Annotated in this window: 52 protein-coding genes (1 of these 52 running past the window's edge); 20 read left to right on the top strand and 32 right to left on the bottom strand. The window is 63.7% G+C overall.

Annotated features, from left to right (window positions below; translation table 11 throughout):
• Window positions 1–215 precede the first annotated feature (215 nt).
• Complete coding sequence (locus IVB31_RS09755; protein ID WP_247321267.1) at window positions 216–614, bottom strand: MerR family transcriptional regulator; 399 nt, start codon at window positions 612–614, stop codon at window positions 216–218.
• Window positions 615–698: 84 nt separating this feature from the next.
• Here IVB31_RS09755 and IVB31_RS09760 point away from each other — a divergent pair, with 84 nt between their 5' ends.
• Both IVB31_RS09760 and IVB31_RS09765 read left to right on the top strand, forming a co-directional pair.
• Window positions 699–1,139, top strand: coding sequence for a hypothetical protein (locus IVB31_RS09760; RefSeq protein WP_247321268.1), 441 nt, complete (start codon window positions 699–701; stop codon window positions 1,137–1,139).
• Complete coding sequence (locus IVB31_RS09765; protein ID WP_247321269.1) at window positions 1,139–1,360, top strand: hypothetical protein; 222 nt, start codon at window positions 1,139–1,141, stop codon at window positions 1,358–1,360. The genes IVB31_RS09760 and IVB31_RS09765 overlap by 1 nt, the downstream gene beginning before the upstream one ends.
• Before the next feature lie 26 nt (window positions 1,361–1,386).
• Here the strand turns inward: IVB31_RS09765 and IVB31_RS09770 are convergent, their stop codons facing one another.
• The 5 genes from IVB31_RS09770 to IVB31_RS09790 form a co-directional block, all read right to left on the bottom strand.
• Complete coding sequence (locus IVB31_RS09770) at window positions 1,387–1,965, bottom strand: hypothetical protein (RefSeq protein WP_247321270.1); 579 nt, start codon at window positions 1,963–1,965, stop codon at window positions 1,387–1,389.
• 205 nt (window positions 1,966–2,170) lie between these two features.
• Window positions 2,171–2,356, bottom strand: a complete 186-nt coding sequence (locus IVB31_RS09775) for a hypothetical protein (protein WP_247321271.1) — start codon at window positions 2,354–2,356, stop codon at window positions 2,171–2,173.
• 196 nt (window positions 2,357–2,552) lie between these two features.
• On the bottom strand, window positions 2,553–2,765 hold the full coding sequence (locus tag IVB31_RS09780) for a hypothetical protein (protein ID WP_247321272.1): 213 nt from the start codon (window positions 2,763–2,765) through the stop codon (window positions 2,553–2,555).
• Window positions 2,766–2,915: 150 nt separating this feature from the next.
• Window positions 2,916–3,092, bottom strand: coding sequence for a hypothetical protein (locus IVB31_RS09785; protein ID WP_247321273.1), 177 nt, complete (start codon window positions 3,090–3,092; stop codon window positions 2,916–2,918).
• Window positions 3,093–3,197: 105 nt separating this feature from the next.
• Complete coding sequence (locus IVB31_RS09790) at window positions 3,198–4,934, bottom strand: adenylate/guanylate cyclase domain-containing protein (RefSeq protein WP_247321274.1); 1,737 nt, start codon at window positions 4,932–4,934, stop codon at window positions 3,198–3,200.
• Window positions 4,935–5,257: 323 nt separating this feature from the next.
• On the opposite strand from IVB31_RS09790, the gene IVB31_RS09795 reads away from it, so the two are divergent.
• The gene (locus IVB31_RS09795; RefSeq protein ID WP_247321276.1) at window positions 5,258–7,432 is read left to right on the top strand and encodes a lytic transglycosylase domain-containing protein; all 2,175 of its coding nucleotides are present in this window, start codon (window positions 5,258–5,260) and stop codon (window positions 7,430–7,432) included.
• A gap of 140 nt (window positions 7,433–7,572) precedes the next feature.
• Here IVB31_RS09795 and IVB31_RS09800 read toward each other — a convergent pair whose 3' ends face one another.
• From IVB31_RS09800 to eno, 16 genes are all read right to left on the bottom strand, one after another.
• Window positions 7,573–8,541 carry a tripartite tricarboxylate transporter substrate binding protein BugD gene (locus tag IVB31_RS09800; RefSeq protein ID WP_247321278.1) on the bottom strand — a complete coding sequence of 323 codons (969 nt, stop codon included), beginning with the start codon at window positions 8,539–8,541 and terminating at the stop codon, window positions 7,573–7,575.
• Window positions 8,542–8,628: 87 nt separating this feature from the next.
• A complete protein-coding gene (locus tag IVB31_RS09805) occupies window positions 8,629–9,870 on the bottom strand; it encodes a threonine synthase (protein WP_247321280.1) in 1,242 nt (413 codons plus the stop codon).
• 44 nt (window positions 9,871–9,914) lie between these two features.
• Window positions 9,915–11,336, bottom strand: a complete 1,422-nt coding sequence (lpdA, locus tag IVB31_RS09810) for a dihydrolipoyl dehydrogenase (RefSeq protein ID WP_247321290.1) — start codon at window positions 11,334–11,336, stop codon at window positions 9,915–9,917.
• 140 nt (window positions 11,337–11,476) lie between these two features.
• Complete coding sequence (locus tag IVB31_RS09815; protein ID WP_247321292.1) at window positions 11,477–12,826, bottom strand: pyruvate dehydrogenase complex dihydrolipoamide acetyltransferase; 1,350 nt, start codon at window positions 12,824–12,826, stop codon at window positions 11,477–11,479.
• 62 nt (window positions 12,827–12,888) lie between these two features.
• Window positions 12,889–13,341 carry a nucleoside deaminase gene (locus IVB31_RS09820; protein WP_247321294.1) on the bottom strand — a complete coding sequence of 151 codons (453 nt, stop codon included), beginning with the start codon at window positions 13,339–13,341 and terminating at the stop codon, window positions 12,889–12,891.
• A 2-nt stretch (window positions 13,342–13,343) separates the two neighbouring features.
• Window positions 13,344–13,646 carry a DUF5076 domain-containing protein gene (locus IVB31_RS09825; RefSeq protein WP_015685879.1) on the bottom strand — a complete coding sequence of 101 codons (303 nt, stop codon included), beginning with the start codon at window positions 13,644–13,646 and terminating at the stop codon, window positions 13,344–13,346.
• Window positions 13,647–13,649: 3 nt separating this feature from the next.
• A complete protein-coding gene (locus tag IVB31_RS09830) occupies window positions 13,650–15,032 on the bottom strand; it encodes a pyruvate dehydrogenase complex E1 component subunit beta (RefSeq protein WP_247321296.1) in 1,383 nt (460 codons plus the stop codon).
• 29 nt (window positions 15,033–15,061) lie between these two features.
• Window positions 15,062–16,084, bottom strand: coding sequence for a pyruvate dehydrogenase (acetyl-transferring) E1 component subunit alpha (pdhA, locus tag IVB31_RS09835; protein WP_247321298.1), 1,023 nt, complete (start codon window positions 16,082–16,084; stop codon window positions 15,062–15,064).
• A gap of 236 nt (window positions 16,085–16,320) precedes the next feature.
• The gene (locus IVB31_RS09840) at window positions 16,321–17,700 is read right to left on the bottom strand and encodes a glycerophosphodiester phosphodiesterase family protein (RefSeq protein WP_247321300.1); all 1,380 of its coding nucleotides are present in this window, start codon (window positions 17,698–17,700) and stop codon (window positions 16,321–16,323) included.
• A gap of 190 nt (window positions 17,701–17,890) precedes the next feature.
• Window positions 17,891–18,208 carry a septum formation initiator family protein gene (locus tag IVB31_RS09845; protein WP_247321302.1) on the bottom strand — a complete coding sequence of 106 codons (318 nt, stop codon included), beginning with the start codon at window positions 18,206–18,208 and terminating at the stop codon, window positions 17,891–17,893.
• Window positions 18,209–18,343: 135 nt separating this feature from the next.
• Window positions 18,344–18,895 carry an NADPH-dependent FMN reductase gene (locus IVB31_RS09850; protein WP_247321305.1) on the bottom strand — a complete coding sequence of 184 codons (552 nt, stop codon included), beginning with the start codon at window positions 18,893–18,895 and terminating at the stop codon, window positions 18,344–18,346.
• A 183-nt stretch (window positions 18,896–19,078) separates the two neighbouring features.
• Window positions 19,079–20,077, bottom strand: coding sequence for an MBL fold metallo-hydrolase (locus IVB31_RS09855; protein WP_247321306.1), 999 nt, complete (start codon window positions 20,075–20,077; stop codon window positions 19,079–19,081).
• A gap of 118 nt (window positions 20,078–20,195) precedes the next feature.
• Window positions 20,196–21,329 (bottom strand): zinc-binding dehydrogenase, encoded by a 1,134-nt coding sequence (locus IVB31_RS09860; protein WP_247321307.1) that lies wholly within the window; start codon window positions 21,327–21,329, stop codon window positions 20,196–20,198.
• Between the two features lie 155 nt (window positions 21,330–21,484).
• Window positions 21,485–22,240 carry a hypothetical protein gene (locus IVB31_RS09865; RefSeq protein WP_247321309.1) on the bottom strand — a complete coding sequence of 252 codons (756 nt, stop codon included), beginning with the start codon at window positions 22,238–22,240 and terminating at the stop codon, window positions 21,485–21,487.
• A gap of 90 nt (window positions 22,241–22,330) precedes the next feature.
• Window positions 22,331–25,771 carry a hypothetical protein gene (locus IVB31_RS09870; RefSeq protein WP_247321311.1) on the bottom strand — a complete coding sequence of 1,147 codons (3,441 nt, stop codon included), beginning with the start codon at window positions 25,769–25,771 and terminating at the stop codon, window positions 22,331–22,333.
• A 215-nt stretch (window positions 25,772–25,986) separates the two neighbouring features.
• Window positions 25,987–27,270, bottom strand: a complete 1,284-nt coding sequence (eno, locus tag IVB31_RS09875) for a phosphopyruvate hydratase (protein ID WP_211387143.1) — start codon at window positions 27,268–27,270, stop codon at window positions 25,987–25,989.
• 124 nt (window positions 27,271–27,394) lie between these two features.
• Between eno and queF the strand changes: the two genes are divergently transcribed.
• Window positions 27,395–27,871, top strand: a complete 477-nt coding sequence (gene queF, locus IVB31_RS09880) for a preQ(1) synthase (RefSeq protein WP_247321313.1) — start codon at window positions 27,395–27,397, stop codon at window positions 27,869–27,871.
• 138 nt (window positions 27,872–28,009) lie between these two features.
• Here queF and IVB31_RS09885 read toward each other — a convergent pair whose 3' ends face one another.
• Window positions 28,010–29,407, bottom strand: coding sequence for an MFS transporter (locus tag IVB31_RS09885; protein WP_247321315.1), 1,398 nt, complete (start codon window positions 29,405–29,407; stop codon window positions 28,010–28,012).
• Window positions 29,408–29,487: 80 nt separating this feature from the next.
• Between IVB31_RS09885 and IVB31_RS09890 the strand changes: the two genes are divergently transcribed.
• On the top strand, window positions 29,488–30,432 hold the full coding sequence (locus tag IVB31_RS09890; RefSeq protein ID WP_247321317.1) for a LysR substrate-binding domain-containing protein: 945 nt from the start codon (window positions 29,488–29,490) through the stop codon (window positions 30,430–30,432).
• A 73-nt stretch (window positions 30,433–30,505) separates the two neighbouring features.
• Here the strand turns inward: IVB31_RS09890 and glsA are convergent, their stop codons facing one another.
• From glsA to IVB31_RS09910, 4 genes are all read right to left on the bottom strand, one after another.
• Complete coding sequence (glsA, locus tag IVB31_RS09895) at window positions 30,506–32,380, bottom strand: glutaminase A (protein WP_247321323.1); 1,875 nt, start codon at window positions 32,378–32,380, stop codon at window positions 30,506–30,508.
• An 85-nt stretch (window positions 32,381–32,465) separates the two neighbouring features.
• On the bottom strand, window positions 32,466–33,671 hold the full coding sequence (locus IVB31_RS09900; RefSeq protein ID WP_247321325.1) for an MFS transporter: 1,206 nt from the start codon (window positions 33,669–33,671) through the stop codon (window positions 32,466–32,468).
• Window positions 33,671–34,534 carry a 3-deoxy-8-phosphooctulonate synthase gene (gene kdsA, locus IVB31_RS09905; RefSeq protein ID WP_247321327.1) on the bottom strand — a complete coding sequence of 288 codons (864 nt, stop codon included), beginning with the start codon at window positions 34,532–34,534 and terminating at the stop codon, window positions 33,671–33,673. Before kdsA ends, IVB31_RS09900 begins: the two co-directional genes overlap by 1 nt.
• 125 nt (window positions 34,535–34,659) lie before the next feature.
• Window positions 34,660–34,986 (bottom strand): NIPSNAP family protein, encoded by a 327-nt coding sequence (locus IVB31_RS09910; RefSeq protein WP_247321328.1) that lies wholly within the window; start codon window positions 34,984–34,986, stop codon window positions 34,660–34,662.
• A 198-nt stretch (window positions 34,987–35,184) separates the two neighbouring features.
• On the opposite strand from IVB31_RS09910, the gene IVB31_RS09915 reads away from it, so the two are divergent.
• The 3 genes from IVB31_RS09915 to IVB31_RS09925 all read left to right on the top strand — a co-directional run bounded on the left by IVB31_RS09915 (window position 35,185) and on the right by IVB31_RS09925 (window position 37,979).
• The gene (locus IVB31_RS09915; protein ID WP_247322083.1) at window positions 35,185–35,859 is read left to right on the top strand and encodes a response regulator transcription factor; all 675 of its coding nucleotides are present in this window, start codon (window positions 35,185–35,187) and stop codon (window positions 35,857–35,859) included.
• Window positions 35,856–37,232: a HAMP domain-containing sensor histidine kinase gene (locus tag IVB31_RS09920; protein ID WP_247321331.1), complete on the top strand. Its 1,377-nt coding sequence runs from the start codon at window positions 35,856–35,858 to the stop codon at window positions 37,230–37,232. The genes IVB31_RS09915 and IVB31_RS09920 overlap by 4 nt, the downstream gene beginning before the upstream one ends.
• 105 nt (window positions 37,233–37,337) lie before the next feature.
• Window positions 37,338–37,979, top strand: coding sequence for an rRNA adenine N-6-methyltransferase family protein (locus tag IVB31_RS09925; protein WP_247321332.1), 642 nt, complete (start codon window positions 37,338–37,340; stop codon window positions 37,977–37,979).
• Between the two features lie 190 nt (window positions 37,980–38,169).
• Here the strand turns inward: IVB31_RS09925 and IVB31_RS09930 are convergent, their stop codons facing one another.
• Window positions 38,170–38,370 carry a helix-turn-helix transcriptional regulator gene (locus IVB31_RS09930; protein ID WP_276576606.1) on the bottom strand — a complete coding sequence of 67 codons (201 nt, stop codon included), beginning with the start codon at window positions 38,368–38,370 and terminating at the stop codon, window positions 38,170–38,172.
• A 237-nt stretch (window positions 38,371–38,607) separates the two neighbouring features.
• Here IVB31_RS09930 and IVB31_RS09935 point away from each other — a divergent pair, with 237 nt between their 5' ends.
• The 6 genes from IVB31_RS09935 (at window position 38,608) to IVB31_RS09960 (ending at window position 45,075) form a co-directional block, all read left to right on the top strand.
• Window positions 38,608–39,339 carry a hypothetical protein gene (locus IVB31_RS09935; RefSeq protein WP_247321334.1) on the top strand — a complete coding sequence of 244 codons (732 nt, stop codon included), beginning with the start codon at window positions 38,608–38,610 and terminating at the stop codon, window positions 39,337–39,339.
• Between the two features lie 54 nt (window positions 39,340–39,393).
• A complete protein-coding gene (locus tag IVB31_RS09940) occupies window positions 39,394–40,698 on the top strand; it encodes an MFS transporter (protein WP_247321336.1) in 1,305 nt (434 codons plus the stop codon).
• Window positions 40,699–40,840: 142 nt separating this feature from the next.
• Window positions 40,841–42,052, top strand: coding sequence for a hypothetical protein (locus IVB31_RS09945; RefSeq protein ID WP_247321338.1), 1,212 nt, complete (start codon window positions 40,841–40,843; stop codon window positions 42,050–42,052).
• Between the two features lies 1 nt (window position 42,053).
• Entirely contained in the window at window positions 42,054–42,875 is an 822-nt protein-coding gene (locus IVB31_RS09950) for a class I SAM-dependent methyltransferase (RefSeq protein WP_247321340.1), read from the top strand.
• A 20-nt stretch (window positions 42,876–42,895) separates the two neighbouring features.
• Window positions 42,896–43,795: a hypothetical protein gene (locus tag IVB31_RS09955; RefSeq protein ID WP_247321342.1), complete on the top strand. Its 900-nt coding sequence runs from the start codon at window positions 42,896–42,898 to the stop codon at window positions 43,793–43,795.
• Window positions 43,796–43,800: 5 nt separating this feature from the next.
• On the top strand, window positions 43,801–45,075 hold the full coding sequence (locus tag IVB31_RS09960) for an ATP-grasp domain-containing protein (protein WP_247322085.1): 1,275 nt from the start codon (window positions 43,801–43,803) through the stop codon (window positions 45,073–45,075).
• Between the two features lie 116 nt (window positions 45,076–45,191).
• Here IVB31_RS09960 and IVB31_RS09965 read toward each other — a convergent pair whose 3' ends face one another.
• The 3 genes from IVB31_RS09965 to tpiA all read right to left on the bottom strand — a co-directional run bounded on the left by IVB31_RS09965 (window position 45,192) and on the right by tpiA (window position 48,307).
• Window positions 45,192–46,823 (bottom strand): CTP synthase, encoded by a 1,632-nt coding sequence (locus tag IVB31_RS09965; RefSeq protein WP_247321344.1) that lies wholly within the window; start codon window positions 46,821–46,823, stop codon window positions 45,192–45,194.
• Window positions 46,824–46,989: 166 nt separating this feature from the next.
• Entirely contained in the window at window positions 46,990–47,376 is a 387-nt protein-coding gene (gene secG, locus IVB31_RS09970; protein WP_247321346.1) for a preprotein translocase subunit SecG, read from the bottom strand.
• Between the two features lie 175 nt (window positions 47,377–47,551).
• On the bottom strand, window positions 47,552–48,307 hold the full coding sequence (gene tpiA, locus IVB31_RS09975) for a triose-phosphate isomerase (RefSeq protein WP_247321348.1): 756 nt from the start codon (window positions 48,305–48,307) through the stop codon (window positions 47,552–47,554).
• A gap of 223 nt (window positions 48,308–48,530) precedes the next feature.
• On the opposite strand from tpiA, the gene IVB31_RS09980 reads away from it, so the two are divergent.
• Genes IVB31_RS09980 through moaC form a run of 4 tightly spaced genes read left to right on the top strand, consistent with a single transcriptional unit; the run spans window position 48,531 to window position 52,806 of the window.
• Window positions 48,531–50,429 (top strand): peptidylprolyl isomerase, encoded by a 1,899-nt coding sequence (locus IVB31_RS09980; protein WP_247321350.1) that lies wholly within the window; start codon window positions 48,531–48,533, stop codon window positions 50,427–50,429.
• A gap of 14 nt (window positions 50,430–50,443) precedes the next feature.
• Window positions 50,444–51,457, top strand: a complete 1,014-nt coding sequence (gene trpD / locus IVB31_RS09985; protein WP_247321352.1) for an anthranilate phosphoribosyltransferase — start codon at window positions 50,444–50,446, stop codon at window positions 51,455–51,457.
• A gap of 7 nt (window positions 51,458–51,464) precedes the next feature.
• Window positions 51,465–52,286: an indole-3-glycerol phosphate synthase TrpC gene (gene trpC / locus IVB31_RS09990; protein WP_247321353.1), complete on the top strand. Its 822-nt coding sequence runs from the start codon at window positions 51,465–51,467 to the stop codon at window positions 52,284–52,286.
• 1 nt (window position 52,287) lies between these two features.
• Window positions 52,288–52,806, top strand: a complete 519-nt coding sequence (gene moaC, locus IVB31_RS09995; RefSeq protein ID WP_247321355.1) for a cyclic pyranopterin monophosphate synthase MoaC — start codon at window positions 52,288–52,290, stop codon at window positions 52,804–52,806.
• Between the two features lie 8 nt (window positions 52,807–52,814).
• Here the strand turns inward: moaC and IVB31_RS10000 are convergent, their stop codons facing one another.
• Entirely contained in the window at window positions 52,815–52,979 is a 165-nt protein-coding gene (locus tag IVB31_RS10000) for a Flp family type IVb pilin (RefSeq protein WP_247321357.1), read from the bottom strand.
• Window positions 52,980–53,290: 311 nt separating this feature from the next.
• Here IVB31_RS10000 and IVB31_RS10005 point away from each other — a divergent pair, with 311 nt between their 5' ends.
• Both IVB31_RS10005 and IVB31_RS10010 read left to right on the top strand, forming a co-directional pair.
• A complete protein-coding gene (locus tag IVB31_RS10005) occupies window positions 53,291–56,023 on the top strand; it encodes an EAL domain-containing protein (protein WP_247321359.1) in 2,733 nt (910 codons plus the stop codon).
• 195 nt (window positions 56,024–56,218) lie between these two features.
• Window positions 56,219–56,363 carry the start of a TetR/AcrR family transcriptional regulator gene (locus tag IVB31_RS10010; RefSeq protein ID WP_247321361.1) on the top strand. It continues 392 nt past the right edge of the window, so only the first 145 of its 537 coding nucleotides appear in the window; its start codon is at window positions 56,219–56,221; the stop codon falls past the right edge of the window.

Genomic DNA, 56,363 nt, shown 5'->3' on the forward strand with positions numbered 1-56,363 from the left:
TCCACCGCAAGCCCGGCTCACGAAAATGACGACTCAAGATCGCCCCTCTTGGTCGAGCCGGGATGGCCGACACATACGCCGTTTCCGAATTTCGGTAAAGTGGAATATTTCAGTTGCACCGGCTTGACACGGCCATGTCGAGACATGGCCAGGTGTGTTGCCCGACGGATCATGGCGACGGCATCGCGAAAGTCACAGCAAGGCGCTATCCCGGATCACGCGGCCCCACATCCCGGCTGCAGGATCACACAGTCCGGCGCGGCGCTGCCGCAGCATGTCGTCTCGCAGCCACTCACCAGCGCGGCCACGGTCGCTTCCAGCGCGCGCAGCTCCGCGATCTTCTTCCTGATCGATCCGAGGTGCTTCTCTGCAAGAACCTTCGTGTCGCGACACGGTGAGCGCCGCTGGACCGATGCGAGGATGTCGCGCGTCTCGTCGATCGAGAAGTCGAGCTCGCGGCAATGCCTGACGAGGCTGAGCGCCCTGAGATCATCGCTGCCATAGATGCGCTGGCCGCCTTGCCGCGCCGGCGGCGTCAGAAGACCGATGCTCTCGTAGTAGCGGATCGCCGGGACGGAAACGCCGGCGGCTTTGGCAAGGACACCAATTCTCATGGAGCTCTCACTTTTCGCTTGAACCTCAAGTGGCTTGAGGGCGTAGCGATCAGGTCCATCGCGCACAAGCATCAGGGGAATCACATGAGCGTTATTGGATCATCCTGCAATCTTCCGTCCGAGACCTCGCCGGGATGCGGCTGCGCGGTCGAGCCAAAGCAAAGTGGAGGCAAGGCCGCCGGTACCGCGGTCGCGACTGCGGTTGTCGCTGCCGCCTGCACGGCGTGCTGCGTGCTTCCCTTCACCTTGCCCGCCGTCGTGCTCGCCAGTGCAGGAAGCCTCATCGCCGTGCTCAATCACGCGCACAGGCTGACGACGACACTGTCCGTCGCCGTCGTGGTCTGCGCCTGGGGCTGGATCGTCTGGCGATCGCGGACGAGCGGCTCGAAAATCCGATCGTCCGTGCTCGCTGCAATGTGCGCCGCGACCGTCCTGACCGCGACGGCCGCGCTGTGGCCGGTGATGGAGCCCGCCGTCTTCCACGCCCTCGGTGTTGCCAAGAAGCCGAAGCCTCCGGCCGGCTGATGGACGCAATCACGATCTTCGGACTGCTGTCGGTCAGTGCGATGCTGCTGTTCTACGCGCTGGAGCCGCGCGGACCGCATTATGTGCTGGCCTTCGCGGCGGCCTGCGCGCTCAGCGGGACCTACGGCTTTCTCCAGGGCGCCTGGCCCTTCGGCCTTGTCGAGACGGTCTGGACGGCGGTCGCCTTGCGGCGGTGGGCTAACGTCCGGTCATCGTCATGACCGGACTTGAGTGCCCCGGTTGGCGCTTAGGCGTTCCGCATCGGACGGCCGAACGGATCGAGCAGCCGGACGATCTCGCAGACTGCAACGAGGCCGGCGAGCCAGACGGCGCTGGACAGCCCAATGCGGGTAACGATGGCGGCGGTGAAAGCGCCCTCTCCGCCGAGGAACGGCGTCGCGGCAAGCAGCGCGACCTCATAGACCGCGTAGGCGGCGACGAACACGATTGCCAGCATCAGCGGCGTGCGGCCCTGCGGCAGCACGCGGAGAACTGTCGATGCCACTGCTGTCGATAGAAGCGCAGCGGCGCCGATGACAAAGCCCCAGGCGATCGTGCTGGCGTCAATAGGATAGTGCAGCACGCCGAAACCAATAGTCTGGTTCAGCAGCCACGTGCCGGTGACGACGAGCAGCGCCGGGCGTAGCGGCAGCATCGCCGCCGCGACAACCGCAAAAGCCGCAAACGGCGTGGCGCAGGCGAACGCAAAGCTTGCGAGCGCGCTTGATACGGTCAGCAGCGCGAAGACGAACGTCGGCGCAAGTCGCGGCGCAACGGGATGAAGCCGGAAGCCGTCAGCATGAGGCGGCAGGATCGGATGAGTCATGAATGAACTCCTGGCGGCCAGCCTAGCACATTTGCGCTAGTGGGATCGCCTTCCGGGGCAGTTCCCCATAAGGAGAACGGCCGCCCTCTTGGGATAGGGACGGGCAGGCTACGCCCGCCCTCTTGTCTTTGAACGGGCGGGCTACGCTCGCCCTCTTGGACTGGGACGGGCGGGCTACGCTCGCCCTTGGAGTGGCACGGGCCGGCTACGCCCGCCCTCTTGGACGCTGGGCCTGAGCCCAGGCCGCGGTGACGTCGCGCGGCGGGACGTCGACACGCCGGATCGGCGTCAGCTCGCCGGAGGCGGAGATGATTGCAGTCTCCTCGCGGCGGCAGCGCGGGCACACGAAACAGACCTCGTTCGGGGATGCCGACCAGCTGGAACGTTTCACGTTGGCTGCCATAGGCCAGGCCGCGCAATGCGAGCACGACACCAGGAACCGACCAGGATCGAGCATACCCATTCCAAAGGACTCCGCGACCTGCCCATCCCTTCAATGATTAATCCATGTGAATCGTTCCGGTGCCAAGACACCTTCAAGACCCTTCCAGGCACCATCGGCGCCTAGCTCAAGGAAGCCGCGCCGCTCAGTGCGCGCCTTTGAGGGTGCAGGAGGTGCTGCAGGTGACCGTGTTGCCGTGGTCGCAGGCCTTGCAGGCGGCAACGCACTGGTTCATGTCGCGGGGATTGTAGGAGCTGTAGTTCCGCATCGCGCAGACGGGAGTCGAGCCGGTGATGTCCTGCTCCTGGTTGCAGGCTGCCGTCAAAAGCCCAAACATGATGACCGGAAGGAGGCGCATGGGATCGCCCTGTGAGGCACGACAAAACAACAGTCACGAGGCGCGCTGCACCGCAACGAGCCACGGCACTTCCACGGAGAATCGCAGCAAGCGTCCCCGCATCTGCATCGAGGATGCGCGCCAAGTGTTAAGAACGGATTGCACCCGGCTTCAGGCCGCGGCCTTGCTCGCGATCGCCTGCCGCATGTCCACCGCCAGCTGACGGTACTGCTCCGAAAGATTCAGATAAAACTCGCGCTTGGTGCAGTCGGTGGCGAGCTTGCTGATCAGCTCGCATTCGGCGGTGAGCGTCTCGAACCGTTCCAGCCTGTCCTCAAGTTCTGTCATCGGCGTGTCCCCATCAAACGCCTCAAGGACATCGAACCTAAGCCCGGGAAATAGGTCACGGCGAACATCGTTATCGACTAGAATCAATTTTTCCCGCGCGGCCGGCTATTTCTGCTCCAGCCGCCAGGCGCCGTCCCATCCCTCGTCCGGCGGATTGGCCTCGAACTGCGCGATGCGGGCGAGCAGTGCGCGCGAGGGGCCGTCGCCGGGGACGGCTTCGAGCGCCGCGTTGAAGGCGGCACGCGCCTCGTCGAAGCGGCGGGCGCGATAGGCGGCGAGGCCTTCGGCGTAATGCGCGCGCAGGCTCTCATGCGCGGCGGCGAGCGCGCCTGCCCGACCCATCACCTCGAAGATCGTTTGCGGCGCGCTCTGGCCGGCGACCGCAAGCCGATCGACCTCGCGCAGCTCGATGTGCGGGCCGATCGCATCCGCGCTCGCCTGCGCGATCAGGATGCGGGTGCCATAGACCTTGTTGACGGCCTCCAGGCGCGAGGCGAGGTTCACGGCATCGCCCATCACGGTGAAGCTCATCATCAGCTCGGAGCCGATGCTGCCGGTCAGGACCTCGCCGGTCGCGATGCCGATCCGCAAATCGCACAGTGCCGGCATGGCGCGGATGCCCAACAGATCCGGCAATTGCTTCTGCAGCGCGGGCACCTGGTCGACCATGTCGATCGCAGCAAGGCCTGCGAGCAGCGCCGGCTCGTCCTCCTCGATGAAGGGCGGGCCCCAATAGGCCATGATGGCGTCACCGATATATTTGTCGATGATGCCGCGATTGCTCCTGATGGGTGCGGACATGACCGTGAAATAGTGGTTCATCACCCTGACTAGGCCGCGCGGCGTCATGCCCTCGCTCATCGCGGTGAAGCCGCTCATGTCGCAGAACATGATGGTCATGAGCCGGCGCTCGCCGTCGATGGCGACCTCCGGCCGGTCGATCAGTCCCTGCACCACCTTGGGATCGATGTAGCGGCCAAAGGTCTCGCGGACACGCTCGTTATGCCTGAGCTGCTCGGTCATGCGGTTGAAGGCCGCGGCGAGCTCGCCGATCTCGTCCTGGGTCGAGACCGTGATGGTCTTGTCGAAGCGGCCTGCCTCGACCTCGCGGGTGCCGGCCAGCAGCAGTCGTACCGGGCGCGTGATGCCGCTGGACACCAACAGCGCAAAGGCAAATCCGACCACCGCTGCGAGCAAGGTTACGGCTCCCGAGACGATGATCGCCTGGTATTGGCGGCTGATCACCTGCGTCGTCGAGAAGAACACCTGCGTCAGCATGTCGGCCCGGATCACATCGACCTTCCGGTTGAACGCGTCGCGCGACGTGTCGAGCTGTTCCAGCGTGCCACGGGCCTGGGCCATGTCTTTGGCCTCGACCTGCTTGAGCAGTTTCGTATTGCCCTCGTCCAGATTGCGCCGCAGCTCGGTGACGGCGCTCTCGATGCGGACGTCGAGCCGTGCCAGCGCGGCATTGTCGGAATACGTTCTGGGATCGTCGATGATCGCATTAATGAGTTTGCGCGCGGCCTCGGCCTCCTCCTCGAACTTGCGGTCCAACGCCTCGAAGTCGCGAAGCCGCGCCGCGTACGCCTCCTCGTCCGACGGCACCCCCATCCTGGTCATGACCATTTGCCGCAGCGCCAGCGCGCGCTCCAGCGAGCGGATGTTGGCGCGAGCCAGATGGCTGTAGGCCGGGATGTAGCGATTGGTCAGTTCGTCAAGGAGGACGCCGACCTGGCTCGACATCACCATCGACAGGATCGAGGTGACCAGCATCAGGACGATCAATCCGAGGGCAATCCCGACGATCTTGCGCCGGATCGTCTGGTTGAAAAGCGGCATGGGGTGTGGGCAAAGGCTGAAAGGACGGGCTAGGGGAACTCAATACACGGATTTGACCGATGGAACACGCGTAAACGGTCCCCTCCCGCCGTTCCGAGCGCGCGCAACCTCCGCGCGAGCCCGGTTCGTTAACAAAGGTTAAAAGGCCCGCCCTTTCCTCTTTGCCAAAGTTCCCGCGGTCCCATCCGTATTTTGCCGCATTGTTGAACGAGCGTGAGAAATGCGAAACGATGCCGTGGCATCGTTTTTGATGTCATTTTGATTCTCAAGCCGCATGTTGCCGCGGATTTTGGTTTGTACTGGTTTCGCAGGGGGACCACGCAATGAACCAGTGCCTACGCTCGCTCGCGTGTGTCGTTGCCATGACCGCTTGGGCTTTCCTTCCCACAGAGTCGGTGGCGAAGAGCAGTCATAAATCGACCGCTCCGAAGAAGACGCATGAGGCGAAAGCCAGCAAGCAGCGCCATGCCTCCGCCGGCAAGGCGCGGCACGGCAAGCATGCCGAGGCCAAGCGCAAGTCGAAGCAGCAGGACGACGCGCCATCGGACAAGCCGGCCGCCCCGCCGCTGACCGGCGATCTCGCCGCGCTGAAGGACGCCATCGACCTCGCGCGCAAGGGCAAGACCGAAGATGCGAGCGCGGCGCGCGACCGCATCACCGACCCCGCCGGACAGAAACTCGCCGACTGGTTCATGCTGCGCCATTCCGAAAGCACGGCGAATTTCAAGCGCTATGCCGGCTTCCTCGCCGCCAATCCGGACTGGCCGAGCAGCGCCCTGCTCCGCCGCCGTGCCGAGGCGCGGCTGTGGCAGGAGAAGACCGACGCGGCGACCGTGCACAAATTCACGATGGACCGGCCGACCAGCGCCAAGGGCAAGTTCGCGCTCGCCCGCGTGCTGGTGACCGAGGGCGACAGCGACAGCGCCGCGCGTCTGGTGCGCGAGGCCTGGCGCACGGATGAATTGTCCGAACGCAGTGAGGAGGATTCCTACGAGGCGTTCCGCGATCTCCTGACAGCTGAGGATCATCGCGCCCGCATGGACAAGCGCCTCGGCGCCAAGGACTATTCGGGTGCGCGGCGCGCAGCCAAGCGGCTCGGCGAGGATGCGCTCGCGATCGTCAAGGCCTGCGCCGCCGTCACCGGCAAGGCCAGCAAGGCCAAGGACTATCTCGAGGACGTATCGAGCGAAGCGCGCCGCGATCTCGGCTATGTGCTGTGCCGCGCGCAATGGCATCTCCAGAACGATCGCATCGACGACGCGGCCGAGGTGATCCTGGCCGCCGCGCCCGACACGATGGCGGCGCAGGACACCGACGCCTGGTGGCGCGAGCGCCGCCTGCTCGCGCGCAAGCTGCTCGACCAGGGCAAGTTCACGACGGCCTACGACGTGGTGCGCACGGCAGCCGTGCCCGCGATGGAAGTCTATCGCGTCGACTACCACTTCATGTGCGGCTGGATCGCGCTGCGCTATCTCGACGATCCCAGGGCGGCGATGGTGCACTTCGCCGCGATCGACGAGGGCTCGGCCAATCCGCTCGCGTTGTCGCGCGCGCATTACTGGCGCGGCCGTGCCGCCGAGGCGATGAACGCGACGGCCGACGCGCGCCTGAGCTATCAGGTCGCCGCGCGCTATCCGACCGCCTATTACGGCCAGCTCGCGCGCGCGCGACTCGGCCTCGACCGGATCGAGCTGCGCCCGCCCTCGCCCGTGCTGGCAGCGGTCGACACGCCGCCCGCTGACGATCGCGTGCGCGCCGCCGAGATGCTCTACGGCATCGGCGAGCGTGACATGGTGTTCTATTACGCCGAGGATTTCGCCAAGGAGAGCACCGACGTCGCCGCGCTCGAAGCGCTCGCCGAGCTCGCCGGCAGGCGCAACGATGCACGCGTCATGCTGGAAATCGGCAAGTCGGCGCTGGCTCGCGGGCTCGCGCTCGACCATTACGCCTTTCCGACCATCGGCATTCCCGAGCACAAGCAGGTGGCGCCCGTGATCGAGACCAGCGTGATCTATTCGGTGGCACGCACCGAAAGCTCGTTCGACCAGCGCGACAAATCGGCCGCGAACGCCGTCGGACTGATGCAGGTGACGCCGGAAGCGGGCCGCGACACCGCAAAGCGCTTCGGCCTGACCTATGACTGGGACAGAATGGTCTCCGATCCCGTCTACAATACGCAGATGGGCGCGGCCGAGCTCAGCGCGCTTCTTTCGGAATATCGCGGCAACCAGATCATGACCTTCGCCGGCTACAATGCCGGCCGCGGCCGTGTCCGCGAATGGGTACAGGCGCGCGGCGACCCCAGGGATCCCAAGGTTGATCCGGTCGACTGGGTCGAGCGCATCCCGCTGTCGGAGACGCGCAATTACGTCCAGCGAGTCATGGAGAACGTGCTGGTCTACCGCGCGAGGTTCGAGGGCAGCGGCATGGTCGCCGGCAAGAGCGACGAGCGCGTGGTGACGAAGGATGCCAGCGCCAAGGCGACGCCGGTCGATTAGACGGTGGCCTCGTAGCGTGGATTAGCCCTCGGCTGCGCGTAGCGCAGTCCGACGGCGTAATCGACCTCTTCTGTTTCGGCGGATAGAGGCGTTGGTCGATTACGCTTCGCTAATCCACCCTACGCATGCGGAACGCCGCTTCACTCCACCTTGATGTTCGCCGCCTTGATCATCGGCCACCACTTCGCGATCTCGGCCTTTTGCCGCTTGCCGAGGGCTTCGGGGGTGAGCTGATCCTGCGGCGTCATCTCCAGGCCCTGGCTTTCGAGCTGCTTCTTCACGGCGGGATCGTTCAGCGCTTCCACGGCTGCGGCATTGAGTTTGGTGACGATCGCCTTCGGCGTGCCCTTCGGCACCCACATGCCCGACCACAGCGTCATGTTGAAGCCTTTGAGGCCCGCCTCCTCCGCGGTCGGGATGTCGGGCGCCGAGGCCAGACGCTTGTCGTCGGTGATGGCGTAAGCGCGAATGGTGCCGGCGCGGACCTGGTTGATGGAGTTGGAGGTCTGGTCGATGATGACGTCGATCTGGCCGGCGATGAGATCGTTCAGCGCGGGCGCCGTGCCGCGATACGGCACGTATTGCATCTTGATGCCGCTGACGCTCTCGAAATAGACGCCTGCGATGTGGCTGCCGGAGCCCGCCCCGGCCGTGCCGGCGGTCGGCGGCGACGGTCGCGACTTCAGCCATTCGATCAGCTCTTTCAGCGAGGTCGCGGGCACTGCGGTCTTGCTGACGACGATCATCGGGTTGCTCGGCAGCAGCACCACCGGCTCGAGATCGGCGACGAGGTCGTATTTGAGCTTATAGACGGCGCCGTTGGCGACGTGGGTGCCGAGATGACCGAACGAGATCGTGTATCCGTCAGGCGGCGATTGCACGGCGCGGCCGACACCGATCGAACCGCCCGCGCCGGTGACGTTCTCGATCACCAGAGGCTGGCCGAGCGAGGTCCGCATCCGCTCGGCGAGCACGCGCGCCATCGCATCCGACGGGCCGCCGGCGGCGAAGGGAACGATGATGGTGATGGGATGCGAGGGATAGTCATCGGCGCGCGCGGTGCCGGTAACAGCGAGAATAGCAATCAGTGCAGCCCAAGCGGCCTTCATGGTCTTCTCCCGAGCGATGTCATTGTTATTTTTGTCTCTTCCCGCGTACGGGAAGAGGGATCGTTCGTGACGAGACGAAATGACGCGCTAGAACTGCGTGTAGTCGATCGGCTTGTGGCGATCGAGCGCGCGGTCGACCTTCGGCAGCGGGTACTTCAGCCCGGTCGCGCAGTTGAACAGCATCACGCGGTCACCCTTCGAGACGCGACCGTCGGCGAGGCTGTCCTTGTAGGCTGCGTAGGTCGCAGCGCCCTCTGGGCAGAGCAGCAGCCCCTCCTCGCGCGCGACCTCGTTCAGCGCCGATGAGATCTTATCGTCGTCGACCGCGATGGCAAAACCCTTGCTCTCGCGCACCGCGCGCAGGATGAGAAAATCTCCGATCGCCTGCGGCACACGGATGCCCGACGCGATGGTGTGGGCGTCCTCCCAGCGCGCCGCATGCTCGGTGCCGGCCTCGTAGGCGCGCACCATCGGCGCGCAGCCGGAGGCCTGCACCGCCACCATGCGCGGGCGCTTGCTGCCGATGAATCCGATCTTCTCGAGCTCGTCAAAGGCCTTCCACATGCCGATCAGGCCGGTGCCGCCGCCGGTCGGATAGAAGATCACGTCGGGCACGTCCCAGCCGAGCTGCTCGGCGAGTTCGAGGCCCATCGTCTTCTTGCCCTCGATCCGGTACGGCTCCTTCAAGGTCGAGGTGTCGAACCAGCCGACTTTTGCTTTGCCTTCGCCGACGATCTTGCCGCAATCGTCGATATAGCCGTTGACGCGGTAGACGGTCGCGCCCTGGAGCTCGATCTCGCTGACATTCACCTCCGGCGTATCGGCCGGGCAGAAGATCGTGGTCTTGATGCCGCAGGAGGTCGCGTAGGCCGCGAGCGCCGCGCCGGCATTGCCGTTGGTCGGCATCGCCATGTGCCTGATGCCGAGCGCCTTACCCATCGACACCGCCATCACCAGACCGCGCGCCTTGAACGAGCCGGTCGGCAGCCGCCCCTCATCCTTGACGATGATCTGGCCGCCGCCGAGCTTTTTCCCGAGCTTGGGCAGCCGGATCAGCGGCGTCGTGACCTCGCCGAGCGAGACGATGTCCGCGCATTTGCGCACCGGCAGCAGCTCGCGGTAGCGCCACATGTCGGCGGGGCGGTGGCTCAGCGCGTCCTTGGTCAGCGCCTTCTTGACGCCGGCGAGGTCGTAGCGCACCAGCAGCGGCTTGCCGGCCTTCGACAGGTTGTGGACCTGGTCAGCAGCGTAATGATCGCCCTCCATCGCGCATTCGAGATGGGTGACGAAGGTCGGGCGCTCGATGGTGAGGTTGTCGTTGTCCTGCATGGGCTGGTTTCCTTCTTATTTACGAATGCTCTCTTTGGCAGCAGTTAGATATTCAACACCCGTCCATACGCATCCAGCACGGCTTCCTTCATCATCTCCGACAGCGTCGGATGCGGGAACACGGTGTGCATCAGCTCTTCTTCCGTGGTCTCCAGATTCATGGCGACGACGTAGCCCTGGATCAGCTCGGTGACCTCAGCGCCGACCATGTGGGCGCCGAGCAGCTGGCCGGTCTTCTTGTCGAAGATGACCTTGACCAGGCCCTGGTCCTCGCCGAGCGCGATCGCCTTGCCGTTGCCGACAAAGGGGAAGCGGCCGACGCGGATCTCGCGGCCACCCTCCTTGGCCTTGGCTTCGGTCAGCCCGACAGAGGCGACCTGCGGCTGGCAATAGGTGCAGCCTGGGATCAGGTTCTTGTCCATGGGATGCGGATGCAGGCCCTTGATCGCCTCGACGCAGATCACGCCCTCATGCTCGGCCTTGTGAGCCAGCATCGGCGGACCGGCGACGTCGCCGATGGCGTAGATGCCCGGGATGTTGGTCTTGCCGTAACCGTCGATCACGATGCGGCCGCGGTCGGTCTTCACGCCAAGCTTTTCGAGGCCAAGATTTTCGATGTTGCCGACGACGCCGACCGCCGAGATCACGCGCTCGAACTCGGTGGTGACAGGCTTGCCCTTGCCGTCGTCGATGGTGGCGACGACGCTGTCGGCCTTCTTCTCGAGCTTCGTCACCTTGGTCGAGGACATGATCTTGATGCCCTGCTTCTCCAGACGCTTGCGGGCAATGCCTGCGATCTCGGCATCCTCGACGGGCAGGATCTGCGGCAGCACTTCGACCACGGTGACGTCGGAGCCCATGGTGTGGAAGAACGAGGCGAACTCGATGCCGATCGCGCCGGAGCCGACGACCAGCAGCGACTTCGGCATCCGCTCCGGCACCATCGCTTCAAAGTAGGTCCAGATCAGCTTCTTGTCGGGCTCGAGCCCCGGCAGCACGCGCGGCCGCGCGCCAGTGGCGACGATGATGTGCTTGGCCTGATAAGCCCCCTCGCCCAGCGCGCCCTTGGGGCCCTCGACATCGGACTTCTTCACGGTGACCTTGCCGGGCGCGTCGATCGAGGCGGCGCCCCAGATCACGCTGACCTTGTTCTTCTTCATCAGAAAGCCGACGCCGTCATTGAGCCGCTTCGAAACGCCGCGCGAGCGCTGCACCACCGCCTTCGGATCGAACGAGACGTTGTCGGCCGAGAGGCCGTAATCCTTCGCGTGCTGCATGTAGTGGTAGATCTCGGCCGAGCGCAGCAGCGCCTTGGTCGGGATGCAGCCCCAGTTCAGGCAGATGCCGCCGAGATAGGATTTCTCGACGATCGCGACCTTGAAGCCGAGCTGTGCCGCGCGGATCGCGGTGACATAGCCGCCCGGACCGGAGCCGATGATGATGATGTCGAAGGATGTGTCGGCCATGCTTTGCGCTCGTTCCGTTCAACCGGCCTCAATGTTCGAGACCGTCATTGCGAGGAGCTCTTGCGACGAAGCAATCCAGTGTGCCGGTCACGTCCTGGATTGCTTCGCTTCGCTCGCAATGACGACGCGAGTTCGCTTCGTCACACCATCATCATGACGGGATTTTCGATCAGCTGCTTGAAGGCGCCGATCAACTCGGCGCCGAGCGCGCCGTCGATGGCGCGGTGATCGCAGGACAAGGTCACGCTCATCATGTTCGCGATCTCGATCTTGCCGCCGCGGACCACAGGCCGCTCCTCGCTGGTGCCGACCGCGAGGATGGTCGCATGCGGCGGATTGATCACGGCGGTGAAATGGCTGATGCCGAACATGCCGAGGTTCGAGACAGCCGTCGTACCGCCCTGATACTCCTCGGGCTTCAGCTTGCGCGAACGGGCGCGTGTCGCAAAATCCTTCATCTCGTTGGAGATGGTCGACAGCGTCTTGGTCTCGGCCTTGCGGATGATCGGCGTGATCAGGCCGCCGGGCATCGCCACCGCAACGCCGACGTCGGAATGGTGGTGCTTGACCATGCCGGATTCGGTCCAGCTCACATTGCAGTTCGGGATCTTCTGGAGCGCGACCGCCATCGCCTTGATGACGAAGTCGTTGACCGAGATCTTGTAGAGCGGCTTCTTCTCCTTGTCCTTGGGAGCGGCCGCATTGATCTCCTCGCGCGCGGCGAGCAGCTTGCCGATGTCGCAGTCGATGGTGAGGTAGAAGTGCGGGACGTTCTGGATCGACGCGGTCAGGCGCTGCGCAATCGTGCGGCGCATGCCGTCATGGGGGACGACCTCATAGGAGCCCGGCTCGAACAGCGACAGGATCTGCTTGTCCGACATGGTTGGCGCGACCGAAGGCGCAGCTGATGGCGCCGCGGGGGCCTTCAGGCCCTTGCCGGACTTGGCCTGCTCGACGTCGCGGGCGACCACGCGGCCGTGCGGGCCGGTGCCTGTCACCATCGCAACATCGACGCCAGCCTCCTTGGCGAGACGGCGCGCCAGCGGCGAGGAGAAGACGCGGCCAGCGTGGCCGTTGCTCTGCGCGGCAGGAGCTGCGGCCTGCGGCGGAGGTGCGGCGGCGGGCGGCGTTGCAGCCCTGGGAGCAGCAGGAGCCGGAGCAGCTGCCGGAGCCTCAGCAGGCTTCTCGGCCTTGGGAGGCGCGGCCGAAGCGCTGGGCTTGGCGGCACCTGCGGCCTTCACGTCCTCGCCCTCGCCGGCCAGCACCGCGATCACGTCGTTGACCGGCACATCCTGCGTGCCCTCGGGCACCAAAATCCTGGCGATCGTGCCTTCGTCAATGGCCTCGACCTCCATGGTGGCCTTGTCGGTCTCGATCTCGGCAATGACGTCGCCGGATTTGACCTTGTCGCCTTCCTTCTTCAGCCACTTGGCGAGGTTGCCCTTCTCCATCGTCGGCGAGAGAGCGGGCATCAGGATGTTGATGGGCATGCTGACCTCAAGAAGAACTTTGCAAAATGCCGCCTCCACGATCGAAGACGAACAGACCAGGTTTAGTTGCCGATGTCGCCCTGCCACAGGCGCTCATTGGCAGGATTGGAACGCCAATTCTTCATCATGGTGATGGAGCGGTCGTCCGCAAGATCGATCCAGGGGATGCCGAACTTGTCGAGGATGTCCTTGGAGCCCTCGAAGGTGACGGATTCCCCGATCACCACGAGCTTGACCTTGAACAGAGCGAGCGCGCCGGCACACATCGAGCATGGCGACAGCGTGGTGTACATGATTGTGTCGTGGAACGAGATCGCGCCGGCTTCGCGCAAGCAGCTCATCTCGCCGTGCAGGATCACGTTGTTTTCCTGCACACGGTTGTTGTGGCCGCGGGCGATGATCTTGTTATCGCGCGTCAGCACGGCGCCGATCGGCAGGCCGCCTTGCGCGATCGAGTCTTGCGCCTCGCGGATCGCTTCCAGCATGAAATCGAAATGATAGGATTCTATCGCCACAGTCAGTGTCCCTTTCCGCGCGGCGTCGTGGTGCCGGTGTCGGTCGGACGTTCGATCTCCGCCTGGAACATTTCGAGGATCCGGTTCATGGCGTCCTCCTCGGTATATTCGCTCTCGCGCGCATAGGCGCGGGCGGCGTGGCGGGCGAGATCGACCAGCAGCAGGCCCCACATATCGGGCTCCTCAAAAGCCCGCTGGAACGCCATCGACAGCCCGCCGTCCAGCACGAACACGCGCAGGATCTCGACCGCATCATCGCGGGCGAGGACGTCGGGTGGCAATGGCTGCTCCTTCGGGCCCGCCATGGTCTACCTGTAGCAGACGGCTTTGGCGGCCTCGACCACTTCAGCCACTGAGGGCAGCGCGAGCTTCTCCAGGTTCGCGGCATAGGGCATCGGCACGTCCTTGCCGGAGACGCGGGCAACCGGCGCATCCAGATAGTCGAAGGCGTTCTCCATGATGCGCGCGGCGATCTCGGCGCCGACGCCGCTCTGGGCCCAGCCCTCTTCCACAGTGACGGCGCGCCCCGTCTTCTTGACGGAGTTGATGATGGTCTCGGTGTCCATCGGACGCAGCGTGCGCAGGTCGATCACCTCGGCCTCGATGCCGTCCTTGGCGAGCTCGTCGGCGGCCTTGAGCGCATAGCTCATGCCGTTCGACCAGGAAATGATCGTGACGTGGCCGCCGGAGCGCACGATGCGCGCCTTGCCGATCGGGATCACGAAATCGTCGAGCTTCGGCACTTCGCCGGTGTGCCCGTAGAGCATCTCGTTCTCGAGGAAGATCACCGGATTGGGATCGCGGATCGCGGCCTTGAGCAGGCCCTTGTAGTCGGCAGCCGAGAATGGCGCGACGACTTTCAGACCGGGAACGCTCGAGTACCAGGCCGAGTAGTCTTGGCTGTGCTGGGCGGCGACGCGGGCAGCCGCGCCGTTCGGCCCGCGGAACACGATCGAGCAGCCCATCTGGCCGCCGGACATGTAGAGCGTCTTGGCCGCGGAGTTGATGATCTGGTCGATCGCCTGCATGGCGAAGTTGAAGGTCATGAACTCGACGATCGGCTTCAGGCCCGTCATGGCGGCCCCGACGCCGACGCCGGCAAAGCCGTGCTCGGTGATCGGGGTGTCGATGACGCGCTTGGCGCCGAACTCCTGAAGCAGGCCCTGCGTCACCTTGTAGGCGCCCTGATATTCGGCGACCTCTTCGCCCATCACGAAGACGTCGGCGTCGCGGCGCATTTCTTCGGCCATGGCATCGCGCAGGGCTTCGCGGATGGTCTGCGTCACCATCTCGGTGCCGGCGGGCACTTCCGGATCGGGCTCGGCGATAGCCTGCGGTGCGGGCGCAGTTTTGGGCGCGGGCGCCTCGGCTTTTGCGACAGCAGGGGCTGCGGATTCCGCGGCCTTCTGGGCGGGCGCGGGCGCCTTGGCCAGATCGGCGGCGCTCTCGCCATCGGCCAGAATCGTCGCGATCGGGGTGTTCACGGCAACGTCGGCGGTGCCCTCGGGGATCAGGATCTTGCCGAGCGTGCCTTCATCGGTCGCCTCGACCTCCATGGTCGCCTTGTCGGTCTCGATCTCGGCGATGACGTCGCCGGACTTGATCGTCTCACCCTCTTTTTTCAGCCATTTGGAGAGGTTGCCCTTCTCCATCGTGGGCGACAACGCGGGCATCAGCACTTGAATTGGCATATCGACTCCAAAAGAAAGCTTGCGCGCGTTCAGCGGTAAATATCGGTCCAGAGCTCGGCGGCATCCGGCTCGGGATCATGCTGGGCGAAATCGGCGGACGCGTTGACGATGTCGCGCACCTCGGCGTCGATCGCCTTCAGATCCTGCTCGCTGACCTTGGCCGCGAGCAAGCGGTTGCGCACCTGCTCGATCGGATCCTGGTCGTGGCGGACTTTTTCGACCTCCTCGCGCGTTCTGTACTTTGCAGGGTCGGACATCGAGTGGCCGCGATAGCGGTAGGTCTGCATTTCCAAGATGAAGGGGCCTTTGCCGGCACGGCACCAGGCCGCAGCTTCGTCACCGGCGGCCTTCACCGCGCGGACGTCCATGCCGTCGACCTGCTGACCGGGAATGTTGAAGGACGCGCCGCGCTTTGAGAAATCCTGCTGCGCCGAGGCGCGCGAGACCGAGGTGCCCATGGCGTAGCGGTTGTTCTCGATGACGTAGATCACCGGCAGCTTCCAGAGCTCGGCCATATTGAAGCTCTCATAGACCTGGCCCTGGTTGGCTGCGCCATCGCCGAAATAGGTGACGCTGACATTGTCGTTGCCGCGATAGTGATTGGCGAAGGCCAGACCGGTGCCGAGCGAGACCTGGGCGCCGACAATGCCGTGGCCGCCGTAGAAGTGCTTCTCCTTGCTGAACATGTGCATGGAGCCGCCCTTGCCTTTGGAATAGCCGCCGTGGCGTCCCGTAAGCTCGGCCATGACGCCGTTGGCCTCCATGCCGGTGGCCAGCATGTGCCCGTGGTCGCGATAACCGGTGATGACCTGATCGCCCGTTTTCAAGGCCATCTGCATGCCGACCACCACGGCTTCCTGGCCGATATAGAGGTGGCAGAAGCCACCGATCGCGCCCATGCCGTAGAGCTGGCCGGCCTTTTCCTCGAACCGCCGGATCAGGAGCATCTCGCGGAGCGCCTTGAGCTCCTGCTCCCTCGTGAATTCCGGGGGCGAGCCGCCGTCGGTCTTGTCTTGTGCAGTGCTTGCGGCGGCTTTCTTGGGTGCGGCCATGGGAATTCCGGGTCAGAGAAAACTTCAGCCCTCTCTAACCCAACTCAAACGCCCTTGGAAAGCACCGCGGCGGCATGGCACGACATTCATTATGCCGCACTGCAATGTGGCCGAAACTTTGCAAAACCTTTGGGCTTGATCAGGCAACTTTAGCTCACCCGCCAGCGAAGGAGGCACGGCAGCCGAGGCGACGAAGTTCGCACCCGCTCATGTGCGGGTCCGATTCGCAGCGCCGCCTACCAGCCGAGCTCGCGCAGATACGCTGCGCGGGCGGCAACGCCGGTATGCGTGAAGTCGGTGAAGACCCCGTCGACACCGAGACGGAAGAATTTGAGATATTCAAGGCTGGGATCAGCGCGATAATCGGCAGCGAGGTATTTCTTCTCGTTCCGGAACGTGAAGACGTGCACGAACAGGCCGAGCTTGTGCGCATCGGCGATCAGACTGGTTGCGTTCTGCGTCGAAGCCTCCGGCGTCGATCCCTTATAGGGCGTGCCGTCGGCGTTGCTGTCCTTCCACGGGGCGATCTTGAGTGGAACGATATAGGCCTTCCACGGACCGATGCCGTCGGCATAGGTCTTGATCTCGGCAAGGCCTTCGGGGGTCAGCATCGCATCGTACAGGCGCGCGTCACCCGCAACCGTCCAGTCGAAAGGTCGCGAATTGGTGATGTTGTTGAGCAGCACCTTGCCGGTCCTGAAGTCGATCCCGTTGCCGTCAATGAGCTGGACCTGCCGCGTCTGAAGGCCATGGCTGCGCATATATTTCAAACTGCCGGGCTCGAAGCTCTGAACGAGGATGGGGGCGTCCTTCGTGTTGAGGCCGTTGTCCTTGATCATCCTGATCAAGGCATCCTCGAGCGGATGGCTGCCGGCCGCGCCGCAGCCATTGGCGATGGCCTGGGCATTGTTCCAGGTCGGGTTCTTGGTTTCCGGATAGACAAGGATCGTGCGCCCGGTCTCTTTGCTCTTGGCCTTGGCGATGTCGATGACGTCCTGGAAGCTGATGACCGGGAACTTGCCGTTAAAGATCTTCGGCCGTTCGTTGGCCGCGTCATAGGTGGTGCCGGCAATCCATTGCTTCAGCTCGGCCATGGTGAAGTCGGTGATCGACCAATCGTTGGTATGGTCTTCGCCGTCCACGATCAACGATCTCAGCACCGATTTGGGGTCTGCGGGATCGGTGAGATCAGTCAGGTAATCGGCGGGCCCGTTGCCGGGAGATGGGGCCTTGACGCGCATACCCGGCACTGTGCGCTTGCGGGCGGCGACAGCCGCATTGGTCTTCGCCACCTCGGCAATGTCAGTGTTGTCGGCGAGCCAGGGGTTGTGACGCACGACCAGGACGCAATCCTTAGTGAGATGCAGATCTTCTTCAAGCGCGTCGGCCCCGAGCGCCGCCGCAAGGTCATACGATGCTTCCGTCTCTTCGGCGATCAATCCCGGAAGGCCGCGATGTCCGAGGATCAGCGGCGGTTGTCCGTCGACGGTCAGGAGGGGCTTGGCGCCTGATGGCGCCGGGCCGGTCTGAGCCAACGCCATCGACAGCGGCAAGACCGCCGCGCCGAACAGAATCGCGGCAACGCGCATTGTCCGTCCTGAACGATTGTCCGTCATGGCCAAGCCTCCATCGTTTGCGCAGCATACCTTCGCTTGCGCGAGGCCTGATCGAGCCCGGAGCTTCTCTTTGTCTCAACTCTCTAACAGGCCGATGACGGCGGGTCCGGCAGACACGAGCAGTCGAGATGCGCGGAGGAAATCGCCCCCGGTCTTTGGCTCGCCGGCATCACGCGGGAGGTCGCTGCGATCAGTTCGCCGGGATCATCCGGACGAGATCGCGCGGATTGACGTAGTCGAGCTGAAAGCGCGCCCGCTCGTCCAGCATGTCGGGGTCGATCTTTGCCGAGCGCAGCAGCGAAACGCGCTGCTCGCTCCTGGCGCGCTCACGCTTGAGCTGCGCCAGTTCGCCGGTCAGCGCGACGATCTCCTGGTCGAGTTCCTGGCGGGCGTTGAGGCCGTATTTGCCGGTATAGGCGTTGACGCCGAAATAGCCGACGATGGCGGCCGCCATCGCGTAGAGGGCAAGACCGGTCAGGATCGATTTCAGGCGCGCGCGGGAGACCATCCTGGGAAGATGGGGCAGGTTGGTTAAGGGAATGCTAATTGCCCCTGCTCCAACCGCCGATCGTCATGCCCGGGCAAAAGCGCGAAGCGTGTCTTCGCGCTAGATGTCCCCGGGCATGACAAGGATTGAGCGGCCTCAGCCGTGGTGCTTCGCCACGTGCACCGCAAAGGCGTCGATATAGGCCTGGAGCACGGGCTTGAGGGAGTCCTTGACCAGATTGCCGTCGGCATCGAAGGCGTCGCCGACCGCATTCAAATAAGCTTCCGGCTGCTGCAGGATCGGGCCGGCAATACCGGGCAGGATGGTCTGCAGCGTCTTGGCGGCGCTGACACCACCGAGCGGGCTCGGCGAGTTCGAGATGATGCCGACCGGCTTGCCGTTGAACGAGCTCTTGCCGTAGGGGCGCGAAGCGACGTCGATGGCGTTCTTCAGCACGCCCGGAATCGCGCGGTTGTATTCGGGGGTGACGAAGATAACACCGTCCGACTTCTGGAGCTTTTCGCGGAAGGCCAGCCAGTCCGCGGGCGGCGCGCCTTCGAGGTCCTGGTTGAAGAGCGAGATGCCGGCCGGCGTGATGACCTCGAGCTTGAGGGAGGCCGGCGCGAGCTTGGCGAGCGCGTTGGCGATCTTCAGCGAAAAGCTTTCCTTGCGCAGGCTGCCGGCGATCGTGACGATGTTGTAGGCCATGGGGTGTCCTCAGAACTTGAGCGGGAATGCCGGGACCGGCACTTAAGCCATCTCGGGCGATGGATGCAAGTGCATGGAATGGTTCGATTTGGAAACGCTGCGTTTCGCGAAAGCAGATGGTCGCCCGAAACAATGGGGCCGCCAAGCGGCGGCCCTATCTATCGTGCATATCTGCAAATCGGGTCAGATGGTCGGATTCCACGCCGATGGGATCAGGCGGTACTTCGCGCCGTCCTTCTCGACATGGCCGACCGAGGGGAAGGTGAAGTGGAAGCCGATCACGGTCGCCTTCTCGGCCGCCGCCATGTCGTAGAACTTGTGGCGCGTCTCCTGCGCCATCGCGGCGTCGGTGTCGAACAGCACGTGCCAGTCCGGATTGCGCAGGAAGAACTCCGGAATGTTGGTGACGTCGGACTGGATCAGCACCTTGGCATCGCCCGACGCAACCGCGAACGAGGTATGACCGGGCGTATGGCCCGGCGTCGCGATCGAGGTGATGCCGGGCGCGACCTCCTTGCCCCACTCGTATTTGGTGACCTTGGATTCGAGACCGGCAAACGTCTTCTTCACGTTCGCAAAATAATTCTTCATCATCGGGTTGGACTCGGCCTTGGCGGCGTTCTCTTCGCTGACCCAGAACTCCCAGTCCTTGACCGGCACCATGATCTCCGCATTGGGGAAGGCGAGCGCGCCGTCGGCGAGACGGATGCCGTTGGTGTGGTCGGGATGCAGATGCGACAACAGCACGACGTCGATGCTCTTGGGATCGACGCCGGCGGCCTGGAGATTTTGCAGTGTGCGGCCGACCGCGCCCTTGCTCGCCTCGAAATTCGCAACGCCGTTGCCGGCATCGATCAGCACGAGCTTGGAGCCGGTGTTGATGAGCTGCGGGTTGAACGGCACCGTGACCATGCCCTTCGGCATGTAGGCCGCCTCGCCCGCGGCCAGCGCTTCCTCCTTCGGCGCGTTGACGACGAACTTGTCCGGCATCGGGAAAGTGCGCGCGCCGTCATTGATCGAGGTGCACTCGTAGCTGCCGACCTTGTAGCGGTAGAAGCCCGGCGCCTGCGTGCCGGCTTGCGGCACTGCGGCACTGGTGGCGGTCGGCCGGAGGCCGGTCACGGCGGCCGCACCGATGGCGGCGGCGCCTGCGAGCAAATGGCGGCGATTGAGATCGGTCATGGAGAGGTCCCCTTCTGAGCGCCTGCGGTTTTTCCGCGTTCAAATGGCGGCGGAATAATCTCCCGCTTCGCTCAGAAGGCAAGACCTTCTTTCGGTGACGTGCCGTCGCACCTCGCGATTATTTATTTGGGTTGATGAGGAATTTTTCGCCGGTGGCGCGTTTGGCATATATCGCGATGTTCGCGGGATCGAGCGCCTCCTGGAGCGACACCACCTTGGTGTAGTGGCTGGCGAAGGTGGTCTTCAATTCGTCGACGACGCGCTGGCGCAGCTTGGCCCCGTCCGCCTGCCCGATCTTCATCAGGAACGGAAACAGCAGCCAGCCGCCGACGCCCCAGGCCATGCCGAAACCACGCGGCAATTCGATCGGGCGGACATCGAGCCCGCCGTAGACATAGACCTGTTTGTGGACGTTGGAGCCGTAGCGGCTGTATTCCTTGGCGGTCTTGTTGATCGCGACTTCCATGCAGTTGAGGATGTCGCCGGCGAGCTTGCCGCCGCCGATGGCGTCGAAGGCGATGGTGGCGCCGGTCTCGACCAGCGCATTGGTGAGATCGCCGAGGAAGCTCGGCGCGGAGGAATCGACGACATGCTTGGCGCCGATCTTGTGCAGGATGTCGGCCTGCTCCTTGCTGCGCACGATATTGACCAGCGGGATGCCATCCTTGATGCAGATCTTGTTCAGCATCTGGCCGAGATTGGAGGCGGCCGCGGTGTGCACCAGCGCCTTGTGACCCTCGCGCCGCATGGTCTCCGTCATGCCGAGCGCGGTGAGCGGGTTGACGAAGCAGGACGCGCCTTCCGCCGGCGTGGTACCTGCCGGCAGCGGCAGGCACTCGCGCACTTTCAGGGTGCGGTACTGGGCATACATCGCGCCGCCGATCATGGCGACGGTCTTGCCCATCAGGGCCTTGGCGGCATCCGACGAGCCGGTCCTGATGACGACACCCGCGCCCTCGTTGCCGACCGGCATGGATTCGTCGAGACGACCCGCCATCGCACGCATCGCGCCCTCCGGCACCTTCGCAGTGATCACAGGGGCGTCCTTGGTGCCCGAAGCCTTCGCCGTGCTCATATCGGCCGCGCCCACCAGGAGCCCGAGGTCGGACGGATTGATCGGCGCCCCCTCGACGCGGACGACGACCTCGTCCGCGCCGGGTTCGGGGGTCGGCACTTCCAGAAGCGAGATCTCGAGCTCTCCGCTCTTCTTGATCAGCGAACGCAGTTGCAGGCCATTCTTGCCGTCGCTCATGTCGATCCTCCGCTTGATGCAGGAGCGTCAGCGATGCCTCGAGCCCCCGACCAACTCATAGCCTCAGGCCCAGGCATTGCAGCGCGACGCGCCCGGATAGGCGGCCTCCATACCAAGTTCCGGCTCGCCGCGCAGCAACTGATTGAACCGGAAGCCTAGCCGACGGGAACGGCGGATTCGCGCTGCAGGATGTGCGGTTGGCTACGCGGATGCAGATGCTGAAGTCCGATCGGCATTTCCTGCCCCGGCGGACGGGGACCGCCGAGATCGACATCGGTCGAATACGCAAATGCATTGGTCGGCGACAGTCCCGATACCTTGAAGCACAGCCGCGCCTCCGGCAGACCGCCGCCGTAATCCTTGGGCGGTGCATATTCAACCGAGAGCCACACGATGTTGAAGCAGGCCGGACTGAGAAGCCCGATCATCCAGTCGCCGGTAAAGGCCTCTGGCGTCACGTAGGTCCAGGCATGCGGGTTGCTGCCAAGGCTCCAAAGTCCGAAGCCGGGCAAGACCGTGGCTCCGTCGGGCCCGCCGGTGACCCTGACATAGAGCTGAATCCATTCGGTTCCCAGCGAGAACGTGAAGATATAGGTCTTCCCGGTCATCACGGCATTGCTGCTCATGTCGTTGATGTACAGTGGCCGGTAGATGCCGGCCTGGTAAGTGTAGCCGTAGGTCGTCGGGACCATTCCCTGGGCGCCGAACGCGGTGCCGTTTCCGGACCAGTATTGCTTGCTCGGCTTCCACGGCGGCGGCGGCGCGTTGGGCGGCCCGTAGGCAAGCGCCCCGGCCGTCACCTTCAGCCCGTTCACAGCGCCGCTGCTGATGTACGATGCGTTGTTGTCGAGGTTCAGGCCGACGGTAAGCCTGCCTTTGGTCTGCAAGGTCGGATCCGAGAGTGCGGGCATGATAATATCCTCTGATGAAACAGCCTGGGTGAAAATCAGTTCGCGTAATTTGAGCAGTATGAGCGTCCCTCCGGATGCCCGGCCCGTGACCTAGGCCGAGCCCATCGAGACGCGTCTTGCAGTTAGCGTCGTCCCTTCCTCCGAATCGATGATCTCCTTGCCGTGGACGATCTTGGCGATTCCGGCGCTGACATCACTTATGAGGTCCATGACGCCGAGGAAGATACGGGCATCAAGCGGATCAAGCGTGTGCTTGGCGGGCTTTGCGATCGCCGACAATGGCCCGGCGGCGCCGGCAACCCATTCCGACACCCGCGCCGTGCCTGCACTCTCCTTCTCGTAGAGCATCCAAGCGTTCATCGCCAAAGACAGGATGCCGCCGGCACTCAATGCGCAAGATCCCGGGAACGAGCCGCGCGGACCATCCTTGAATTTGCGGGCGATGCCCCACAAGAACTTGAACGCGATATTGCCGAACCCGGACAGCCAGGCCGCCGAGGTGGCCTGCTTGACCGGCGTGTCGAACTCGAGCCTTGCGAACGGGCCTCCGGGCCAGGCCAGAAACTGAATCAAGGTCGGGCCGAGAATCACGACGGCCAGGGCTTGCCAGGGAGGCGGGTTGTCGAACAATCCGACATCGAGCCCGATATCGGCGACACACCACACCGTCGTCTGGACGAGGCCAGACAGGATCAGGAGAACGCCGATCTCCTTCTTGCTCGAAGCAACGCCCTGCTCGACCTGTTCGAGCGAGAACGGAGAGTCCTCGAAGATGATGCGATAGAGCGTGGTCGCAACGAAGGCGCAGAGCAGCGAGCCGAGCCCGACGACGGTCAAATCCTCCGAAGAGCCCGGGTTGATCAGATCGTAGAGCGCCTGGATAACGAAGTTATTGATGGAGGCGCCGAACACCGCGGTGTTGAGCGCGACGAGATCCTTGGCGAAGAAGTTCAGAACAGACTGAACCAGTGAATCGAGAACCCGCAGGATCGCCAGGATCAGGTCTTTCACCTCGCCAACGATTGTTGCGAGCAGAACCTTGCCGAACTCCGACGTGTTGGTTGCCAGCGCCTGCAAGCGTTTGATGCTTGCCTGGATGAGTTTGGCAATCTCGGTGGCGAAGGCCGACTGGACCTGCGAGATGAGAGCCATCGCATCCTGCACCATCGCCGATGGAACATTGATGCCAAGACTGATGAGGCTGCCGAACGAGACCTTGTCCATCAGCCAGTTGGCGACGCTTGCACTGTCCTCGATGATTTCGAGAAACGTGCTCACGCCGGACGGCGCATCCATTCCGTCATCCGCGTCGATCTTGCCGAGATCCTTCTCGATCCCCGCAAAGGCCTGCTTGACGGCGCCTTCCATGGTCTCGAAGAAGCTGTGGCTGACCTTGCCGCCGTCCGCGGCATAACCCGCGAGCGAAATCAGGCCATGGCTGAAGATCTGCTCGAACTTCCGCTTGGTGGCCCAGATATCCTTGCGGGCATCGCTGAGCAGCCAGGCGAGGAAGTTGTAGAGCCTGACGAAGAACGTCTTAACCGCATTGAAGACGGTTTCCACGAAGCGGAAGGCGCTTTCGACGGTGTCGACGATGCCGTTCCAGACGATCTTGAGCTTGTCCGCCACCCAATTGATGGCGAGCTCGAAACCTGTGGCGATCGGCTTGATGACATAGTCGTACACGGCATTGACGGCAGTCTCGAACGCATCGCCGATCGCTTCGATCGCGTCCTCGAAGAAGTCGAAAAATCCAAAATCCGGGCTGGTGCGCAACGCCGCGATCTCGGCGATGGCGGCGTCCGCCTCCTCATTGGTGAGGGTCTTGAAAACAGCCCGCCCGCCGACGACGGTGAAGCGGAAGGGCTGCCGAGGCTGCGCGCGCATCGGCAGCGGCAGCCGGAGGTCGTCCCTGGCGTTGAGGCGTGCCCGTACCAAGGCGACCGGTCCGTCATGGATGCTAGCCATCGCTTCGGTGACGGCCAGCCGAATTTGATCGGCATCGGAACTGAACTCGCTCGGCACGAGTTGCTTGACCTGGGCCGTCGTGATGTTGCGCAGCCTTTCCTGCACATCATGATTGGGCGTCACTGCGAAATCGCCGCCGTCCATCATCAGGTCCGGCAGCCTGGCGCTCAATCCTGCGGCATTCAGCGACCGCGTCTCCGTCGTCACCCGCAGGCGGCCGGCCGCGTCGGTCGTGAACGTCACAGCCCGCGCCGGGCCGAGGGTCACGACTTCGCCTGCGATCGAGGCGGTCACGATCTCCGTCGATTTCAACGCGACCTTGGCGTTGGTAAGGGGCACGCCCTTGGCATCGTAGAACGTCAGCGTCGTCGAATAGGTCTTCTGCTCGACCAGCTTGCGGGTCACCGGCGGATACTGGACCGGCTCCCGAGTCCAGCCGCCTTTGCTGTCGTCCGGCGAATCCGGATCGTCCGGCGGGCTCTGCCACATCCGCATCAGGCCCTTCGTCGGGACATAGCCGACCAACTCCACATCGCCTTCCGTCCCCCGCGCTGTGAGGATGTTTCTCAGACGAAGGAAGAAGTCGAACCTGGTGTCCGACGGCGGCGTCGCAATGAATTGCAACGCGCCGCTGTCATCGAGCGCGAACAGCGCCAGCGGATTGGTGCCGGCGCTCGCAACCGCCAGCGCGGTCGCCTTGATCGCGGAATCCACGACCACGAAGCCGGCGTCCGGGTTGCTACCGTCGAGATACTGGATCTGCGGCCGATCGGTCATGTCGCCGGGATCGGCGACGAACACCGCCGAATTTTTGTCTGCCTGGGTGCCGACGGCCAGCGAGCGGAAGACGACGCTCGACGCCAGCAATCTTGCCGGTGCCGTGAAAGGAGCAGCCACCGTGAACAGGTCGAGCGCGACCGGCGTGGCGGTGGCCGTGTTCGCGAACAGGAGACAATCGACGCCCGCGATGGTGCAGCTCTCGATGACGGTCTGGTCGGTATCGGTGATGTAGTGCCATGACGGATTCGCAGCGGCCCAATCGACTTGCCACAAGGCCGATTGGCCCGTCTGCCCCGGCGACGGGCTGAGCAGCGCAAACAGCTCTAGCTTGCCTGCGATCGTGAAGGCCGCAAGCTTGCTGGCCTGCACGAACATGGGCACGGAGCCGTCCGGCGCGATCGGCTGCGGTGAGCTCCACGCCCCCCCGCTCTGCCGCGTCATGACGTAAATGTCGGGCGCCGCCACATTCGAGCCGATGGCAAAGACCGAGAACCTGCCGCTCGCATCGATGCCGCCGACAACCTGGCTCGGCTGAAGCGTGGCATCGACCACTTCCTCGCTCCAGCCCGTGTCGCTGTCGGGATCCCGGCGCAGCGACATGATGTTGCCGGTCGCTCCGAGGTAAAGCAGGCTGTAACTGCCGTCGGCCTGTTGTATCGCCGTCAGATCCGTCTCGCCGGTCAGGTCCGTGGCGTAGACGAAATCGTCCATCAATTGACCGCTGGCCTGAACGGTAACAGATCCATCCGTGCTGACGGCCCGGGTCGCTCGCAATCTGGTCATTTTGGCGCTCCGCGTTGGGCGAGGCAAAGCACCGGCGCTTCCGCGTCAGACGCGGAACGTCAAATGGCTAAAAAATAAATATGAAGTAAACCTCGCCTAGAAAGTGCTTCAATAAGACATCACAACCCGGCCCCGTCAACGGGCATGATCGCGCGATGCCGATCAAGCTGCCGTGACGAGGTCCACTTTCCGATGCTGGCAACGAGGCCGATGCGTTACGCCAGCGCCTTCAGTGCCGCCTTGCCGCCGTAGAGCGCCTGCTTGCCGAGCTGCTGCTCGATACGCAGAAGCTGGTTGTATTTGGCGGTGCGATCGGAGCGTGCAAGAGAGCCGGTCTTGATCTGACCGCAATTGGTGGCGACCGCGAGGTCGGCGATGGTGGAATCTTCGGTCTCGCCGGAGCGGTGCGACATCACCGAGGTGTAGCCGGCCTTATGCGCCATCTCGACGGCGGCGAGCGTCTCGGTCAGCGTGCCGATCTGGTTGACCTTGATCAGGATCGAGTTGGCCCGGCCGGCCTTGATGCCTTCGGCGAGGCGCTTGACGTTGGTGACGAAGAGATCGTCGCCGACGAGCTGGCATTTCTTGCCGACGAGGTCGGTCAGTTCCTTCCAGCCGTCCATGTCGTCTTCCGACATGCCATCCTCGATGGTCACGATCGGATAGCGCGAGACGAGGTCAGCAAGGTACTTGGCCTGCTCGGAGATCGACCGGGTCTTGCCCTCGCCTTCGTAGACGTATTTGCCGTCCTTGAAGAACTCGGTCGAGGCGCAGTCGAGCCCGATGACGATGTCGGAGCCCGCCTTGTAGCCGGCCTTGCCGATCGCGTTCATGACAAATTCGAGCGCGGCGTCCGCCGACGGCAGGTTCGGGGCAAAGCCGCCCTCGTCGCCGACATTGGTGTTGTGGCCGGCCTTCTTCAATTCGGACTTCAAGGTGTGGAACACCTCGGCGCCGTAGCGCAGGCCCTCGGCGAAGGACGACGCGCCCACGGGGAGGATCATGAATTCCTGGAAGTCGATCGGGTTGTCGGCATGCACGCCGCCATTGATGATGTTCATCATCGGCACCGGCAAGAGACGCGCCGAGGTGCCGCCGACGTAACGGTAGAGCGGCATGTCGAGCGAGTTCGCGGCCGCCTTGGCGCAGGCGAGCGAGACGCCGAGGATGGCGTTGGCCCCCAGCCGGCTTTTGTTCGGCGTGCCGTCGAGGTCGATCATGATCTGGTCGAGCTGGGCCTGCTGCTCGACATCGAGGCCGCTCAGGGCCTCGAAGATTTCGCCGTTGACGGCACCGACCGCCTTGGTGACGCCCTTGCCGAGATAGCGGGCCTTGTCGCCGTCGCGCAGTTCCACCGCCTCATGGGCGCCGGTGGAGGCGCCGGACGGCACGGCAGCACGGCCGAGCGCGCCATCTTCCAGCACAACGTCGACCTCGACGGTGGGATTGCCACGGCTATCGAGAATTTCGCGGCCGATGATGTCGATGATGGCGGTCATGGGAGCCTCTTTCCGGGAACAAGGGGGCAGTTAGCGGTGCTTCTACCGCAATGCATCGAGGCGGAAAAGGCCGGGTGACGGCTGCCGAAGGATTGGCTATGAGGGCCGGCACGGAGGCGGCCAAATGTCGAAAAAGCCAAGCAAATCGAAGAACTCACCTGCTTTACAGCTCGGCCGCGCCGTGGAATGGCCCGATACGCCCGAGAAGGCGAAGCTCGACCGCGTGCCGAATCCGCAAGCAGGCACGGACTATCTCGTGCGCTTCACCGTGCCGGAATTCACCTCGCTCTGCCCCGTCACGGGCCAGCCTGATTTCGCGCATCTGATGATCGACTACGCGCCGGGTGCGTGGCTGCTGGAGTCGAAGTCGCTGAAACTCTACATCGCGAGCTTCCGCAATCACGGCGCCTTCCACGAGGACTGCACCGTGATGATCGGCAAGCGCATCGCGAGCGAGATCAAGCCGAAGTTCCTGCGCATCGGCGGCTACTGGTATCCGCGCGGCGGCATCCCGATCGACGTGTTCTGGCAGACCGGCCGCGCGCCGAAAGGCCTGTGGGTGCCCGAGCAGGGCGTCGCACCCTATCGCGGGCGGGGCTGAGTCTTTCTCGTGTCGGACGCGCCGCAGCGTGAAGCGCTGCGCCGCTGGACCGGGACCCAGCGTCGCGATGGCCCCCCGATCAGCAGCCCACCACGCAACGCGCGTCCGACCAAGCCACCCCCCTTCCCGACTCGGCATCTACCCGCTGCTTTTGTCCGCGATGCTCGGCGGCAGTATCAAAGCAGCGATCAGGCCGCCGACTGCTGCAAGAGCGGCAAGAAGCCAGGGCCATGCATAGCTCGCGGCGGTCGCTACGTCCGGCAGGGCTGCGCCGAGTGCTGCGATACCGAGGGCAAACCCAGCCTGCCGCATCACCACGGTAACGGCCGAGGCCATGCCGGCCTGGGCCGAGGGCATCAGTGCAACCACGGCGCCCGACAATTGCGGATGCGCGAGGGCAGCGCCAAATCCGATCAAGAGCATCCCGATGGCTGCAGCGGCGAGAGCGGCCTTGGCGCCCCCGAGCCAACCGCTCGCCGCCGACGCCAAAATGAGATCACCGGCCAACGCTGCCACCATTGCCGTCGCAAATACTCGACCCCAACCGCAGCACGCCACCAACCGGGCGCCATAGGGTGGCAGGAGAAGCATCGGCAACGTTGCGGGGAGTAGTGCAATCCCAACCGCTGAACCTGTCCAGCCGAAAGCAGCATTCAGGAATGGCGGCAGGTAGACGAGCACGGCCCAATAGGCAACGGAGACCGCGAACAGCAGCAGCGAAATGCAAATCATGACCGGCCGACCAAACACGGCCGGATCGAAGATCGGCACCGGCCGGCGCAACTGCTGCAATACGAAGATGGCAAGCAGACACGCACTCGCGGCAAGGCCGACCGCAACGCGCGCGGGTGTTGAACGTCCCGTCAAAAGGCTTTCGATTGCAATACCGAGAGCGAGGGTAAGGAGAGCGACACCGCTCCAATCCAATGGTCGGCGCTCAGGACTTCGCGACTCTGCGACCAGCAGCGGAACGATCAGAAGAGCGAGCGAGCAAAGCGGGATATTGGCAAAGAAGATGTAACGCCATCCGATCAGACTCGACACGAGTCCACCCAGGGTCGGACCGAGCGCCATCGCAATACCCGAGAGCACTCCCATCAACCCAAATGCCCGGGCACGCTCCTCGGGCCGGACATACGTGTTCGCGAGCAGCGCAATGCCGCCGGTTATGACGAACGCCGCACCGACGCCTTGAACTGCACGAGCAGCCCACAGCATCGGACCGCCCGCCGCAACCCCGCAAACGATCGAGCCGACCAGGAACACGATATTGCCGCCCAGCAGCGCGCGGCGACGTCCGTATCTGTCGGCCAGCGCGCCGGCAGCGAGCAGAGTGCCCGTAAAAGCCAAACTGTATGCATCCATCACCCAAGCGCTGGCGGCGACGCCGAAACCGAGATCAGCCGCGATGGCGGGCATCGCGACCACAACCGCGGTAACATCGAACTGCGTGAGAAACGCCGCCATGCCCAGCACCATTGCCGGCAGCCCGCACCAAAGGCGTCGAGACTGCGTGTCGTGTTCGGGATTTTCCATGGATCTCCGATCGAGAAGGGCTGCTACCCCATATGGACGCCGAAGCGCGATGCAAGCCAATGCAAAGGGTTCACATCCGCATGAAAATCATTCATGCTTATGCAATGCGTTCATTTCCCCCGTTTGACGGCTTAATCGCATTTGAGACCACGCTGCGACATGCGAGCGTCACTCGCGCCGCAGCCGAACTCGGGCTCACCCAAAGCGCTATCAGCCATCGCCTTCGCAAGCTTGAAGACTTCGTCGGTTCGCCGTTGCTCATCCGACAGCCCAGCGGCGTAAGTGCTACAGCGGCCGGTATTGCCCTCTCGAACGGGCTCGGCGGCGTGCTCGACAGGATGGTCGATCTTCGCGCGCTGTGTCGCGCCGCGGCGCCGCCCTCGATCCTGAAAGTCGGCGTCGACGCGGCACTTGCCGACTATTGGCTCGTGCGCCGCTTGCCGGACTTTTCAGAACACTATCCAGGCATTCCGGTCGAACTGACCATTCTGCAAGGCGACGCGCAACCGCGGTCAGCGGATCTCGACGTCGCGGTGCGATGGCTCCCGGCGTCGGGCTTCAGGGCGACGTCTACGCAGCGGCTGCTATATCGCGAGCATGTTTTTCCGGTCTGTCACCCGCGGCTGCTCCCAAATCGTCGATCAAGCTACGACCTGACGCTGATCAGATCGTTACCGCTCTTGCACAAGGGCCGGGCCGGTGAAGACAGCGGAGCCGAGTGGTCGTGGACAACCTGGTTTGAACGATTGGGCTTCGGCCGCCCGCCGTCTGCGAAAATACGCTTTGCGACGATAGCCACGGCCATAGCCGCCGCGCTTGCCGGCAACGGGGTCGTGCTCGCACGCTCGTTGCTCGTCCAGGATGCGCTGAAAGATGGAAGGCTTGTGCGAGTGCTTCCACCGTCCTGGGATTTGCTCTCGAGCAAGGCCCAAATCGTGCGCTGGTCCGCCCCAATGGCCAAGGACCATCGCGTGATTTCTTTTGTCAAATGGGTGCTCCAGACCGCAAAAGCTGCCGGGGATTGACCTTCATCCTGTTTTCACTGCGCCGCGGAGATCGGTTTCGGTCCCGCCACACGTCGTTTCACAAGCACATGACCTAATACGCACTCAGCAGATCCACCTTCGCATTCGCCAGCACCAGGCGCCGCGCCAGGATGGCGGCGAGGTTGCGCATGATCTTCAGCGACGTCTCGGGATGCAGACGGCGATAATCGGCAAAGCTGTCGAGCGGCAGTTCGAGGCAGGTGACGGGCGTGTCGGCAACGACGTCGGCGCTGCGGCTCCGCTCCAGGATCGCCATTTCGCCGAAGGCCATGCTGGGGCCGAGGGAAGCAAGACGCACGCCGCTCGGCAGCTTCACGCTGACCATGCCGCTCTGGAGAAAGAACAGCGAATTGGCGGGTTCGCCGGCGGCGATGATGCGCTGGCCGGCCGCGTAGTGTCGCGAGGTCGACAGCTTGACGATGGCGGCGATCTCGTCGGCGTGGAGCTCGGCAAGCAGCGCCTGCTCGTGAAGATGGGCGCTCTCCTTCACGTCGGTGAAGCCGCCGAAGCGGTAGATCACCTGATCCTCGGCCCATTCGATGGCATCGTCCAGCAGCGCAAAGCGCCGGAGACGTCGCGGCTCCGCCATACGCGCGGCGATCGCCGCCCACACCGCCGAGGTCTCCTCGAACCCTGACAGGATCGTGGTGACGTCGACATTGCCAAGCGATGCCAGCGTTTCGCCCAAAAGCTCCGCGCCGGCCGCCGTGATGTCGGGAACGCGGCGGAAATCGATGATCAGCAGCGGCGCGTTCGGCGGCTCGCTGGAGAGCCTTCGCGAGACGTAGTCGATGGTGCCAAAGTTCATCGCGCCGACCAGCTCCAGCACGCGGATGTCGCTGTGGCGCTCGTTGAGGATCTGCTGCTCGTGCGGCTGGCGGCTGCGGCGCGACGAGATGCCGTAGATGTCGTAATCCGCCATGATGCTGGTGCGGACGTCGGCATTGCGGTTGAGCATGTGCAGGTCGAAGCGCGCCGACAGCGCCTCGCAGACTTTCAGTCCGCGCGCGCTGTTGAAATGTTTGTCGAGCAGCGGCGAGAAGGTGCCGAGCCCCAGTTGCGAGGGCAGCGCCGCGACGATGCCGCCGCCGACGCCGCTCTTGGCGGGAATGCCGACGCGATAGGTCCATTCGCCGGCATAGTCGTACATGCCCGAACTCGTCATCACCGACAGCGTGCGCGCGACGATGTGGGGCGTGATCACCTGCACGCCCGTCACCGGATTGATGCCGCGATTGGCGAGCGTTGCCGCCATCACCGCCAGATCGCGCGCGGTGACCAGGATCGCGCATTGGCGGAAATAAACGTCGAGCACGGCGTCAACGTCGTCCGGCAGCACCGCGTAGTTCCGCAGCAGCCAGGCGATGGCCCGGTTGCGGTTGCCGGTCGCCGTTTCCGAGGCATGAACGGCGTCGTCGACGCCGAGCTCGCGGCCGGCAAACTCGCTGAGCTTTGAGCGGACGCGCTCGAAGGCACCCTTCCCGTCCACCTCATAGATCAAGCCCGAGCAGGCGATCGCGCCGGCATTGACCATCGGGTTAAAGGGACGGTTGTCGTTGGTGAGCCGGATCGAATTGAAGGCCTCGCCGCTCGGCTCGACCCCGATGGTGGCCGCGACGCGCTCTTCGCCAGCCATCTCCAGCGCCAGCGCAAATACGAAGGCCTTGGAGACCGACTGGATCGTGAACGGTACCGCGCTGTCGCCGACCTCGTAGATATGGCCGTCGATGGTGACGAGCGCGATGCCGAAATGATCGGGATTGGCCCGCTTCAGCTCGGGGATGTAGTCGGCGAGCTCACCGGAATTGTCGGCCCTGAATTCCGAATGGCAATCGGTCAGGAAGCGCCGCAGCGGTGGCTTGGTGGAATACCCTGTTGATCGGGGCACGCTGACTGCGCTGGGCGAGCGGATGACCTGGGCGTCCACGTTTTCACACCTCGATTTGCTCAAAATCAAAGCAATTCGTGTGCCATGGTGGAGGTGACGCCCCCTATAAGGGACCGACTGGAGCTCAGCGCGCGTCGGACGGCGCCCGCTGCTTCAGGAGTCGCGCGCAGACGAAGCCCAGCACGACCATGATCGCGGCGCTCGCGAACAAGGTCGGCATCTTGCCGCCATGCAGGAGGCCGAGGCCGTAGGCGAGCGGCCCCACCGTCTGCCCCATGAAGAAGAAGAACGAATGCAGCGACAGCGCGGTCGCGCGGGCCTCGACCGAGAGTTCGCTGGCAAACATCTGGAGGCAGCCATGGGCGATGTAGAAGCCCCAGCCCATCACGACCAGGTTCAGCGCCTGCACTTCCCAGCGCGGGCCGAAGGCGACAGCGACGAGCTGCGAGGCGACCAGCGTCATGCCCGCGATCATCATGCCCTTCATCCCGAGCCACGGGAGCAGGCGCGACACCGTCAGCGTGTAGAAGAGGCCGCCGACCGCGAAGCCCGCGATGACGAGGCCGGCGATCGACAGCGAGGTCTGCCCAAGCTCGAACAGGAACGAGGCGATGTAGGGAAACAGGCCGAGCACGCAGCAGCCTTCGACGAACACGGCCCCATAGCAAACGTAAGCGTTCGGATTGGTGAAGATGGTGTGATAGCCGGCCTTCAGCGCCGAGAGGCTCGTCTTCGGCGGTTGCTTGACCTTGGCGCCACGAAAACCGGCAGCGACCGCGATCGACGCAACGATAACGAGCGCACCGAGTACCCCCAGCACGCCACGCCAGCCGAGAAAGTCGCCGATCAGGCCGGAGGCCGAGGCGCCGAGCAGGTTGCCGGTCATCGCGCCGGCGAGCGTGCGGCTGATCGCGACCTGGCGCTTCTCGGGGCCGACGAGATCGCTGGTCAGGCTCAGCGCCACCGGAAACACGCCGCCGGAGCCGATGCCGGCGAGGATGCGGGTTGCGAACAGTACCGAGAACGAGGTCGAGAGCGCGCCGAGAATGTTGGCAAGACCGAGCAGCGCGAGGCAGCCGATCATCAGCCGGGTCTTGCCGAACAGGTCGGCGGCGGCGCCGACAATCGGCTGGATGATCGAGAAGGTGAAGGCGAACACCGCGGCAAAGCCGGCAGCGGTCGCGATGCTGACGCCAAAATCCTCGGCGACGTGCGGCAGCACCGGATCGAGCGCGCGCGCGGACAGCGCTGCGGCGAAGCTTGCACCGGAGATGACATAGAGGGCGGCCGGCAGGCCGTGATCGTGCGGCCGCGCCTCGCCTTGCTGCATCAGCGTGGGTCGGCTTTGGCAGAATCTTTGGCGAGCGCGTCGAACGCCATCAGCCTTCGGATCAGCCCCTCGAACTCGCGCAGCGGCACCATGTTGGGTCCGTCGGAGGGCGCGCTATCGGGGTCGGGATGGGTCTCGATGAAGACGCCGGCAACGCCGACGGCAACGGCCGCGCGTGCCAGCACCGGCACGAATTCGCGCTCGCCACCCGAGGATGCCCCCTTCCCGCCCGGCTGCTGCACCGAATGGGTCGCGTCGAAGATCACGGGGGCGCCGGTGGTGCGCGCCAGGATCGGCAACGCGCGCATGTCCGAGACCAGCGTGTTGTAGCCGAAGGAGGCGCCGCGCTCGGTCACGAGGACGTTGGGATTGTTCGCGCTGGTGATCTTGGACACGACATTCGCCATGTCCCAAGGCGCGAGAAATTGGCCTTTCTTGACGTTGACGACCTTGCCGGTCGCGGCGGCCGCCAGCAATAGATCGGTCTGCCGGCACAGGAAGGCGGGGATCTGCAACACGTCCACCGCCTGCGCCACTTCGGCGCACTGCGCGGCGTCATGCACGTCGGTCAGGACCGGCAGGCCGAAGGAGGATCGGATTTCGGCGAAGATCGGCAGCGACTGCGCCAGCCCCAGCCCGCGCGCAGCGGATGCGCTGGTGCGATTGGCCTTGTCGAACGAGGTCTTGTAGACGAGGCCGATCTTCAGCCGCGCGGCAATCTCCTTCAGCGCGGAGGCCATCTCCAGCGCATGCTGGCGGCTTTCGAGCTGGCACGGCCCGGCAATGATCGAGATCGGCAGATCATTGCCGAATTTGACCGCGCCAATGGTGACGACCGCCGCCGCTGAATTCGAAGAGCTCAAGGCAAATCCCTCGTTTCGGCGCGACCATAGCCGCGATGAAGGACGGATCAACCCCATTCAGCCCGGGCGCTCAGAATATCAGGGTTGCGCCCGGGCTCCCCACGACGCCCTCGCGCCGGCAGCCGCTATTTCACCGCGGAGAAGGCGGTCGGCGCCAGGATCTGGCTGACGATGTTGCCGACAATCTGGCCGTCCGCCTCGCTCTCGGCGCGCGCTTTCATCCAGTCCGGATCGGTCGCGAAGGCGCCCCACTTCTTCTCGCGCTCGGCGAGCGACTCCCAGGCCAGGAAATAGGTCAGCTCCTGGCTGGATTCACCGATCAGCGTCGTGAAGAAGCCGGCCTGCCTGATGCCGTGCTTCTCCCAGATCTTCAGCGTGGCAGTCTCGAACCGCTTCAAGAGCGCCGGCAGCCGGCCCGGCACGCAGCGATAGATCCGCATTTCGTAGATCATTCTTGTTTCTCCCTCATCAGGTCCAGCGCTTATAGCGACTGGCCCTGTCGGTGTCTTGAGGCCCGCCCGGCCGCCCCCGCGGCGTTCCGCGCATGGCTGGGGCCCGCTCAAAGCCAATTCCTCGAGAGCCGGTTCCCGCAATGCTGCCGCAATGATACGGCCGCTAGATTGGCACGATTGAGGGTCGAGGTGTGGATCATGCGGATTTTACTCGTCGAGGACGAGGCCGAAATGGCCGACGCGCTGGCGTCGGCACTGAAGCGCTACGACATGGTGGTGGACCACGCCCCCACCCTCGCCGAGGCCGAAGAGGCAATTTCTGCCGACGTCCACGCCGCCGTCCTGCTCGATCGCCAGCTTCCTGACGGCGACGGTCTCGCCCTGATCCCGAAACTGCGGGCACGCGCCGACGGCGTGCCGATCATCGTGTTGACGGCGCGCGGCGAACTCGCCGACCGGGTCTCCGGACTGGACTGCGGGGCGGATGATTATCTGGCAAAACCGTTCGCGGTGGAGGAATTGCTGGCGCGGCTGCGCGCCGTGCTGCGCCGGCCCGCCGGGCTGCAGCCCGACATCATGCACGCGGGCCGCATCGCTTTCGATTTCGGCCATCGCGAGGCAAGCATCGACGGGGCTCCGCTCGAGCTGCCGCGGCGCGAGCTCCTCGTGCTGGAAGCCCTGATCCGCCGCATGGGCCGGACCGTGCTGCGCTCGGCACTGGAAGAAGCCGTCTACAGTTTCGACGACGAGATCCAGTCGAATGCACTCGATACCCATGTGTCGCGGCTGCGCCGCAAACTCTCGGAGGCCGACGCACGCGTGGAGATCCACGGCATCCGCGGTGTCGGCTATCTGCTGAAGAAGATGCCATGAGCAAGCACGACGAACCCTATTGCCTGCGCTCACGGCTGAGCTGGCGCCTGCTGTCGCTCCAGGCCGCGCTGCTCACGGCGCTCGTTGCCGTCGTCGTCGGGGCATTGTGCGCGTCGGGCTTCGTGCTGGCCGAGCGCGACGAAGATCGCGTGATCGACCTCGTCCAGCGCGCGCTGGCGCGTGACGCGCAAGGCAACCTGACCCTGCGATCGACGACCGAGCTGAACCAATTGCGCCGCGAGACCCCCGACCTCTGGCTCCTGGTCCGCGACAGGCAGGGGCATTCGCTCAGCGAAGGCGCCGTGCCGGCCGAATTCGCCGCGATCGGCGGTGGCCTCGACCAGATCAGCCAGGCGCGGCTCGGCTGGCAGTTGTTCGAGGACGATCCACGCAAGCCCCCGGCGCGACTGAAACGGGTCGACACCGACGCCGGCAATGTGCAAATCATCACGGCGACGCAAGGCAGACTGACCGGCGCCAAGGCGCTGTTCATGACATCGCTTGCATTCCTCGGCATCGCCCTGCCCGGCCTGCTCCTCATGGGAACGGCGACCCTCATCGCAACGCCGATGATCGTGCGGCGCGCTTTCGGGGGACTCGACACCACGGCGGATCAGGCGCGGCGCATCGACATCCACCAACGCGGCGCGCGGCTGTCGCTGGACCGGATTCCGCTCGAGGTCGTGCCGCTCGTGACCGCGGTCAACGACGCGCTTGCGCGGCTCGACCAGGGCTATGTCCGCCACAAGCGGTTCGTCGCCGATGCCGCACACGAGTTGCGCACGCCGATCGCGATCCTGAACACGCGGCTGGAGTCGCTTCCACCAGGGCCGGACAAGGCCCGGCTGCTGGAGGATTCCGCGCGGCTGGCAACGCTTACCGAGCAATTGCTCGACATTCAGCGGCTCGACCGCTGCAGCCATCCCTTCACGCGCGTCGACCTGGTCGCGATCGCGCAAAGCGCAGCCGCCGATCTCGCGCCGCTGGCGATTGCCGCCGGCTACGAGCTGGCGCTCGATGCACCCGAGACGCCGATCGAAACGATCGGCGATGCGGCGGCACTGGAGCGCGCGCTGACCAACCTCGTGCAGAATGCGATCCAGCACGGCCCTCGCCGCGGCACCATCGGCATTCGCGTCAGCAGGCCCGCGAGCATCGAAGTCTCGGACGAAGGCGCAGGCATCCCCGTCGATCAACGCGAGATGATCTTCGAGCCGTTCTACCGTCTGACGCCGCTCGATCGCGGCGCCGGCCTCGGGCTCAACCTGGTACGCGAGATCGTGCTCCTGCATGGCGGCCACATCTCGATCGAGGACGGAGCGATCGGCGGCACATGCTTCAGGATCACGCTGCCGCCGGTCCGGGAGAATTGACGCAATCGGCATTGCCGCACGCAATGCTGTCGCAATGCACACGAGCGATTGTTTAGCCGCCTCACTTTTGATCTGCGAGGCGCCAAGCAAAATGCCGGAGTGCGCATGCCCAACGATTTCCTCTCGTTCTTCCTGTCCTGGATGTCGGCCCCGCGTCGGGTCGGCGCGATCGCGCCGTCAAGCGCGGCGCTCGCCGATCTCATCACCCGCGAGATCACCGCATCGACCGGCCCAGTTCTCGAGCTGGGCCCCGGCACCGGCGCGTTCACCTACAAGCTGCTCAAACGCGGCGTGCGCCAGCAAGACCTCACACTGATCGAATACGGCTCCGACTTCATGAAGCTGCTCCAGATGCGTTTTCCCAACGCACGCGTCTTGTGGATGGATGCGGGGCGGCTGGCAACGGAGCGTCTCTATGACGGCGCGCCCGTCGGCGCGGTCGTCAGCGGCCTGCCGCTGCTCAACATGTCGACGCGCAAGGTCGTCTCGATCATCGGTGGCGCGTTCAGTTACGTCCGCCCCGGCGGCGCCTTCTACCAGTTCACCTACGGCATGAGTTGCCCGATCCCGCGGCCTGTGCTCGACCGGCTCGGCCTGCGCGCAAAGCTGGTGGATCGTGCCCTGCTGAACGTGCCGCCGGCCGCCGTCTACAAGCTGACGCGCCGACCGCAGATGAAGCTCGTGACGGGGTCGCGTGCGCCGGACGCCTCAACGCGGGTCGCACCGGAAACCATGCAACACGTGTGACGGCATCATCCGTCGCTGAGGCGAAGCGCCGACAAAATTGCGGCCCGATGGAGCCACGCCCGTGTCCATTGACCCGGCGTGACCCAAGGAGCGGTTATGGCACAGCGTCAAAATACGATTAGGCTTGTCTACAGGCTTGCGAAAGCGTATCCGACGCCCGCGCCGCTATCCGGCTCAATTCAACGGGCCGCTAAAGCGGAATGAGGCCTTCCTTGATTCCCTGAACCACAGCTGAAATGCGATTTGCCGCACCAAGCTTTCGCATCGCATTGGTCAGATGGAATTCTACCGTTTTCTCCGAGATCGCAAGGATCTCTCCGATTTCCCAGTTTGTCTTTCCCTCCTTGCACCATCGCATACATTCCAGCTCTTGCGAGGTGAGGCTTCTCATGCACGGCTTCCTTCGGGAGGGGCAAACGTCGGATGATGCTGACTCGATCCGCGGCCAGACAACCTTTAGAAGTCCACCGCCATTTTGACAACCATAATCTTTGCGCGATATAGTTTGCCCGGTTGCAATAACTTCAAGCAAACCGATCAGAATCCGATGAGAGAGTTTGCGTTCTCCTCGAAATCATTCTGTTAGAAATCGACCTCGCTTGAATGATCTTCGGGTGGTAGAGAACGGATGAACTCGATGACAGACGTGTTACGCAATTCGGGCGAACTCAGGCGCTCCGGTGAATATGATCTCACGTTCTATTGGAGCGGCGAAGACGTTCCCGTTTCGCGCCGGTATGAATTGGCATTTGCGTTCGACGAGATCGCCTCGACGATCTGGGGTTTACCCGCCGACTTCTTTCGTAAAGTCGGGCCGGACTTATTCTCCGAGCGAGACCGTGTGGTCGTCCTGAGCCGGCAGGACAAGGTCATTGGATTCTCGGTATCCAGGCGGTTGATGGTCGGCGACCAACCGGTGCTGTTCCGGCGATACAGCTGCATGTATGCCGCTGATCGAGGCTACGGATTATATAGTGCGCTAACGGCTCCTGTCTTGGAGCACGAAATTGCACAAAAGCCGGGCACGCTCTTCCTGGCATGGCGAACGCGGAACCCCGTGGTGTGGTTCAAGAACGCCGCAATGTGCAGGCGCGTGGCGCCTGATCTGCGCGATGGTCGCGCCGATAGCGAGCTAACGGAGCTCGCGCTCGCCGTTTGCCGCGCAGTCTATCCCAAAGCAGAGGTCGATCCGGTCACGCTGACCGTGAATTCCGTCTATCCCGGAAACACCGGATATCAAGTTCAGCCTCGCCATCCGCTTCCGGAGCTCGACGCCATCTTCATGGCGCACCCCGGCATGGAGAGCCGGCACAACGCCCTGTTCGGGATCGGCGAGATCAAGAGCGCTCCAACGCGCTAGCCTACGACATCGAGATTCAATCACCGTCGGCCCTTGCGCGACCACTCGCTGTCGATGCGCCCGTTTTCTCTCAGGCTAGACGATGAATCCCACCGCGGGCACCTCGGCGCGATCGCCGCCGCCGGCACCATCCACCAGATCCGATCCATTCGAGGCTTGATTGTGGCAAGAACATTCACGCTGAGTGCGGCCTATTTCTACGTGATATCAAACATCACGCTCATCGTAACAACGTTGCCATTCATTGCGCACGATGTCTCCCTGACTGACCTGCAAAGAGCCTTGCTCGTCTCGATATTCCCGCTCATCTCTCTGCCAGGCAATCTTCTGATTGGCCCGGTGGCCGATCGTTTGGGCAGAAAGCGATTCCTGCTTGTCGGATCGTTGTCCTGCGCCGTTCTGTTCGTTGCCAGCAGCGCCGTCACCTATGCCTGGCAAGCCATCCTGCTGAGGGGGCTTACGGCGGTCTTCATGTCGATGATCAGCTGTTCGATCTTCTCATCGATACCTGATCATTTCGACCGGACGCAGACATTGAAGGTGACCGGCTACGTCTCAGCGGCGTCCTCGCTCGCCCAGCTGCTCGCAATCCCCCTCACACTCCTGATCGCTGAAACGGCGGGGTGGCGCTGGTCGTTTCTCGCGCTGGCGGTTTATGCCGGCCTCCTTTCCGTGATGATTTCCAGGCTGCCTCCGCCGCAATTCGCTGCGGCACGCACGAACCAGCGGGGCTTGATATCCGATTTGGGCCAGACCCTTTCAGTGCTCCGGAATCGGCTTCTCCATCGTCCCTTGACGGGGTATGCGCTCTATTCATGCGGAATGTTCGTGTTTCTGTCCATGTACCCATCGTGGCTGCTCACTCAAGGATCCAGCATCGAGACAGGCTACAACGTCAGCCTGATCTTCCTCGCCGGAGGTCTGGGAGGCCTCGCGGGAGCACTCTTTACGGGATTTGTCGGGGGCCAATTGGGTTCGGATCGCGCGACGCGCTCGGTCCTGGCAGGGCTCACCGCGACATCGGTCGCTGCCCTTCCGTTTCTGGGGACGATGCTTGCGGGGCAGATTGCGGCCTATTTCCTGGTATGCGCGTGTCGCGCAATCCTGCTCCCCATCGTGATAAATTTCACGATGTCCATCGTCCCCCCAGACCAGCGCGGCAGCGCGAACGGGGTCCTGGCGGCGGCCTTTCAGACAGGGACTGCGATAGGCGGAAGCATAGGCGCTCAGCTTTATGTTGCTGACCGCAGCTTTCTGGCAAATGCTGCAATCGCCGCTTTACTCTTCCTGGCATCTGCGCTGGCCTTCATGACAACGTCCCATCCCGACTTGCGCTGCAGCTCAACCCGCGAGCGGTAGCGCTGATTATGACCACATCATGTTCTCCCTCGACGCCGCTCTTTGCCTTTTTTGGCGTGGACGTGGCCAACCTAGGATAGTTCCTAGGTTTTCAGCGTGCGCGAACCGGCTATGTGCACGACTGCCGGAGTAGGAGTGAGAAATGTTGAACGCGCCAGTCGTGAAGTCGGTCGTCGAGACGTATGGTACACCCTGCTACATCTACGACGAAGCATCGATCCTGAGCAGCATCGATCGATTCACTTCAATCCGATATCAGAACAAGTCGATTCACTTCGCTACGATGGCAAACAACAACGTTTGTCTTCTCGACTTGATACGTCGGCGCGGATTGAAGGTGTTTGTCAATTCGGCCAAGCATCTGGCTCTGGCGCGCGCAAGCGGCTTCGGCCACTCCGACATCATCTATACGGCAACGGGCATCACCGAAGCGACCCTTCGTGATCTCATTCGGCGCGGCGTGGAAATCAACATCGACTCACTTCCGCAACTCGAGCTGTTCGGCAGGCTGGTCCAGGAGCTCGGCGGGCGCCGGTCTGTCGGCATCAGGATCAACATCGCCGAGAACTCCCGCGGCAATGTCTTTACAGGCGAAGAGAGCCGGATCGGAATCTACGCGAGCGAATTTCACGAGGCGTGTCGGATCGCAGACCTGTTTGGCATCACGATTGCGGGAGTGCACGTCTACCTCGGCACAGACATCGCCGACTACCGCTATTTGGTGACAGGTACCGAGGAGGTTCTCTCCGCCGCCGAAGCATTCCCCGACCTGCAATATGTCGATCTCGGTGGCGGGTTCCCGACCGAGGGACTGAACGGCGTTTACTTTGACTATCCGAGCTACGGTGCGGCGATTACCGATAGTTTTACGCGATATTCCGAGAAGCGTGGGCGTTCCATCAAGTTGATCCTCGAACCGGGGCGATCGCTGTTCGGCGACTCCGCGATCTTCTGCACGAGCGTCGTCGATCTGAAGGAGCGCGCCGACCGGTTGATCGTGGGTTGCGACGGAAGCGTAAGCCAGTTCCCCCGGCCGCTGATGTACGACGAATACCACCCAGTATCCGTCAATGGCAAAACCGATGTCAGCCCCCAGGCCAAGCTCTGCGACGTCGTTGGCAACACAACCTATTCACGGGATTACCTCGCGAAGGGCGTTCGTCTTCCAACCCTCGCCCAGGGGGACATCCTGCGCCTTGAACATGCCGGAAGCTATTGCTTCGCGCTCACAACGCAGTTCCTTGGGCAGTTTGCACCGGTGGAGGTCCTCGTCCGCCTGAACGGCGAGATCGACGTCATTCGGGAACGCGAGATTGACACCTCCACGATCCCAGCGGAGCTGGAGCCGGCCTGACATGCAGCGTGTTCATTCCGAGGATTTCGAGCGGGTCCGCCAACTTTACGACGAAGCGCTCGACGACAATGCACCCGAGCAGGAACTCATCTATCCGCGCGCGTACGGACCGTCGGAGTATGTCGGACAGTACAGCGACAACACCGCCTCCGACCTGCGGCGGATGGGGCTGGCCATGGCTCTGCCGCCGGGCGCCCGGGTGCTCGACGGCGGCTGCGGGCCCGGCGCCGTCGCCTGCCTTTATGCGGAAGAGTTCGGGTGGGACATCATCGGCGTTGACATCTCCTCCAGGCACATCGCTCGAGGTCGACAACGTGTGAGCCGTTCACCTGCGTCCGATCGGGTAACGCTTCGGCAGCAGAACCTCTACGATGTATCCGAGCTTGAACGATTTGACGGCGCCTACGGAACAGGTGCGTGGTGTCACTTCGACGCCACAGAGCTGTTTGCGAAGCTCGGCCGGCTTATACGCTCCGGAGGCCGCGTGGCATTCATGGAGCGGACCAGGAAAGGTCTGATTCCCGAGCCGTCCTATGACGCTGCGACAGTCGGATGGGCCTGTCCCGCGATCTACTCGACTGACGAATACATCGAGATCATGGGCGCGGCCTCGTTCCGGAGCGTGATGGTTGAAGACATGAGCCCGCATTTCAGAGCGCTCCAGGCCTCGCAAATCCGGGAGCGGCTTGTCTGCAGGGAAGAACTCATGCGGCGCACGTCCCAAAAGCAGTTCGACACGAGCCTGGACCTGGCCAGGGCCGAGTTCTCGCTGACCGAACAGGGCTTGCTCGGTTACGCCCTCATTGTTGCCGAGCGGATGTGATCCATTTTTCGAGAAACGACATGCATGAAGTGGTGGAGTGGCTGAACCGCGACGAGCGGCATTGCCATCGTATCGAGGCGGTCATCTACGAAGAAGACACCCCTGTACAGAACGTCAAGATCGTCCGGCTGGCGCGGTATGGCTTGAGCCTCTTGCTCAACGGTCGCGTTCAGTCGACGCAGTTTGACGAGGCGATCTATCATGAAGGCATCGTGCTACCGGCCTATCTCGCGCGGGACAGATCGGAAAATGTCCTGTGCGTCGGCGGCGCCAACGGCGGGATTATCAGGGAGGCCATGAAGTGCCCGTCAGTCAATTCGATCGAGATGATCGATATTGATCGCCGCGCTTTTGAGATCTGCCAGGAGCATTTGCCGCACATGTTCCTCGGCGTCGACTGGAGCAAGAACATCCGCCTGAGCTTCGGCGATGTCGGAAGCCTTCTGCATGGCCTCAAGGGACCGTTCGACGTGATCTTCAACGACGTCGCGGACGCAATTGCCGGCACGGCAGCAGTCGGCTTCTATACCGAGGAACACTTCAAGAAGTTGAAGACCGCGCTTGCTCCCGGAGGGATCCTGGTCACGCAAGCGGGACCGGTTGAGCATATTCAAGGTCATTTCTTTTCCAGCGTAAACGACACGCTCGCGACACTGTTTCAGACGACATCACCATATCTTCTCGATGTCCCGTCCTACGGACTGCCCTGGGGATTTGTTCTTGCGTCAGACGCACCAATAGCATTCGACATGCGCAGTCTCGGCGCCAAGCTCGCCAGGCTGGCTGGTAGCCCTCATACCTATGATGAAGAGGCGCACCGAAGAAATTTCAGCCTTCCCTATTTGATCAGGAAGAGGCTGCGAGCGCACGGACGAACAATAACGTCGAACCGGCCCATGCTGACCTTCGAACAGGCTTGATCGACATGGGCGCGCGTTGCGACGAATCCGCCGGATACCAGCTACTCACGAGTCTCATGGACCGTGCGGTCTGCCTTCACGATGACTGGAATCACGTCCTGGGTGAAGACGATTGGGACCAGTTCGACACCAACCCAATGCTGCTCGGCGCAAGACGGTGCGTCATGCACGAGCTACTGGGATTTGGCAGCCGCTATCTCGAATACCTCGCCGGGCTCGACTGCCGCCCCGCCGAAATAATCAGTCCCGCAAGACGCAGCGCCAGCGTATCGCATGATCTGGTCGCGGACCCCGCTGCCCTTCGGCTCGTCAAGGCGGCTCTGTCGGTTCCAGGATCCTGCCTCTCGACATACTATTCGTATCACGATCTCAGACTGGACCAGATCCTCGGCCTTCCAAGCGGTCCGGCTGAGTGCATACCTCCGGTCGAAGTGTTCAACAGGGTCATCGACAGAATCGGGAACTACTCAACGCTGTTGAAGGCGGGCGTCCCGGTGCCCTTCAGCGCAATCTGCCGGGACAGCTCCGAGGTGTCGCAATTTTTTGCCGCCGCGCGCCGGCAGGGTCACCGCGACATCATCCTCAAAGAACATCACCGCAAGCTGACGACCGTACAAAACATCCAGCAGCTGCAAGCCGCCATCGAGAACGTGCAGTATCCGCTCCTCGCCGAGGCCGTCCATACCGCAATTTCATCTCCCGTTGCTCAGTCGATTCGCATCTTGAACCGCACCGAGCGCCTGTTCGCGTTGAAGCAGCGCATCAGCAACTTTCACTTCAAGGGAAACCTGTCGCCGCACGCGCTTAGCGCGGAGCAGCTGTCGGCGATCTGGCAGTTCAATGAAAAAATCGCTGACGCGATACCGGACTTCCAGGGTGTATTCGGCGTGGACTATATCATCACCGCGAAACAGGAAATCTTGGCAGTCGACTTCAATCCGCGATTCAATTCCTCGACGTACCCCTATTTCTTCTTGCAAAGAATGGGTCTCGATATCGAGGGAAGCCACAGTCGATACGGGTTTATTGAAGACTGTCCACTGGTGGACATGAGCGACCTTCTGGCTGCAGATGATTTTCCGCGGTTTGACCGGAAAACGGGATGCGGAGTTTTCATCTACAACCCGGTATTCAGCCGATCTCTTAACAAGGTTCGCAAGTGGTCTTACGTCATCGCTGCCCACGATGCGGAAGCTCTGGTGCGATTGAGACTGGAGTTCAGGAAATGTCTGGATCGAGTTAGATCGATGCACCGGTTAGAGCCGGCTCCGCAAATCTGACAGGGCGATCAGTGGGGTTCTGCCGACGGCGGGTAACGCATGGCGGCCCAGTCCTGGCAGACCCTTCATTCGACGGCGCGAAGATTCTGTTCAGACAACCGGGACCAGGTCGCTGACTACACCAATCGGCTCTGCACCATCGCCGCCTGAATGAACGAGGCGAACAGCGGATGAGGCTCAAAAGGCCGCGACTTCAGCTCGGGGTGGAACTGGACGCCGATGAACCAGGGATGATCCTCGTACTCGACGATCTCCGGCAGCACGCCGTCCGGCGAGAGGCCCGAGAATTTCAGGCCGTGCTGCTCGAGGCGGTCCTTGTAGGCGGTGTTGACCTCGTAGCGGTGGCGGTGACGCTCGGAAATCTCGGTCGCGCCGCCATAGACCTGGGAGACGCGGCTGCCGCGCGTGAGCGCCGCAGGGTAGGCCCCTAGCCGCATTGTGCCGCCGAGATCGCCCGCGTTCGAGCGCTTCTCGAGCTCGTTGCCGCGCAGCCATTCCGTCATCAAGCCGACCAGCGGCTCCTTGGTGGGGCCGAACTCGGTGGAGTTGGCCTCCTCGATGCCGACGAGATTTCGCGCCGCCTCGATCACCGCCATCTGCATGCCGAAGCAGATGCCGAAATACGGCACGTCGCGCTCGCGCGCGAACCGCGCCGCGCGGATCTTGCCTTCGGCGCCGCGCTGGCCGAAGCCGCCGGGCACCAGAATGCCGTTGACGTGCTCCAGGAACGGCGCGGGATCTTCCTTCTCGAAGATCTCGCTCTCGATCCAGTCGAGATTGACCTTCACCTTGTTGGCGATGCCGCCATGCGAGAGCGCCTCGATCAGCGACTTATACGCATCCTTCATGCCGGTATATTTGCCGACGATGGCGATGGTGACGTTGCCCTCGGGATTACGGATGCGCTCGTTGATCTGCTGCCAGCTCCGCAGCTCCGGCGGAATCCGCGAGCCGATGCCGAAGGCGGCGAGCACTTCGTCGTCGAGGCCTGCGGCATGATAAGCCTGAGGGACAGCGTAGATGCTGTCGGCGTCGCGCGCCTCGATCACGGCGCTCTCGCGCACGTTACAGAACAGCCCGAGCTTGCGCCGCTCCTCCTTCGGGATCTCGCGGTCGGTACGGCAGAGCAGGATGTCCGGCTGAATGCCGATCGAGCGCAGCTCCTTGACCGAGTGCTGCGTCGGCTTCGTCTTCAACTCGCCGGCGCTCGGAATGTAGGGCAGCAGAGTCAGGTGAATGTAGATGGCGTGATCGCGCGGCAGCTCGTTCTTGAGCTGGCGGATCGCCTCGAAGAACGGCAGGCCCTCGATGTCGCCGACGGTGCCGCCGATCTCGACCAGCACGAAGTCGTAATCGTCGTTGCCGTCGAGGACGAATTCCTTGATGGCGTTGGTGACATGCGGAACCACCTGGATGGTGGCGCCGAGATAATCGCCGCGCCGCTCCTTGGAGATGATGTCCTGGTAGATGCGCCCGGTCGTGATGTTGTCTTGCTTCGTCGCCGGTCGGCCGGTGAAGCGCTCGTAGTGACCGAGATCGAGATCGGTCTCCGCGCCGTCATCGGTCACGAACACTTCGCCGTGCTGATACGGCGACATCGTTCCGGGGTCGAGGTTGAGATAGGGGTCGAGCTTGCGGAGGCGGACCTTGTAGCCCCGGGCTTGCAACAGGGCACCGAGTGCCGCTGAAGCCAGACCCTTGCCGAGCGAAGAAACCACGCCGCCGGTGATGAATATGTACCGCGCCATGGGGCTTAACCTCTAATCCCTCGAATTCGATTCGCCAAAGCGATTCGTATTCCGCCCCAAAGATTTTGCGGGCCTGTGGGTGAGCCAAAAGTAAGAGTGGTGACAGAGCCTTGATGGGGGCTTTTGATGCAGGACGGTAGAAGCCGCCCTGCATGGCCCCCCTGCTTTATTGCGAGCGCGGTACCTGCGGGCCGCTCGGTGCCGGAGCCTGCTGCTGCTCGTCGGCCTTCTTCAGCGAATCCAGGATGCCGCCCGAGGTCGGCGGCGCGATCGGCCCGCCACCGGCCGGCTGGGTCTGCGACGCCGGTGTGCCGATGAGCGACGAAGGCGCGCGGTTGTAGCCCGCGTGCCAGGACAGGAACAGGCTGGTCAGGAAGAAGCCCGCAGCCAGGATCGCGGTCGTGCGCGACAAGAGATTTGCGGTGCCCCGACTCGACATGAAGCCCGCGCCGCCGCCCATGCCGAGGCCGCCGCCTTCCGACTTCTGGAGCAGGACGGCGCCGATCATGACGGCGACGATCATGAGGTGAATGACGATGACAACAGTCTGCATAGTGTCCTTCCGTCACAAGCCGACAGCGCCGAGACGGCGGCCGATCGCGCTTCGCGGGTTTTCCTGAAGTTGCGCGGTGTTACACGATCGGAAACGGCATTGCCACCCCCGATCGGGCCAGGATCCACGCTTTGGGATTAGCCAGGGCCGCGCTTAGCTAGGGGCAGCGCCTTAGCTAGGGGCAGCCCTTGGCAATGGCAAGGAATTCGGCCGCCTTCAGGCTGGCGCCGCCGACCAGTGCGCCGTTGACGTTTTTCACGGACATCAGCTCGGCTGCGTTCGAGGGCTTGACCGAGCCGCCATAGAGGATGCGCATCCTCCCGCCATCGGCCTTGAACCGGGAGGTCAGGAACTCCCGAATAAACCCATGAATTTGCTCCACATCCTGGGCCGTAGGGGTCAGGCCGGTGCCGATTGCCCAGACCGGCTCGTAGGCCACGACCAGATTGGCGGCGGTCGAGCCGTCCGACAGCGAGCCGGTGAGCTGGCTGCGCAGGATGTCCAGGGTCTGACCGGCATCGCGCTGGGCTTGCGTCTCGCCGATGCAGACGATCGCGACCACGCCGGCGCGCCAGGCGGCCTCGGCCTTCTGCCGGATCAGGGCATCGCCCTCGCCGTGGTCGGCGCGGCGCTCGGAATGGCCGACGATGATGGCGGTCGCACCGGCATCCACCAACATTTCGGCGGCGATATCGCCGGTATGGGCGCCGGAGGCCTTGGGATGGCAATCCTGGGCTCCGACCGCGACCGTCTTGCCGCGCGCCTTCTCGGCAAAGGCTGCGATCAGGGTCGCCGGCGGGCAGACCAGCAGGTCGGCCTTGCCGGCCACCTCTGCCGCACCATTGAGCATGGCGTCGAATTCGGCAATCGAGGTCTTCAGGCCGTTCATTTTCCAGTTGCCGGCGATCAGGGCTCGGAGGGCATCGGTCATGTCAAATTCCAGCAAAATTCGGTTTGTGCATGCGCTAGCAGAGGTGCCGCGGCAGTTCCAGAGACCAGAGGCCTTTAACCGCAGGGATCGAAAGCCTGTTGGACCTGAGGTTGCGGGGGGAAAGCCGCCACTTTATGATGATTGATCAATTTGGTGACGCGCTTTTGCTGAATCTGCATTAAGACGCGCTCCCGTTCCCCTCCTGCCAGACAAGTTGGACCAAATGCTTCGAGGAATGCGCAAGGCCTCATCAAACTGGCTCGGCAAGAGCATCATGGCCGTGGTGATGGGCGTGCTGATCATCAGTTTCGGCGTTTGGGGCATTGCCGACATCTTCAAGGGCTTTGGGCAATCCACCGTGGCCAAGGTCGGCGGCACCGAGATTTCGCTGAACGAGTTCCGCCAGATCTACACCGATCGGCTGCAGCAGATCGGCCGCCAGGCCGGCCGTCCGCTGTCGCCTGACCAGGCCCGCGCCTTCGGGCTCGACCGCCAGGTGCTCCAGCAGACGATCGCGGAAGCCGCCCTCGACGAAGAGGCGCGCCGGCTCGGGCTCGGCCAGTCCGACGACCAGATCCGCCAGCTCATCATGAACGACCCGAACTTCAAGGGCGTCGGCGGCAGCTTCGATTCGAACCGCTTCCAGGCCGTGATCCGCAATTTCGGCTATACCGAGCAGCGCTACGTCGCCGAGCAGCGCAAGGTCTCGCTGCGACGGCAGATCACCGGCACGATCGGTGCCGGCCTCGAGCCGCCGAAGGCGATGCTCGAGGTGCTGACGCGCTTCCAGAACGAGCAGCGCGCCATTGAATTCGTCAGGCTCGACGCAGCCCAGGCTGGCACGATCGAGGCGCCCTCGCCCGAGGCGCTGGCCGCCTATTTCGAGGATCACAAGGTCCAGTTCCGCGCGCCCGAATATCGCAAGATCGCCTTCGTCGTGGTCTCGCCGGAGGAGATCGGCAAATGGAGCGAGGTGTCCGACGAGGATGCCAAGAAGGTGTTCGATCAGCGCAAGGACCGGCTCGGCACACCCGAGAAGCGCCAGATTCATCAGATCGTTTTCCCCAATGCCACTGAAGCACAGACCGCACGCGAGCGGCTCGCCGGCGGAATGTCGTTCGAGGATCTCGGCAAGGAGCGCGGACTGACCGCGTCCGACGTCGACCTCGGGCTCGTGACCAAGTCTTCGCTCGATCCGGCAATCGGCGACGCCGTCTTCGCGCTTCCCGCGGGCGAGGTCAGCCAGCCGATCCAGGGCCGTCTCGGCACGTCGATCGTCAAGGTCGACAAGATCGAGCCGGGCAACGAGGCGAACTACGCGAGCTTTGCCGGCGACATCAAGCGCGAGATCGCTATCGAGCGCGCGCGCGTCAAGGTCGCCGATCTCCGTGACAAGATGGAAGACGAGCGCGGCGGCGGCGCCAGCGTCATCGACGCAGCACAGAAGCTCGGCCTCTCCGCCGTGACCATCGACGCCGTCGACCGTTCCGGCCGCGCCCCGAACGGCCAGGCGGTCTCCGGCATTCCGCAGGGCCTCGACGTGGTGTCGCAGGCTTTCAACACCGATGTCGGCGTCGACAACGACTCGATCTCGTTCAAGGGCGGTTATGTCTGGTACGACGTGCTTGCCATCACGCCCTCGCGCGACCGCAATCTTGACGAGGTTCGCGACCAGGTCGAGGCGCGCTGGCGCCAGGACCAGATCGCGACCAAGCTGAAGGTCAAGGCGACCGAAATGGTGCAGAAGCTCGAATCCGGCGGCAAGCTCGCCGACGAAGCAGCCGCGATCGGCGCCAAGGTCGAGACCGCGACAGGCTTCAAGCGCGACGACTCGCCCGCCTCCGTGCCTGCGGCCGTGGTGTCGGCAGCCTTCCGCGCCGCCAAGGACGGCGTCGGGCAGACGCCGGTCACCGGCGGGGCCGAGGTGATCGTGTTCCGCGTCACCGAGATCGTCGATCCCGCGATCGACGCCGCTTCCGACGCGGTCAAGAAGCTGAAGGACAGCCTCGACCGCGCGCGGACCGAGGAGCAGGTCGCGTCCTACGTCAACAAGCTTGAAACCGACATCGGGACCACCATTAATCAGGCCGCCTTCGCGCAGGTGACCGGCGCGAACCAGTGAGTTGAAAGCACGCGATGGACGACCTGAAATCGATCATTGGAAAAGTGGCGACCGGCGCCAGCCTGTCGCGTGGGGAAGCTGCTTCCGCCTTCGACGCCATGATGTCCGGCGAGGCCACGCCCTCGCAGATGGGCGGCCTCCTGATGGCGTTGCGCGTGCGCGGCGAGACCGTGGATGAGATCACCGGCGCTGTTACGGCGATGCGCTCCAAGATGCTCACAGTCGACGCGCCCGCGGACGCCGTCGACATCGTCGGCACCGGCGGCGACGGCTCCGGCTCGGTCAATGTCTCGACCTGCGCCTCCTTCCTGGTTTCGGGCGCCGGCTTGCCGGTCGCCAAGCACGGCAATCGCGCACTGTCGTCGCGCTCAGGCGCAGCCGACGTGCTGGCCTCGCTCGGTGTGAAGATCGACCTCCGGCCGGACCAGATCGGCCGTTGCATCCGCGAATGCGGCATCGGCTTCATGTTCGCCCCTGCCCATCATCCCGCCATGAAGAACGTTGGCCCGACCCGGGTGGAGCTCGCGACACGCACCATCTTCAATCTGCTCGGCCCCTTGTCCAATCCGGCCGGCGTGAAGCGACAGATGGTCGGCGTATTCTCCAGGCAATGGGTGCAGCCGCTGGCGCAGGTGCTCAAGAACCTCGGCTCCGAATCCGCCTGGGTCGTGCACGGATCCGATGGCCTCGACGAAATCACCCTCACCGGCCCGACCTTCGTCTCCGCGCTCCACAATGGTGAGATCCGGAATTTCGAGGTGACGCCCGAGGACGCCGGCCTGCCCCGCTGCGATCCCGGCGCACTCAAGGGCGGCGATGCCGACGCCAATGCGATCGCGTTGCAGAGCGTGCTCGACGGCAAGCCGAGCCCCTACCGCGACGTGGCGCTGATCAACGCCGCCGCGGCGTTGGTGGTGGCCGGACGCGCCGGGGACCTCAAGGAGGGTGTCGCGATCGGCGCAAAATCGCTCGACAGCGGCGCGGCGAGCGCGCGGCTGAAACACCTGATCGCGGTCTCCAACGGCTGAGCCTGACATGTCGGATATCCTGACCAAGATCGAAGCCTACAAGCGCGAGGAGATCGCCGCGGCCAAGCGCGCGCGGCCGCTGTCGACCGTGGAGGCGCAAGCCAAGGCGCAAGACGCACCGCGCGGCTTCGTGCGCGCAATCCAGGCCAAGCACGCCAACGGCGACTACGCGCTGATCGCGGAGGTCAAGAAGGCCTCGCCGTCAAAGGGCCTGATCCGCGCCGATTTCGATCCGCCGCAGCTCGCCAAGGCCTATGAAGCCGGCGGCGCGGCCTGCCTGTCGGTGCTAACCGACACGCCGTCGTTCCAGGGCCATCTCGACTTCATGGTGGCCGCGCGTGCGGCAACGTCACTGCCGGTGCTGCGCAAGGATTTCATGTTCGATCCCTACCAGGTGGTCGAAGCTCGCGCCCATGGCGCCGATTGCATCCTCATCATCATGGACGCGCTCGACGATGCGACCGCCAAGGATCTTGAAGACGCCGCCCTCGCCTACGGCATGGACGTGCTGATCGAGATCCACGACCGCGCCGAGCTCGACCGCGCGCTGAAGCTGCGCTCGCCCATGATCGGCGTCAACAATCGCAATTTGCGCACCTTCGAGACCACGCTGGCGACCAGCGAGACGCTGGCGCCGCTGGTCCCCGGAGACCGGCTGATGGTCGGCGAGAGCGGCATCTTCACGCCCGCCGATATCGCCAGGCTCGAGCGCGTCGGCATGTCGACCTTCCTGGTCGGCGAGAGCCTGATGCGGCAAGCCGACGTCACAGCTGCCACGCGCACGCTGCTCGCACGCGAGACGACGGCGCGCGCGACGGGCACGCGCTGACATGGCGCGCAAGCCGTCCACTACGAAACCGGCCAGGACCAAGGCCGGCACGGCCCTCACCCATATTGGCGCCTCTGGCGAGGCGCGCATGGTTGACGTGTCGGCCAAGCCCGCGACCGAGCGGCTCGCAGTCGCGGAAGGACGCGTCGTCATGACCAGGGCGACGCTTGACCTGATCGTGTCCGGCAATGCCAAGAAGGGCGACGTGCTCGGCACCGCCCGCATCGCCGGCATCATGGCTGCCAAGCGCACCTCAGAGCTGATCCCGCTCTGCCATCCGCTCGCACTGTCGAAGGTGACGGTCGACATCGAGCCCGACGCAAAGCTGCCGGGCTGCCTCGTCCGCGCCAGCGTGAAGGTCACGGGCCCGACTGGCGTCGAGATGGAGGCGCTCACCGCCGTCTCGGTCGCCTGCCTCACCATCTACGACATGATCAAGGCGGTCGAGCGTGGCGTGCGCATCGAGGGTATCCATCTGCTCGAGAAGCTCGGCGGCAAGTCCGGCCATTACCGCGCCTGAGCGCACGGTTACCTCAGCGACGCACTGATCGACCCGAATTTCGAATTGAGCCTGCTGCCCATGCCGTTCACCACGGTGATGATCGCGAGCGCGATGCCGGCGGCGATCAGGCCGTACTCGATCGCGGTTGCGCCGGTTTCGTCGGCGAGAAAATTCTTCAGAGTATTCTTCATGATCGTATCCTTCCGCATCGTTGCGAAGGCGCTCGCAATTCGTGTGCCAATGCGGACTTGAGGATCGCCAGCACCTTAGATGGTTAAGCTCCGATTGATCATCGCGATGACCGGCAGGAAGTGTCCGGCCCCGCGCAAGCTCCCGGCAGTTTCTGCACCTCTCGCCTCCCGCGCATCGGTTGCTTTTGTGCGTGCCCGTTCATGGCGCATTAACCCACCTTGCTAACTTCGCCTCCATCCCGTTCCCGTAAACCAACGGATGTTTCCGGGGCCAAGAATTGACCCTGGCGTGTGCACGGCAACGAACGATCATGATGACGAGATTTGGCAGTCGCCTTTTTGGCCAGGCCTTCGTGCGCAGCGGACCGATCCGCTGGCTGGTGGTCGGCGGCACACTTCTGATCGCGGCGATTGCCGTCGGCGCGACGCTGATGGCGCAGAATTTCCGCGAACGCGCGCTGCGCAACTCCAGCCGCGAGCTGGAAAACACCGTGCTGATGCTCGCCCATCATTTCGACCAGCAATTGCAGGATTTCGCGGTCATCCAGAAGGATTTCGTCGACCACGTTCGCGGGAGCGGCATCACCAGTGCGGCAGACTATCGCAAGCGCCTCTCCGGCGAGGACGTCCACCGGATGCTGCGTTCGAAGATCGAGGCGCTGCCCTACATGGGCGGCGTCAACATCATCGATGCCGACGGCGATCTGATCAATTCGTCGACGACATGGCCGGTGCCCAAGGTCAATTTGGCCGATCGCGCCTATTTCCGGACCTTCCGGTACGATCCCAATGCGCCCGACGTCCTGATCGAGCCGCTGCATAGTCGCGTCTCCGGCGCCTGGACCATCCTGATCGTGCGCAAGATCGTCGGACCGAACGGCGAGTTCTTGGGCGTGGTCGGGCGCGGCATCGAGCCGGCGAACTTCGAAAAATTCTTCGAGTCCGTCGTGCTCGGCGAAGGCGCGACGATCTCGATGCTGCACCGGGACGGCACGCTGCTCGCCCGTTATCCCCATTCCAGCGAATTGATGGGGCGGAATTTCAAGAACGGTCCGTTCGCGCAGCAAAGGGTGTTCGGACTCGACCATTTCGCCGGCCGCTTCATCAGCCCCGTCGACGGCGACGACCGGCTGATCTCCTCGCACGCCCTGCCCCATTTCCCGATTCTGATGATGGCCACCACGACGCGCGCCGCGGCCCTGACGGACTGGCGCGAGCAGATCGGCATCCTGGTCTCGGTCGCCGCCTCTTCCGCGCTCGCCATCGCGGGGGTGCTGATTGCAATTGTGCGCAAGCTCCTGGAGCAGCACCGCCTTTCGCGGGAACGGCTGACGCTGGAGAAGCAGCGTCTCGACCGCGCCGTCAACAACATGACCCAGGGTCTGCTGCTGTTCGACGCCTCGCAGCAGCTCGTGATCTGCAATCAGCGCTACATCGAGATGTATGGGCTATCGGCCGAAATTGTCAGGCCCGGCTGCAGCTTCCACGACATCATTGCACACCGCAGGGCCACCGGCTCGTTCACCGGCGATGTCGACTCGTATGTCGCACGGGTCCTGCGCGACATCCATATGCGCAATTCCATGGTTGTCGACACCTCCGACGGCCGCTCGATCCAGATCGTCAACGAACCGCTTACGGACGGCGGCTGGGTGGCGACGCATGAGGACATCACCGAGCGCCGGCGCATCGAGGAGCGCATCACCCATCTCGCTCATTACGACGCGCTGACCGACCTGCCCAACCGCACCATGTTCCACGAGCATCTGCGCGAGGAACTGGCTCTCGTCACCGGCGGCGAACAACTCGCGGTGCATTACATCGACATCGACGAGTTCAAGGGCGTCAACGACGCGCTCGGCCATCTCGTCGGCGACGAACTCCTGAAGTCGGTCGCGCAGAGCCTCCGCCGCTGCGCCGGCCCGGCGGACTTCGTGGCGCGGCTCGGCGGCGACGAATTCGCCATTGTGCAGAGCGCGGTGACCTCGCCGGACCAGGTCAACGAGCTCGTGGCGCGGGTCTTTGAGGCCATCCGCGCGCCGTTCGACTGCATGGGCCATCATCTTGCCACCGACGCCAGCATCGGCATCGCGCTGGCACCGGAACACGGAACGGCGCTGGACCAGATCCTGAAGAACGCGGACATGGCCATGTACGCCGCCAAAGCCGCCGGGCGCCGCACCTATCGCTTTTTCGAGCCGGAGATGGATGCCAAGATCCACGAGCGGCGGCAGCTCGAGATCGACCTGCGCCACGCCATCGCCCAAGGCGGGCTCCAAGGCGGCCTCGAGGTCTATTACCAGCCCTGCCTTGGCCTGAAGGACGACCGCATTACCGGTTGCGAGGCGCTGGTGCGCTGGCGCCATCCCGAGCGCGGCATGGTCTCGCCGGCCGAGTTCATCCCGATCGCGGAGGACACCGGCCTGATCAACGAGATCGGCGAATGGGTGCTGGCGACCGCCTGCCGGGACGCGGCGAACTGGCCTGACGACATCCGCCTCGCCGTCAACGTCTCGCCGGTGCAGTTCAAGAGCGGCACGCTGGCGCTGAAGATCATGGCGGCGCTCGCCGCCTCCAATTTTCCGGCGAGCCGGCTCGAGCTCGAGATTACCGAGGCGGTGCTGATCCGCGACGACGACACCGCGCTTGCGATCCTGCATCAGCTCCGCGCCATCGGCGTGCGCATCGCGCTCGACGATTTCGGCACCGGCTACTCCTCGCTGAGCTATCTGCACCGCTTCCCGTTCGACAAGATCAAGATCGACCGCTGCTTCGTCAACGACATCGCCGGCCCCGACGGCTCCGCCAGCATCGTGCAGGCCGTCGTCAATTTGGCGGCCGCCCGCCGCATGACCACCACGGCCGAGGGCGTCGAGACCGAGGAGCAGCAGCGGCTGCTCCGCGCGCTCGGTTGTTCGGAGATGCAGGGCTATCTGTTCAGCGCCGCAAAGCCCGCCGACAAGGTGCTGGAGCTGTTCGCGCTGCATCGCAGCCGTCTCGCCCAGCGTAGCAGCAGCGAGAGCCGCCGGCGCGAGGCAGGTTAGGGCATTCATAACGGCCGGATTGCCGGGCCACCGCCCGAACCATCAGAGCGCAACACACGCAAAAAATTCGAGGCTCTAATGCTTGGAATTAAAGACCGATTGGTCTATATACCGTCGATGCGCCGCCCAACCCCAGTGCAGCTGCCCCGTGGCCGCCCCCGAAGTTTCGACCCGGAAGCCGCTGTCGAACGTGCGATGGGTGTGTTCTGGTCGCGTGGCTATCATGCCACGGCGCTGCCGGACCTTCTTCGAGCGACGAAGCTCTCGCGTGGCAGCCTTTACGCCGCTTTCGGAGACAAGCACTCGCTGTTCTTGCGAGCGCTCGATCGCTACGTCGCCG

This window comes from Bradyrhizobium sp. 21 (assembly GCF_023073335.1).
Classification (GTDB): Bacteria; Pseudomonadota; Alphaproteobacteria; order Rhizobiales; family Xanthobacteraceae; genus Bradyrhizobium.

What these genes read in the sequence shown, in the direction of transcription:
- IVB31_RS09755 (WP_247321267.1), bottom strand. Translation starts at nt 614, where the DNA reads ATGAGAATTGGTGTCCTTGCCAAAGCCGCCGGCGTTTCCGTCCCGGCG.
- IVB31_RS09760 (WP_247321268.1), top strand. Translation starts at nt 699, where the DNA reads ATGAGCGTTATTGGATCATCCTGCAATCTTCCGTCCGAGACCTCGCCG.
- IVB31_RS09765 (WP_247321269.1), top strand. Translation starts at nt 1,139, where the DNA reads ATGGACGCAATCACGATCTTCGGACTGCTGTCGGTCAGTGCGATGCTG.
- IVB31_RS09770 (WP_247321270.1), bottom strand. Translation starts at nt 1,965, where the DNA reads ATGACTCATCCGATCCTGCCGCCTCATGCTGACGGCTTCCGGCTTCAT.
- IVB31_RS09780 (WP_247321272.1), bottom strand. Translation starts at nt 2,765, where the DNA reads ATGCGCCTCCTTCCGGTCATCATGTTTGGGCTTTTGACGGCAGCCTGC.
- IVB31_RS09785 (WP_247321273.1), bottom strand. Translation starts at nt 3,092, where the DNA reads ATGACAGAACTTGAGGACAGGCTGGAACGGTTCGAGACGCTCACCGCC.
- IVB31_RS09790 (WP_247321274.1), bottom strand. Translation starts at nt 4,934, where the DNA reads ATGCCGCTTTTCAACCAGACGATCCGGCGCAAGATCGTCGGGATTGCC.
- IVB31_RS09795 (WP_247321276.1), top strand. Translation starts at nt 5,258, where the DNA reads ATGAACCAGTGCCTACGCTCGCTCGCGTGTGTCGTTGCCATGACCGCT.
- IVB31_RS09800 (WP_247321278.1), bottom strand. Translation starts at nt 8,541, where the DNA reads ATGAAGGCCGCTTGGGCTGCACTGATTGCTATTCTCGCTGTTACCGGC.
- IVB31_RS09805 (WP_247321280.1), bottom strand. Translation starts at nt 9,870, where the DNA reads ATGCAGGACAACGACAACCTCACCATCGAGCGCCCGACCTTCGTCACC.
- lpdA (WP_247321290.1), bottom strand. Translation starts at nt 11,336, where the DNA reads ATGGCCGACACATCCTTCGACATCATCATCATCGGCTCCGGTCCGGGC.
- IVB31_RS09815 (WP_247321292.1), bottom strand. Translation starts at nt 12,826, where the DNA reads ATGCCCATCAACATCCTGATGCCCGCTCTCTCGCCGACGATGGAGAAG.
- IVB31_RS09825 (WP_015685879.1), bottom strand. Translation starts at nt 13,646, where the DNA reads ATGGCGGGCCCGAAGGAGCAGCCATTGCCACCCGACGTCCTCGCCCGC.
- IVB31_RS09830 (WP_247321296.1), bottom strand. Translation starts at nt 15,032, where the DNA reads ATGCCAATTCAAGTGCTGATGCCCGCGTTGTCGCCCACGATGGAGAAG.
- pdhA (WP_247321298.1), bottom strand. Translation starts at nt 16,084, where the DNA reads ATGGCCGCACCCAAGAAAGCCGCCGCAAGCACTGCACAAGACAAGACC.
- IVB31_RS09840 (WP_247321300.1), bottom strand. Translation starts at nt 17,700, where the DNA reads ATGACGGACAATCGTTCAGGACGGACAATGCGCGTTGCCGCGATTCTG.
- IVB31_RS09845 (WP_247321302.1), bottom strand. Translation starts at nt 18,208, where the DNA reads ATGGTCTCCCGCGCGCGCCTGAAATCGATCCTGACCGGTCTTGCCCTC.
- IVB31_RS09850 (WP_247321305.1), bottom strand. Translation starts at nt 18,895, where the DNA reads ATGGCCTACAACATCGTCACGATCGCCGGCAGCCTGCGCAAGGAAAGC.
- IVB31_RS09855 (WP_247321306.1), bottom strand. Translation starts at nt 20,077, where the DNA reads ATGACCGATCTCAATCGCCGCCATTTGCTCGCAGGCGCCGCCGCCATC.
- IVB31_RS09860 (WP_247321307.1), bottom strand. Translation starts at nt 21,329, where the DNA reads ATGAGCGACGGCAAGAATGGCCTGCAACTGCGTTCGCTGATCAAGAAG.
- IVB31_RS09865 (WP_247321309.1), bottom strand. Translation starts at nt 22,240, where the DNA reads ATGCCCGCACTCTCGGATCCGACCTTGCAGACCAAAGGCAGGCTTACC.
- IVB31_RS09870 (WP_247321311.1), bottom strand. Translation starts at nt 25,771, where the DNA reads ATGACCAGATTGCGAGCGACCCGGGCCGTCAGCACGGATGGATCTGTT.
- eno (WP_211387143.1), bottom strand. Translation starts at nt 27,270, where the DNA reads ATGACCGCCATCATCGACATCATCGGCCGCGAAATTCTCGATAGCCGT.
- queF (WP_247321313.1), top strand. Translation starts at nt 27,395, where the DNA reads ATGTCGAAAAAGCCAAGCAAATCGAAGAACTCACCTGCTTTACAGCTC.
- IVB31_RS09885 (WP_247321315.1), bottom strand. Translation starts at nt 29,407, where the DNA reads ATGGAAAATCCCGAACACGACACGCAGTCTCGACGCCTTTGGTGCGGG.
- IVB31_RS09890 (WP_247321317.1), top strand. Translation starts at nt 29,488, where the DNA reads ATGAAAATCATTCATGCTTATGCAATGCGTTCATTTCCCCCGTTTGAC.
- IVB31_RS09900 (WP_247321325.1), bottom strand. Translation starts at nt 33,671, where the DNA reads ATGCAGCAAGGCGAGGCGCGGCCGCACGATCACGGCCTGCCGGCCGCC.
- IVB31_RS09910 (WP_247321328.1), bottom strand. Translation starts at nt 34,986, where the DNA reads ATGATCTACGAAATGCGGATCTATCGCTGCGTGCCGGGCCGGCTGCCG.
- IVB31_RS09915 (WP_247322083.1), top strand. Translation starts at nt 35,185, where the DNA reads ATGCGGATTTTACTCGTCGAGGACGAGGCCGAAATGGCCGACGCGCTG.
- IVB31_RS09920 (WP_247321331.1), top strand. Translation starts at nt 35,856, where the DNA reads ATGAGCAAGCACGACGAACCCTATTGCCTGCGCTCACGGCTGAGCTGG.
- IVB31_RS09925 (WP_247321332.1), top strand. Translation starts at nt 37,338, where the DNA reads ATGCCCAACGATTTCCTCTCGTTCTTCCTGTCCTGGATGTCGGCCCCG.
- IVB31_RS09930 (WP_276576606.1), bottom strand. Translation starts at nt 38,370, where the DNA reads ATGAGAAGCCTCACCTCGCAAGAGCTGGAATGTATGCGATGGTGCAAG.
- IVB31_RS09935 (WP_247321334.1), top strand. Translation starts at nt 38,608, where the DNA reads ATGAACTCGATGACAGACGTGTTACGCAATTCGGGCGAACTCAGGCGC.
- IVB31_RS09940 (WP_247321336.1), top strand. Translation starts at nt 39,394, where the DNA reads ATGCGCCCGTTTTCTCTCAGGCTAGACGATGAATCCCACCGCGGGCAC.
- IVB31_RS09945 (WP_247321338.1), top strand. Translation starts at nt 40,841, where the DNA reads ATGTTGAACGCGCCAGTCGTGAAGTCGGTCGTCGAGACGTATGGTACA.
- IVB31_RS09950 (WP_247321340.1), top strand. Translation starts at nt 42,054, where the DNA reads ATGCAGCGTGTTCATTCCGAGGATTTCGAGCGGGTCCGCCAACTTTAC.
- IVB31_RS09955 (WP_247321342.1), top strand. Translation starts at nt 42,896, where the DNA reads ATGCATGAAGTGGTGGAGTGGCTGAACCGCGACGAGCGGCATTGCCAT.
- IVB31_RS09960 (WP_247322085.1), top strand. Translation starts at nt 43,801, where the DNA reads ATGGGCGCGCGTTGCGACGAATCCGCCGGATACCAGCTACTCACGAGT.
- IVB31_RS09965 (WP_247321344.1), bottom strand. Translation starts at nt 46,823, where the DNA reads ATGGCGCGGTACATATTCATCACCGGCGGCGTGGTTTCTTCGCTCGGC.
- secG (WP_247321346.1), bottom strand. Translation starts at nt 47,376, where the DNA reads ATGCAGACTGTTGTCATCGTCATTCACCTCATGATCGTCGCCGTCATG.
- tpiA (WP_247321348.1), bottom strand. Translation starts at nt 48,307, where the DNA reads ATGACCGATGCCCTCCGAGCCCTGATCGCCGGCAACTGGAAAATGAAC.
- IVB31_RS09980 (WP_247321350.1), top strand. Translation starts at nt 48,531, where the DNA reads ATGCTTCGAGGAATGCGCAAGGCCTCATCAAACTGGCTCGGCAAGAGC.
- trpD (WP_247321352.1), top strand. Translation starts at nt 50,444, where the DNA reads ATGGACGACCTGAAATCGATCATTGGAAAAGTGGCGACCGGCGCCAGC.
- trpC (WP_247321353.1), top strand. Translation starts at nt 51,465, where the DNA reads ATGTCGGATATCCTGACCAAGATCGAAGCCTACAAGCGCGAGGAGATC.
- moaC (WP_247321355.1), top strand. Translation starts at nt 52,288, where the DNA reads ATGGCGCGCAAGCCGTCCACTACGAAACCGGCCAGGACCAAGGCCGGC.
- IVB31_RS10000 (WP_247321357.1), bottom strand. Translation starts at nt 52,979, where the DNA reads ATGAAGAATACTCTGAAGAATTTTCTCGCCGACGAAACCGGCGCAACC.
- IVB31_RS10005 (WP_247321359.1), top strand. Translation starts at nt 53,291, where the DNA reads ATGATGACGAGATTTGGCAGTCGCCTTTTTGGCCAGGCCTTCGTGCGC.